Raw genomic sequence first — 56,546 nt, 5'->3', positions numbered from 1 at the left:
TGATCTCGAACGCCGCGAGAGCCGCCTGGCCGGACGACGATCCGATCAGGACCAGCGAGAACGAACCGACCGTGGCGAGGTCAGCGGGGAGCACGACCGTTCCGGAGACCGCTCCTGCGGCGTCGGCCACGAAGCTGACGTCCGGAACCTCGTTGCCGGACTGGCCGGCGCTCAGTCCGACGGTCACGGTCTCGCCGGGAGCGAAGCCGCTCGCCGAGAACGGAAGACCCACCGAGGTGGCCTGAGCAGTCGTCACCGACGTGGTGGCCAGCGTCAGAACCGCGGAGGGCTGGGGCGTGAAGTACGTGGTCAGGTCCGCGAACCGCACGCTCGCGGCGCCCTCGACGGGGGCCGCAGCGGCTGCAACGGCGGCGGACGGAGCCTCGTCGGCGAGAGCCGACACCTCGGCGAGCTCCGAGAGGAGCAGCACCGGCGGGTCCTGCGGGTCCACGGGCACCTCGGGCTCGGTGGGCTCGGCGGGGAACGGACGATCGCCGAGGACGAGGAGGTAACCGATGACGATGTAGCCGCGGCTCGTCATCTCCTGCACCAACGTGGCCGTATCGACCGGCTCGTTCTCCGGGCCCGCCCACACCGTGGCCGAGCCGTTCACGCCACCGATGGCAACCACCGGCGCCGTCTCGCGGGCGGGGTCATCCACCGGTGCGATCAGGAGGCCGAAGGCCGTACCCACGCCGATCTCCACAGCCGCGTCGTCGACCAGCGCCGGGAGGGTGGCGGGCGCGATGGACTCGTCGAGCCCGTGCAGCAGCACGACCTGCGGGCTCGTGCCGTTGTTCGCGACACCCTCGGCGCTGAAATCGACCACGTCTTCGAGCGTGGTGCCCTCGGCGGCGCCGAAGGCCGCCCAGGACCAGCCCTGGGGCACCAGGATGCCTTGGCCGTCGGTCTGCTCGACAGCGGCGAAGTCCGCTTCGGAGTCTGCCCACTGAACGGTCGCTGTGGCAGGGCGTACGCCGGTGTCGGGGGCGGCCATGGAGACGGCCGGAGCGAGCGAGAGGGTGAGGCCGACGACGGCAGCGCTGAGCGCGGCCGCGGCGAGGCGCGTACGAGTCACGAGATTCCTTGAGGGTGGGGGCGCCGTTCGGGCGGCGTCTGCGGATCCGCAGCGATCTCAATCTAGGGGACGGGATCAGCCGGGCGCCACCGGAATATACCGATATCAGACTCGATTCGTCCGCATGGACCACCTGCTCGCGCCCCGGCGGGAGGTTCGCGTCACTCGCCGTCCAGAGCAGACGTCGCCTTCTCCCAGGCATCCTCCGCCTCCGCGGCGTGCTCCTCCGCCCGCGCGACCCTCGCCTGTTCCTGCTCGGCGGCGCGCTCGGCGCGCACGAGTTCCTGCCGGGCGTGCGCGAGCCGGCGCTCCGCCTCGGCAACGTCCTTCGCGCATTCGTCGACCCGGCGCCGCGCATCTTCCGCGGCCGCCTCCGCCTGGCGCCGCTCGCGCTGCGCCGCTGTTCGCGCATGCTCCGCGTCCTGCGCCCGTCGTTCCACCTCTCGGCGCTTCCGGCGGCGCGCGAGCTCGTCGACCGGAGCGGGAGGCGGCTCCTCGTCGTCGACCGTTCCCCCACCCACTGCGTCGTCGAGGTCGATGCCGAGCCCGGTTGCGGGCTCCAGTTCGCGCACCAGCCGGCCCGATGCCACCGCGCGCGCTGCCTGCGCGTCGAAGAATGCCGCACTGATGGTCTGCTGCACCGCGCCCAGCGTGCCGGCGGTCACCTTCTCGCCGCGCTCCCGCGCCAGTTCCGCCGCCTGCTCGGCGAGACGACGTGTCACGGTGCGCCGCTGTCGTCCCAGGCCCGCGAGGGCGGCGGCATCCAACTCGGCCTGCGCCTCGCGCAGTTCCTCCGCCAGTTCGAGGGCCTCCGCCAACGCCGCGCTGCGCTCCTGTGCGAAGACGTTCACCACGTGCGCGGCGATCGACGGCTTGCGTAGCGCGCGGATCGCCGCAGCCAGCGAACGGTCACTCGCCGCACGCGCTCGCGCATCCCGCGCTCCCACGAAGTCGCGGAGCGGTTGGGCGTAGAGCTCCCGCGCAGCGGCGGCCAGGTCCTGCTCGACGGTCACCATCGAACGCTATCCCGCTGGCGGGCGCCACGTCAGCCCCACGCCGGAGGTGTGCGATGAGTAGGGCGGGTGGGACTTGAACCCACGATCGTCGGGTTATGAGCCCGCTGCCTTGACCAGCTTGGCCACCGCCCCGTGTGTCCCCAGCCTAGCGGTGCCGCCGATCACACCGGGGTCGCATCGGCGTGCGTGCGCTGATGCCGCAGATAGATCTCCGCATTGGCGATCAGACCCTCGCGTTCCTCATCGGTGAGCGGTCGGCGTACCTTCGCCGGCACGCCTGCCACCAGCGAACCCGACGGGATGTCCGAGCCTCCCAGCACCACGGCTCCGCCGGCGATCAGGCACCCCTCGCCGATCACGGCACCGCTCAGGATGACGGCGCCCATTCCGATCAGCGAACCGTCCCCGATCGTGCATCCGTGCACCACCGCGTTGTGGCCGATCGAGACCCGTCGCCCGATCAGGGCGGAATGAGAGTCGTCGACGTGCACCGATACGTTGTCCTGCACGTTGCTCTGCGCTCCGACGACGATCGGCGCCGAATCCGCGCGCAGAACGGCGTTGTACCAGACGCTCGCACCCGCCTCGATCGTCACGCCGCCGACGATGCGAGCGCCGTCGGCGATGAACGCGCTCGCGTCGATGCGCGGGGTCCGGTCCGGGAGGGCGAGGACGGATGCTCCGGCAGCGATGCTCATAAGGTGAGACTACCCTCAGATCCGCGGAATCCCGCGGCAGAACGCGGACGGTAAGCGTTGCCTCAGCTTGCTTGCGGAATGTTCCGGGCTGAGTAGCGTTGTCTCTGACAGGTACGCACGAGCACCTCGGAGGAGCAGAAGATGAGCAAGGTTCAGAACATCACCACCACCGCCAGCGACCCGACCGTGGCCGCCGCGGCCGCGCAGTTCCTCTCGCCCGTGGTCCTCGGGCTGCAGGCCCTCACGATCAACGGCAAGCAGGCGCACTGGCACGTGCGCGGCGCCAACTTCGTCGGTGTCCACGAGCTCCTCGACACCATCGTCGAGCACGCGGGCGACTTCGCCGACACCGCCGCAGAGCGCATCGTCGCCCTGGGCCTCCCGATCGACGCCCGCGTCGCCGCGGTGGCCGCCAAGGCGGGAAGCACCGACGTCCCCGCGGGCTTCACGCAGTCCGACGAGCTGGTGCGCGCCGTGATCGCCGACATCGACGCGATCCTCGCCGACACGAAGGCGGCCATCGACGGCCTCGACGAGGTCGACCTCACCAGCCAGGACGTCGCGATCGAGATCATGCGCGGACTCGAGAAGGACCGCTGGTTCCTCGTGTCCCACATCGCCGCCTGAGCGCAGCAGATGTGAAGAAGGGCCCCGGGGATACCCGGGGCCCTTCTTCGTCGTCCTCTTCTCAGGCGAGGTGCGTGACCCGTCCGGCCAGGATCGTGGCCTCGACAGGCATCCGCCGCAGTTCATCCCCGTCCGCTCCCCGCGGGTCACGCCCGCACACGACGAGATCGGCGACCTCGCCGGGGCGCACCTCACTCCGCGTGCTGGCGCGCAACGCCTGATCGATCGTGAATCGCTCCTCCGGATGCCACGGCGCACGGTCGTCGTCGGTGCGGGTCACCGCAGCGGCCATCGCCTGCCAGGGGTCGAGCGGCGCGACCGGGGCATCCGACCCGAACCGCACCTCGATGCCCGCACCGCGCAACGACGCCAGCGGATAGCCCAGACCATCCTGCGGGGCCCAGAGGCGGGCGGCGAGATCCCGGTCATCGAGAGCGTGCTGCGGCTGCACGCTCGCCACGATCCCCAGCCGGGCGAAGCGCGCGAGGTCGGTATGACGCAGCAGTTGCGCGTGCTCGATGGTGCCCGCTGCGCCCGAGACACCGAAGGCGTCGAGTGCCGAGGTCGCCGCGCGGTCGCCGATGGCGTGCACGGCGGCATCGAGGCCGGCGCCCGCAGCGCGGGTGAGGAGTGCGATCAACGCGTCGGTCGGCACGGTCAGCACGCCGAAGTTGTCGGGGTCGTCGGGATAGGCGTGGCTGCACGCCGCCGTGCGCGTACCGAGAGAGCCGTCGCTGATGACCTTGAGCGGGCCGACCCGGATCAGCCCGCGGGCGGCCTCCGGCGTCTCCCGCGATTCTCTGAGGTCACCGGTGCGCAGCCCCGCGTTGATCGCCCGCCCGAGATCGAACGGGTACACGGCGAACTCGACGCGGTGCGACGCGAATCCGGCGGCGACACGTCGAGGCCAGGCATCCGCGTTCCATGCCATGTCGAAGTCGACCAGTCCGGTCACGCCGCGTTCCGCGGCACGCTCTCCCGCCGCGATCACCGCACGATCGCCGTGCACCGGGTCCACCGCGTTCAGCCGGCGCGAGATCTCGAACGCGTCCTCCTCCCGGAGCACGCCGTCGTCGCCACGGTAGCCCTCGCGTGCCAGCGCGGCGGAGTTCAGCCAGACGCTGTGCACATCGGCGTTGATCAGGTACGTGGGCGTCGTGCCCGTCGTCGCGTCGAGCGCGGCGAGCGTAGGGGCATCCGACCAGAGGGCGTCGCGGTACCCCGCTCCGACCCGCCGGCCGTCGGGAAGCGGAGTGACGGCCGCCATGCGCGACGCCGCATCCTGCGCCGACACGGCGTCGCCGAGCGCGACGCGCTCCGCCGCCAGCGCCCACTGCACGGCGTGCACGTGGTTGTCCCAGAGGCCCGGAATCACCCAGCTGCCGTCGGCGTCCCAGACGGCGCCCACCGCGCGGAGCGCCCCCGTCGGGGCGATGTCGACGATGCGGCCGTCGGCGAGGTGGATGTCGACCGGCTCGTCGTCGACCAGGTACTCCCGCCCCGGCCCGGCGATCCGCGCCGCGCGGATCATCGTGATCGGGGTCCCTCGGTCGATCACGCCGTGGCCGCCTCACGAGCCGCCTGCGCCCGCTGCATCTCGTCTGCGAGCGCGGCGTTGGCGTACGGGCCGTCTGCGCGGAGTTCGGCGATGACATCGACGACCGTCTCTGCCGGCTTGTTCTGGCTCAGCTTGCGCTTGGCTACGACACGCGTGGGCGTCAGACGGAATCCGACCGTCCCGGCGGCGAGCCGCTCGATGAACGCCGGATCGTTCGGACGCTCCCACATGCGGCGCGGATGAGGCAGCGCTCCCTCGAAGCGGTCGACGAGGCGGTCGAGGACCGCGAGATTCTCCTCCGCGGTCAGGATCTCGGGGACGCCCGACAGGTGCACGGCCGTGTAGTTCCAGGTCGGTACGGCGGGGACGTCGCCGTACCACCCCGGCGAGACGTACCCATGCGGACCCTGGAAGATCACGAGCAGCTCGCGGTCGCCGAGCCCATGGAGCATGTCGTCGGGGCGGCCGACGTGCCCGACGACGGTGAGTCCGTCCTGGTCGTCGTCGAGCAGCACCACATAGTGCGACGCCACCGGTCCGTCGTCCGTGCTGCTGACGATCGTCGCCCACGGATTCGCGTCGATCACTCGACGGATCTCGGCCTCGTCGGCCAACGTGAAACTGGGGTTCTGGCGCATCCCCTCAGCCTACGGCCGGGCCGGCCGCGAGCCTTTCATCACGCCTGGCAGCGCGGGCACCAGTAGAGCTTGCGCGCGCCGATCTCCTCGAGCGCGATCTCGGTGCCGCAGACGCGGCAGGGCAGGCCCGCACGGTGGTACACCCAGTGCCGGTCGTCCCGACTGGCCATCGCGGCCCGGTACTGCTCGGCAGACAGGTCGTCCATGGTCATCATCTGACCGGTCTCGACGCCGATCGCGAGCAGGCGCACCCAATCGTGCCAGAGCGCCCGCACCACATCCTCCGGCACGTCGCGCCCCGGCGTATGCGGGTTCAGCCTCTGGCGGTACAGCATCTCGGCGCGATAGACGTTGCCGATGCCGCTCACCACCGACTGGTCCATCAGCAGCAGCGCGATCGGCGTGGACTTCTTCCGCACGGCGCGCACGAAGCGCTCCTCGTTCTCGACCGGATCGCCGACGAGAGGATCGGGCCCGAGCTTCGCCACCGTCGCGAGCATCTCCTCGGGCGTCTGGAGCACGCACGCCGTCGGCCCGCGCAGGTCGGCGGCCGTGATGTCGGTCATCAGTCGCAGCCGCACCTGGCCCACCACCGGCGGCGGCCACTCCTCCAGTGCTTCGTCGAGCCCCTTGGTCTGCTCCGACATCCGCACATGCACGCGGGTGCGACGCGGTGCCCCGATCGAGGCGAGCGAGTTCTCGCCCGCGTCGTCGAGGATCGGCTCGTCGAGTGTCGTGCCGCGCTGGTTCGTCTGACCCATCCGGCCGTTCGCCGACGCGATGGTCGGGTCGACGAGGATCTCACCGGCGAAGTCCCACGCGCCGTACAGGCCGAGATGCACACGCAACCAGATCGCGCCCTCCGTCTCGAGGAACATCTGCTTGCCGACCGCCTGCACGCTCACGGCTGCACGACCGTCGAGCACCGCTGCTCCCTCGGCGAACCGCCCCTGGGGGCTGGATGCCTGCAGCGTCTTGCCGACGAAGTTGCGCTCGAACTGACGGGCGATGCGGTGGACGGAATGACCCTCGGGCATCTCAGGCCCGGGGGTCCGGGAGCAGCGAGCCGTCGCGCTCGAAATCGGCGATCTGCGCGATCCGCCGTACGTGGCGCTCCTCGTTCGAGAACGGGGTGCCGAGGAACCGGTCGATGAAGGCGGTCACCTCGTCGTACTCGTGCTGACGAGCCCCGATCGAGATGACGTTGGCGTCGTTGTGCTCGCGAGCGAGTTCGGCCGTCGACAGGTTCCACACCAGGGCGGCACGAGCCCCCTCGACCTTGTTCGCGGCGATCTGCTCGCCGTTGCCCGACCCTCCGAAGACGATGCCCGCCGCCTCGACGCCCGCAGCCTGGTCGGCCACGACGGCCTGCGCCGCACGGATGCAGAACGCCGGGTAGTCGTCGAGCGCGTCGTACTCGATCGGGCCATGGTCGACGACCTCGTGTCCGGCGGAGCGCAGATGCTCCTGCAGACGCGTCGAGAAGTCCAGACCGGCGTGGTCGGTGGCGATGTGGATGCGCATGCGAACCATCCTAGGGAGAGAGCGGAACGGGTCCTCGTGAGCCGCGGGTCAGGGGGCGATGCCGGAGGCCGCCGGCTTGAAGCCGGCGCGGATGTTCTCGCAGCAGCCCGGGCGGCAGACGTCGAAACCGCCGGGCAGCTCGGTGAGGTGCTGGCGCTGGTCGCGCGGACGCCCCTCGAGCCGTTCCTGGATGAGGTCGACGATGCCCGCGACGAACGTGGGCGAGACGCCCGGCGTCGGGGTGCGCACGAACAGCAGGCCCGCCTCCTCGGCGGCCTCCTTCGCCTCGGTGTCGAGGTCCCAGAGCACCTCCATGTGGTCGCTCATGAAGCCGAGGGGCACCACGGCGACAGCGCGGCGTCCACGCTCGGGCAACTCGCCGATGACATCGCACACGTCCGGCTCGAGCCACGGCTGCGACGGCGGGCCGGACCGCGACTGGTAGACGAGCTCCCACGAGACGCCCGCCGCAGTGGGCAGCACCTGCAGCACCCGGTCCATCACCCACGCCGCGACGGCCTCGTGCTGAGCGGCATAGGCGCCGCCGTCGCCCCAGTCGATGTCGCGAGCGCCCGAGCGCTGCGCGTCCGCGGTCGGGATGCTGTGGGTGGAGAAGAGGATCTGGATGTCGGTGGCGTCGACGCCCTGCGTCAGAAAGCCCTCGATCGCCTCACGAACACCGCGTTCGAACGCCTCGACGAAGCCGGGGTGGTCGTAGAACGGACGGATCTTGTCGATGGTGACCCGGTCGCCGAGCCCGGTGTCGGTGAGCACGCGGGCGAAGTCCTCGCGGTACTGACGGCAGCTCGAGAACGAGCTGTAGGCGCTGGTGGCGAAGGCGAGCAGCGTCGTGTCCCCGGCATCCGCGGCCTCCTGCACGGCATCGTCGAGGTAGGGCGTCCAGTTGCGGTTGCCCCAGTACACCGGCAGGTCGATGCCGCGCGCGGCGAGCTCCGACTCGAGCGCCGCCTTGAGCGCGCGGTTCTGCCCGTTGATGGGGCTGACGCCGCCGAAGTGACGGTAGTGGTGCGCCACCTCCTCGAGCCGCTCGTCGGGGATCCCCCGGCCGCGGGTGACGTTCCGCAGGAACGGGATGACGTCCTCCTGGCCTTCTGGCCCGCCGAAGCCGGCGAGGAGGATGCCGTCGTACGCCGTGGGCGTGCTGACGTAGGCGGGGCCCTCCGCGGCAGCGGCGGAGGCGAACGGGACGATGACGGGTTCGATCGTGCTCACCCCTCCATCCTTTCATCCTCCGGGACCTCCTCGGGTCGCGCGCTGGCGTAGGCTGTCAGGGTTGCCGCCGGCGCCATCTGCGCCATTCCCCCGGCGACGCCCCTCACCCCTGGGAGTTACACACCGTGCCTGGAGAGAATCTCACCCGTATCGAAGCGCAGGAGCGACGCGACGTCATCGGCACCGAGTCCTACGAAGTGGCGCTCGACCTGACGAAGGGCGCCGAGGTCTTCGGTTCCCGCAGCGTGGTGCGCTTCACCGCGACGCCTGAGAGCTTCACCTTCATCGACCTCATCGCCCGCGACGTGCGCGAGATCTCGCTCAACGGCGAGCAGCTCGACCCGAGCGAGGTCTTCGCCGACTCGCGCATCGCTCTGACGGGCCTGCAGGCCGAGAACGTGCTCGTCGTCGACGCCGACTGCCTCTACACCAACACGGGCGAGGGCCTGCACCGCTTCGTCGACCCGGTCGACGGCGAGGTCTACCTCTACTCGCAGTTCGAGGTGCCGGACTCGCGCCGGGTGTTCGCCGTGTTCGAGCAGCCCGACCTCAAGGCGACGTTCCAGTTCACCGTCACGGCCCCCGCATCGTGGAAGGTCGTCTCGAACTCCCCCACCCCCGAGCCGATCGTCCACGACGACGGCGCGACCGCGACCTGGGGCTTCGAGCCGACGCCGCGCATCTCGTCGTACATCACGGCGCTCGTCGCCGGCCCGTACGAGTCGACCTTCAGCGAGCTGACCAGCGCATCCGGCCGGGTCATCCCTCTGGGCGTGTACGGCCGCAAGAGCCTCTGGCAGCACCTCGACGCCGACTACATCTTCGACAAGACGCGGGAGGGTTTCGCCTACTTCGAACAGAAGTTCGGCGTCCCCTACCCGTTCGCCAAGTACGACCAGCTCTTCGTGCCCGAGTTCAACGCGGGTGCGATGGAGAACGCCGGCGCCGTCACCTTCACCGAGACGTACGTCTTCCGCAGCAAGGTGACGGATGCGGTGAAGGAGCGCCGCGTCGTCACGATCCTGCACGAGCTCGCGCACATGTGGTTCGGCGACCTGGTCACCATGAAGTGGTGGAACGACCTCTGGTTGAACGAATCGTTCGCCGAGTGGGCGTCGACCATCGCCACCGCCGAGGCCACCGAGTGGACCGAGGCGTGGACGACGTTCAACGCCATGGAGAAGACCTGGGCGTACCGACAGGACCAGCTTCCCTCGACCCACCCGATCGTCGCCGAGATCAATGATCTCGAAGACGTGCAGGTGAACTTCGACGGCATCACCTACGCCAAGGGCGGTTCGGTGCTCAAGCAGCTCGCCGCGTGGGTGGGCATCGAGGCCTTCTTCGGGGGCGTCTCGCAGTACTTCCAGAAGCACGCGTGGGGCAACACCGAGCTGAGCGACCTGCTCACCGAACTCGAGGCGACCAGTGGTCGCGACCTCGGCGAGTGGTCGCGCAAGTGGCTCGAGACCGCCGGCGTCAACACCCTCGAACCGGTCATCGCCGAAGACGGATCCGGAGTCATCTCGCGCTTCGCCGTGACGCAGACCGCGCCGGCCGACTATCCGACCATCCGTCCCCACCGCCTCGGCATCGGTTTCTACGACCTGGTCGACGGCGCCCTCACGCGCACCCACTACGTCGAGGTCGATGTCGACGGCGACCGCACCGAGGTCCCGGAGCTGCAGGGACGCCGCCAGCCCGACCTGGTGCTGCTGAACGACAACGACCTCGCCTACGCGAAGATCCGCCTCGACGAGCGGTCGCTCGCGACGGCCATCGCGCACCTCGCCGACATCCACGACCCGCTCGCGCGCTCGCTCGTCTGGGGCGCCGCCTGGGACCAGACGCGTGACGCCGAGACCGCCGCCTCCGACTACATCGACCTCGTGCTCGGGAACATCGGCCGCGAGACCGAGTCGACCACCGTGCGCACGACGCTCGCACAGCTGCGCACCGCCGTGAACCTCTACGTCGCGCCGGCCGAGCGCAACGCGGCTCGCCTCAAGGTCGCCGACGGCCTGTGGGCGCTCGCCGAGTCGGCCGAGTCCGGCAGCGACAGCCAGCTGCAGTTCGTGACCGCCTTCGCGAACTCGCTGGTGACGCCGGAGCACGCCGGCATCATCGGCCGGCTGCGTTCGGGTGAGGAGACCCTGCCCGGTCTCGAGATCGACGCCGACCTGAACTGGCAGCTGCTGGTGGGTCTCGCGACGATCGGGGCGACCGACGCCGCCGCCATCGACGCCGCCCTCGCGGCCGACAACACGGCGAAGGGCGGCGAGTTCGCCGCGCAGGCACGCGCCGCGCTGCCGGACGTCGCATCGAAGAAGGCGGCGTGGGCCTCGCTCATCGAGCGCGACGACGCCCCGAACACGATCGTCCGCTCGGCGGCGCTCGGCTTCGTGCATCCTGCGGGCGTCGACGCGCTGCGGGAGTTCGTGCCGGCGTACTTCGACATGCTGCTCCCGATCTGGGAGTCGCGCACCTACCAGATCGCGCAGTACCTGGTAACGGGGCTGTTCCCGACGGCTCTGGCCGACGTCGCGCTCCGCGACGCGACCCGTGCCTGGCTGGCCGAGAACCAGGAGGCGGCGCCGGCGCTGCGTCGACTGGTGCTCGAGAACCTCGCCGATGTCGAGCGCGCGCTCGCCGCGCAGTCGCGCGACGCCGACGACTGACCGTCACCACCGCCGAAGGGCCCGGCAGCCGTCCATCCGGACGCGCTCCCGGGCCCTTCGCGCACCCAGCGGGCGCCGAGCGCCGCTCGGTAGAATCGGCTGCGATGACCCCGATCGAGAATCCGACCCCACCCCCCGCCGAGACCGACGTCCCCACCCTGTGGAGCGGCTTCCTCGATGTGCTGCAGATCGTCGGCGGCAAGGCGCTGGTGATCGCGATCATCATCGCCGCGTGCGTGCTCATCGCTCTGGTGCTGCGCGTCGTCATCCGCCGAGTCGTCGCACGGATCGTCGACACCGCGAAGAACAAGGCATCCGTCGACGACACGCAGGCGCTCGAGCGGTCGCCGCTCGCCGATATGCGGCTCGTGCAGCGCACCCGCACACTCGGCACCATCCTGCAGAACATCGTCAACGTGATGCTGGTGATCATCGCCCTGGTGCTCGTGGTCAACGCGATCGACAACGCCCTGCTCGGCTCGTTGACGCTGCTGACCGCCGCCGTGGGCGCGGGTCTCGGTTTCGGGGCGCAGAACATCGTGAAGGACGTGCTGAACGGCATCTTCCTCGTCGCCGAAGACCAGATCGGTATCGGCGACGTCGTCGACCTCGGTCTCGCGACCGGCGTCGTCGAGTACGTGAGCGTGCGCATCACGCAGGTGCGCGACGTCAACGGCACCCTCTGGTACGTGCGCAACGGCGAGGTCACCCGCATCGGAAACATGTCGCAGGGCTGGGCCCGCGCGATCATCGACACCGGCGTTCCGACGGACTCCGACCTCGAGGTCGTGGAGCACGTCATGCTCGAGACGGCCCAGGGTCTCGCGAAAGACCCGAAGTGGCGCACGCGCATCATCGAGAAGCCGGAGCTGTGGGGTCTCGAATCGATCGACGGCGACGCGCTCGTCGTACGGCTGGTGATCAAGACCCGCGCGAACGCGAAGGACGACGTGGCGCAGGAGCTGCGCACGCGACTGCGCACCGCCCTCTCCGAGAAGGAGATCGCGATCCCCCGCATGCAGGCCGTCGTGCCGGTGGGCCTCGACGGGGCGCGCCGGGTGCGCGGCGCCAACCCTCCCCGCACGCGCCCGAACGCCGTCACCGGGGTGCCGCCCGCACCGGAGCGTGGCATCTGGCGCAAGAAGAAGCCCACTCCGGGTGAAGGGAGCCCGACCGCATGACCTTCTACGACGAGGTGGGTGGCAGGGAGACGTTCGCGCGGATCGTCTCGGTGTTCTACCGCGAGGTGGCCCTCGATCCCGTGTTGAAGCCGATGTACCCCGAAGAGAACCTCGGACCGGCCGAGGAGCGGCTTCTGCTCTTCCTCGAGCAGTACTGGGGTGGCCCGACGACCTACGGCGAGACGCGTGGGCATCCGCGTCTGCGCATGCGGCACATGCCGTTCCACGTCGACCCCGATGCACGGGATCGGTGGCTTCGCTGCATGCGGACCGCGGTCGACGAGGCGCAGTTGTCGCCGCTGCACGAATCCACGCTCTGGGACTACCTGGAACGCGCCGCCTATGCCATGGTGAACACGTTCGAGCCGTCCGGCATCGGTGCACGCGCCGACGGACGGCCGACGCTCGAGACCCGCACTCGTCAGGATTCGACGGAGACCCCATGACGCACTCGCCCCTGTCCGCAGACGTCCTCGTCATCGGCTGGGGGCTGGCCGGCCTCGTGGCGGCCGCCGAGGCGGTGGATGCCGGGCGCCGGGTGATCGTGCTCGACCAGGAGCCGCGCACCAACCTGGGCGGGCAGGCGTGGTGGTCGTTCGGGGGCCTCTTCCTCGTCGACTCCCCCGAGCAGCGACGCATGGGCATCCGCGATTCCCTGGACCTCGCGACGCAGGACTGGCTCGGCACGGCCGGTTTCGACCGCCCGGAAGACGCGTGGGCGCGTCGGTGGGCCGAGGGGTACCTGCAGTTCGCGGCCGGCGAGAAGCGGGCGTGGCTCCGCGAACGCGGCGTGCGGTTCTTCCCGGTGGTCGGCTGGGCCGAACGCGGCGGGTACGGCGCGACGGGGCCGGGGAACTCCGTCCCCCGATTCCACATCACCTGGGGCACCGGTCCGGGCATTGTCGCCCCCTTCGCCGCCCGGATCGAGCAGGCCGAGCGCGAGGGGAGGCTCACGGTGCTGCCGCGCCACCGCGTGCGTGAGCTCGCGACGACCGATGGGGTGGTCTCCGGCGCACGCGGCGACATCCTCGCCTCGACGGGCGAGGAACGCGGTGTGGCCTCGTCTCGCGACGTCGTCGGCGACTTCGATGTGCGCGCCTCGGCGGTCATCGTCGCCTCGGGCGGTATCGGCGGCAATCACGACCTCGTGCGCGCCGCGTGGCCCGACCGCCTCGGCGCTCCCCCGTCGCACATGCTCAGCGGAGTCCCCGCGTACGTCGACGGCTCGATGATGCCGATCACCGCCGCGGCCGGTGCACGCCTGGTCAACGGCGACCGCATGTGGCATTACGTCGAGGGCCTCCGCAATTGGGATCCGGTCTGGCCGTCCCACGGCATCCGCATTCTCCCTGGGCCCTCGTCGCTCTGGTTCGACGCCACCGGCGAGCGATTGCCCGTCCCGCTGTTCCCCGGTTTCGACACGCTCGGCACGCTCGAGCACCTCCGTCGCACGGGCCACGACCATTCCTGGTTCGTGACGTCGCGTCGGATCATCGAGAAGGAGTTCGCCCTCTCGGGCAGCGAGCAGAACCCGGATCTGACCGGCAAGGACGTGCGTCTCCTGTTGGCCTCGCGTCTCGCCAAAGGGCCGACGGGACCCGTTCAGTCATTCCTCGACGAGGGGGCCGACTTCCTCGTCGAGAACGACCTCGACACCCTGCTCGACCAGATGAAACGGCATCCGGGCGGGGAGCTGCTCGACATCGAGCGCGTGCGTCGGGAGGTCGTGGCGCGCGACCGGGAGATCGAGAACGACTTCACGAAAGACGCGCAGATCGGGATGCTCCGCTCGATGCGGGGGTATCGCGGCGATCGTCTCATCCGCACCGCGGCGCCACACCGTCTTCAGGACCCGGCCGCCGGACCGTTGGTGGCCGTGCAGCTGCACGTGCTCACCCGGAAGTCACTCGGCGGCATCCAGACCGACCTCGACGGACGGGCGCTCGATGCCAACGGGGCACCCGTCCCCGGGCTGTTCGCGGCCGGCGAGGCCAGCGGTTTCGGCGGGGGTGGCGTGCACGGCTACCGCGCTCTGGAGGGCACGTTCCTCGGCGGCTGTCTCTACTCCGGACGGCAGGCCGGACGCGCCGCCGCACGTTGAGACGCGGATCACCCGCGAGGCCGTAGGGGAACGGTCAGAGCGACCCGGCGCCGGTGCCTGGTCAGAGCGACCCGGCGCCGGTGCCACGAACGGCGGTGAGCCCGGAGGCGACCGGGCCGCGCGCGAGCACGTGCCCGCGACGGAATGCGAGGCGCGTCCAGCGGCCCGAGCGCGTCAGGGGCACCTGCTCCTCCCCCGAGATGAACCCGAGCGCGTCAGCCGCGAACGCGACTCCCCGCGGGAGGCCGGCCAGTTCCTCGTCGGCCTCGCCCCAGATCGCCGCCCGAAGGGCCCGCACCGCTTCCTCGCCCGAGCCGGGTGCGGCGCCGCGCGCGACCGCGGAGATCCCCCACTGCGCCCGCTGGGCGATCGACGATGCGGGGAGCGACCCGACGGGCTCCCAACCTCCGCGCGGCGGTGCGACACCGGCCCACGCCGGAGAGAGCGCGGTCTCCGGCAGACGAAGCGCCCGGGGATCTGTGGTCGCCTCGAGAGCGTCGACCACGAGGTCGCATGCCAGCTCGGGATCGGCGCGCACGATACGCATAGCCAGCACCGTGGGCGTCTGGTCGAACAGGCCGTGCGGAGCAAGCGCCGCGGTCGTCAGCGCGAGGACGCCTCGATCGGCCTGCAGTCGCACCCCCTCGTCGCTCACCCGTCGCGCCCGCCCGACGAAGGTGAGGACGTCTTTCGCGGTCTCCGGATCGGTCAGCAGGAGGTCGTGGGGCACGGGTTCTAGACTACCGACAGGGCCGTCTGCGGCGGTCAGCGAGAGGGAGAGATGAGCACCGAGAACCACGCCGTCCGCACCGTCGAGCAGCTGTTGGAGGTCCTCGATCTCGACTCGACGAGGGCGCGCACGACCGAGGACATCTTCACGGGTTCGTCCCACCCCATGCCGACCGGGCGCATCTACGGCGGTCAGGTGCTCGCTCAGAGCCTCATCGCCGCCGAGCGCACGCTTCCTGAGAACCGACCGGTGCACTCCATGCACGGTTACTTCCTGCGGCCGGGCGACGCCGACCACGGTCTGACGATCGCCGTCGACCGCATCCACGACGGCCGTTCGTTCTCCACACGTCGGTCGCAGGCGTATCAGAACGGCGTTCCGATCTTCTCGATGATCGCCTCCGCGCAGGACGAGGACCACGGTGTGGAGCATGCGGTGGAGCTGCCGGCCGGCATCCCCGAGCCGGAATCGATCGCCCCGGATGAGGACGCGGTGCAGGGCCTCCCGGGCGGGACGATGCGGATGCTCAGCGATCGGGCGGCCGATGTGCGGCACGTCGAGGGGCCGCTCTACCTTCCCGGGGATTCTGCACGCGCCCCGCGCCAGGGGGTCTGGATGCGTATGCGCGCGCCCCTGCCGGACGACCCGCGCCTGCACCGTGCCGCGCTCGCGTACCTCAGCGACATGACCATCCAGGAATCGATCCTGCGGGCGCACGGGCTGTTCTGGGCGCTGCCGGGTCTCAAGGTGGCCAGCCTGGACCACGCGATGTGGTGGCACCGTCCGGCGCGCGTGGATGAATGGCTGCTCTACGTGCAGGAGTCACCGAATGCGCGGGGCGGCCGCGGTCTGGCGACCGGCCGCATCTACACGCGCGAGGGCGAACTCGTCGCGAACGTCGCGCAGGAGATCATGCTCCGCGTGCCCGCAGCGGACTGACGGCCAGCACGCGCCGCTCGGTGAACCGCTCGCGGCGGCGTCGCCGACGCGGATCAGCGATGCGCGTAGACGATCGACGGCCCGAGCAGCGGTTCCCACGCCTCGCGCATCTCGGCGGTGAGGCGCATCGGCCGGCCCGTCCTCGCATCGACGAGCACGATCACCGCCGTCGATCGTGCGTAGACGACCCGCGTCGTGGCTGCGGGGTCGTTGTGCACCTCGTAGCAGACCTCGACGCTCGATCCCCCGAGCTTGCCGAACCACATCTGCACCTCGAGCGGTCGCCGCTGGTAGGGAACGGGCGCAAGATACTCGATCTCCTGGCGAGCGATGAGGGTGAGCGCACCCTCATCGATACCCGAGTCGAGCACGGCTGTATCCGGCGCCTCCTCCCCCGGACCGGGCCGCCAGAACGCGCGCACGCGCGCCTCCTCGAGCAGCTTGAGCATCGAGGTGTTGTTGACGTGGTTGTACGCGTCGAGGTCGCCCCACCGCAGCTGGATCGGGATGTGCAGGCGCCGCCCGCTCACCGTGCTCTCGTCGGACACGGCGTCAGTCGCGGGTGAGCTTGCGGTGCGTCGAGCGGTGGGGCTTGGCGGCGTCGGGACCGAGGCGCTCGATCTTGTTCTGCTCGTACGCCTCGAAGTTGCCCTCGAACCAGTACCACTGGTCGGGCTTCGCGTCCGTGCCCTCGTAGGCGAGGATGTGCGTGGCGATGCGGTCGAGGAACCACCGGTCGTGGGTGATGACCACCGCGCAGCCGGGGAACTCGAGCAGCGCGTTCTCGAGCGAGCTGAGGGTCTCGACGTCGAGGTCGTTGGTGGGCTCGTCGAGGAGCAGCAGGTTACCGCCCTCCTTGAGCGTCAGCGCGAGGTTCAGACGGTTGCGCTCACCACCGGAGAGGACGCCGGCCTTCTTCTGCTGGTCCGGACCCTTGAAGCCGAACTTCGACACGTAGGCACGCGACGGAATCTCGGTCTTGCCGACCGTGATGAAGTCGAGGCCGTCGGACACGACCTCCCACAGCGTCTTGTCGGGGTCGATGTTCGAGCGGGACTGGTCGACGTAGCTGATCTTGACGGTCTCGCCGACTTTGAGGTCGCCGCCGTCGAGCGGCTCGAGGCCCACGATGGTCTTGAACAGCGTGGTCTTTCCCACACCGTTGGGTCCGATGACGCCGACGATGCCGTTCGGCGGCAGGTTGAAGCTCAGCCCGTCGATGAGCGAGCGGCCGTCGAAGCCCTTCTTCAGGTTCTTCGCGTCGATGACGATGCTTCCGAGTCGCGGACCCGCGGGGATCTGGATCTCCTCGAAGTCGAGCTTCCGGGTGCGCTCCGCCTCGGCCGCCATCTCCTCGTAGCGGGCCAGTCGTGCCTTCGACTTCGTCTGGCGGCCCTTGGCGCTCGATCGCACCCACTCGAGCTCGTCCTTCAGGCGCTTCGCGAGCTTCGCGTCCTTCTTGCCCTGGATGTCGAGGCGCTCGGCCTTCTTCTCGAGGTACGTGGAGTAGTTGCCCTCGTAGCCGATCAGGCGGCCGCGGTCGACCTCGGCGATCCACTCGGCGACGTGGTCGAGGAAGTACCGGTCGTGGGTGATGGCGATGACCGCACCCTTGTACGCCTGCAGGTGCTGCTCGAGCCAGAGCACACTCTCGGCGTCGAGGTGGTTGGTGGGCTCGTCGAGGAGCAGCAGATCGGGCTTCTGCAGCAGCAGCTTCGCGAGCGCCACGCGGCGCTTCTCTCCACCCGAGAGGGGTGCGATCGCGGCGTCGGCCGGAGGCGTGCGGAGCGCGTCCATGGCCTGTTCGAGCTGGGAGTCAAGGTCCCACCCGTCGGCCGCGTCGATCTCCTCCTGCAGCGTTCCCATCTCGGCGAGCAGCGAGTCGAAGTCGGCGTCGGGGTCGGCCATCAGCGCGGAGATCTCGTTGAAACGGTCGACCTTGGCCTTGATGGCGATGCCGTCCTGGATGTTCTCGAGCACCGTCTTGGACTCGTCGAGCTCGGGCTCCTGCATGAGGATGCCGACGCTGAATCCGGGAGAGAGCTTGGCCTCACCGTTCGAGGGGGTGTCGAGTCCCGCCATGATCTTGAGGATCGTCGACTTTCCGGCGCCGTTCGGACCGACCATGCCGATCTTCGCGCCCGGGAGGAAGGCCATCGTCACGTCGTCGAGGATGAGCTTCTCGCCCACCGCCTTGCGTGCGCGGACCATCGAGTAGATGTACTCAGCCACCGGGGAACACTCCTTCTGTCGGCGTCGAAGATCGACACCCCAGCCTACCGGCTACCGAGGGGTCACCAGTCGATCGGACGGGTCGCTCCGATCAGGCAGCGCCCCTCGGCGAGCTGCGGCAGCACCTTGGTCACGAGCTGGCCGGTCGACGGCCCCACCTGACCGACGAGGCACTCCGCCTCGCCCCACCGCACCGAGAACTGGATGCTCTCGGCCGGGTTGCCGACGGTCGTCAGGTCGGGCGTGACCTGCATCGCGCCGCGATCGAAGCCGACGCCCACCAGGGCATCGATGTAGGCGCGTCCCTCGTCACGCTGCTCCGAATCCCAGACCGCCTGAGCCGTCTGCGTGAAGAAAGCGAGGTTGTCGGTCGCCGATGCGTCGGGCTGCAGCTGCAGCGGGGCCGCGGGCTCGGTCGAGGCCGTCGGCTCGGGGCTCGGGGTCGCCGTCTCCGTCGGCTCGGGCGTGCACCCGACGAGCAGCACGAGAGCGAGGGCGGAGGCTGCCAATGCCGCGCCCATGCGCGGGGCTGCGGTCGGCGATCGTCGAAGCACGCCCCGAGTCTACGCACGTCCGGGACGCGCCCCGATAGCGCGCGGCGACCCCGGCCCGACGCGCGGATCAGCCGATCGCCGCAGAGATCATCGGCGGTTCGCCGTCGACCTCGGCCCATCGCGTGTCGAGGTCGTCGACCCCCGGCTGCGGGTCAGCCACCGTCTGCGGCGCAAGATCGGCGTCGATGCTCGAGGTCGCTCCAGCCGTCGGCTCGCGGTCCTCGTTCGTGCGGGTCGGATCGGATGATCCCGCCCGGCTGCTCCGCAGGTACGCCGTTGTGCCCCATCGCAGGTCGTGGCCGACCGCCTCCGCATCGATGTCGACGCTCGTCCCCTGCTTGCCGTTGCTCTCCCACGTCCGGATGCGCAACCGCCCCGTGACGATCACGCTGTCGCCCGTACGCAGCGAAGCCTTGGCGTGCTCGCCGAGCTGACGGTAGGCGGCGACGGAATACCAGTTCGTACCCGCATCGACCCATGATCGGGTGGCCTGATCGTACCGGCGGTGCGTGCTCGCCAGCCGGAAGTTCGTGACGGGCACTCCCCCGCCCGTCTGCGCCAGCACCGGGTCGGTGGCCACCTTGCCGATGATCGTCACGGTATCGCTCATGTTGGTTCCCCTCGGGATGCCGAGTCCATCTGCGCTCGGATGGCTCCAGCATCGCCCTCTCCACGCGGGGGCCAACCCGCACCGCACAGCATCCGTGGAGCACGAAGAATGCCCGGTCACGGTGGAGGAAGGGTGGTCCGCCGATCCGCCGCGAATGTCGGTGGCCCCTCGTACGGTCGTCGTGAGAGGAGAACCGATGAACACCACCGCCACGCCCACCGCCGCCATCACCCCGTCCCCCTGGGCCACGCCCCCGATCGCATCAACGCGAGAGCACCTCGTCCGCGCCGCCGACCAGCTCTGGCGCGTGCAGGAGAACGCCTCCGGCAAGGTACTCGGACATCTCCGCACGGCGACCGACCCGATGGGCCTCCGGTACCGTGCCGAGCGCCTGCAACTCTCGACCGGGGCCTTCCGACTGATCGGCGAGTTCTGGCGCGCCGACGACGCCGTCTCGGCGCTGCGCTACTCCTGAGGGGCCGCCGCCGTCCGACTGTTCGGTGGTGCTGATTCTGGTGCCCCCGGCAGGATTCGAACCTGCGACCGGCGGATTAGAAGGCCGCTGCTCTTCCGCTGAGCTACGGAGGCGTATGAGGTCTACCGTACCGCCCCCGAGCGGCGATGTCGGAGCCGTCGATAGGATGACGGCATGGTATCTGCGTCGGAGAACGACCGTCTCGTATGGATCGACTGCGAGATGACGGGACTCGATCTGTCGATCGACGAGCTCGTCGAGATCGCGGTCGTCATCACCGACTTTGAGCTGCAGCCGGTCGACCCCGGCTTCCAGGTGGTGATCCGCCCGAGTGACGCGGCTCGCGAGCACATGAACGACTTCGTCACCAAGATGCACGAGACCTCCGGACTCATCAACGAGCTGGCGCAGGGCATCTCCCTCGAAGAGGCCGAGGAGCAGACACTCGCCTACATCCGCCGCTTCGTGCCCCTCGAACGCAAGGCGCCCCTCGCCGGCAACACCATCGGCACCGACCGCATGTTCCTCGCCAAGTACATGCCGCAGGTCGACCAGTGGCTGCACTACCGCAATGTCGACGTCTCGAGCATCAAGGAACTGTCGCGCCGGTGGTACCCCCGGGTGTTCTTCCAGGCGCCGGCGAAAGATGGCGGCCACCGCGCGCTGGCCGACATCCTCGAGTCGATCCGCGAGCTCCGGTACTACCGCGAGGCGGTGTTCGTCGACCTGCCCGGGCCCTCGAGCGACGACGCGAAGGACATTGCGACACGCACCGTGTCAGAGTTCGCCTCGAACGTGTAATAGAATCGTAGGGTTGCCCGCTGCAGCGGGCGCATGGTGGGTATAGCTCAGTTGGTAGAGCGCCTGGTTGTGGTCCAGGAGGTCGCGGGTTCAAGCCCCGTTACTCACCCCAATCACCGAGGCCCGGATCGTCATTCGATCCGGGCCTCGAACCGTCTCCGGCCCGCCCACTCTAGACTGACCGGGTGTCACTCGCGGTCTGGTTCTCGCTTCTGACGGCCTCCGTGGTGATCAGCTTCACCCCGGGCGCCGGCGCCATCAACACGATGTCCAATGCCCTCAACCAGGGCTGGCGTCGCTCGATCTGGGGCATCGTGGGGCAGCAGGCGGCGCTCATCGTCCATGTGGTGATTGTCGCCGCCGGCGTCGGGCTGCTGGTCTCCCGCTCCGAGTTCCTGTTCACGGCCATCCGCTACGCCGGAGCGGCCTACCTCGTCTTCCTCGGTGTCCGTCTCATCCTGGCCACACCCGTCGCCCCGGCATCCGACCAACCGATCGCACCGGACACCCGCGAGGGGCACTGGTCGATGATCCGTCGCGGCTTTTGGGTCAACCTGCTCAATCCGAAAGCGATCGTCTTCTTCCTCGCGTTCATCCCCCAGTTCATCCGACTGGACCAGCCGCAGGTGCCGCAGTATCTCGTCCTCGTCGCCACCGTCGTCGCGGTCGACGTCGTGGTGATGTGGGGCTTCTTCGCGACCGCCGCACGCCCCTTCCGGCGGTTGACCCGCTCGTCGAGAGGGCAGCGCACGCTCAACGCGATCTTCGGAACGCTTTTCATCGGGGTCGCGGGGCTGCTCGTCCTGCTGCACTGAGCGTCGAGCGCCTAGGCTGTGAGGGATGGAGATGGATGCCGCCCGGTTCGAGGAGATCGTCGTCGACGAACTCGATCAGCTCCCCGATGAGATGGTCGATCGACTCGACAACATCGTCTTCGTCGTCGAGGACCGTCCGGAGGACGGGAGCCTCGACCTGCTGGGCCTCTACGACGGACTCGCTCTGACCGAGCGCACGCAGTACGGGATGGGCGAGCTGCCCGACCGGATCATCGTGTACCGCGAGCCCCATCTGGCGCAGTGCGACACCGAAGACGAGCTGCGCGACGAGATCCACACGACCCTCGTGCACGAGATCGCGCACTTCTACGGCCTCGACGACGCACAGCTGCACGAATTGGGGTGGGCATGAGCACGCCCCTCGCGACTCCCGACATCGCCGAGGAGCTCGACCTCCGCGCCGCCCCGATGGAACCGTGGCAGGTGGTGGTGTGGAACGATCCGGTCAACCTCATGAGCTACGTCGTGCGGGTGTTCCGCACCTACTTTGGTTACTCGCAGGAACGCGCCACCGCCCTCATGCTGGCAGTCCACCACGACGGACACGCCGTCGTCGCAACGGGCCCGCGCGAGACGATGGAGGTGCACGCTGGCGCGATGCACGACTACGGCCTGTGGGCCACGGTGCGGCGGGGTTCGGATGAGTGACGGCATCCACCTCGAACTCGTGCGCCTGGAAGGCGCCCGGCTGCTCGACCTGGTCGAGCAGCTGCAGACGATCGTGCGGGACTCCGAGGCCGACGATCCCGCTCTCGACCGGCTGACCCCGACGCCCTACCCCGACGACGAGACGGCCGCCCGCGACTTTAACGAGACCACGCGGCACGACCTCCTCGACGCCCGGGTACGCGATGCGACGATCGTGATCGACGCACTCCTGCCGTTCCGCGCGTTCGATGAGGTGAGCGAGGAGGAGGGACTGGCGTCGACCGTCGTGGACATCCCCCTCGCGCACATCGATGCGTGGATGCGCACGCTCAATGCGCTACGCCTCGTCCTCGCCTCGCGGCTCGGCATCTCGGACGACGACTCCCACGACGGTGATGACCCGCGGTTCGGTGTCTACGACTGGCTCGGCTACCGCCTCGAGACGATCATCGTCGCTGCCGACGCCGTGCTCTGACCCATCGCGATCAGGGTATGCCGACGATGCGCGTGGCGGCGGATCGAGGGTCGTCCCGCTCGATGTGCCGAGCTTCCTGCGCGGCCCACCGCTCCCAGTGCGGGCGATAGGTCTCGCCGTCGCGATCCAGCGCACGCCGCCGTCTCACCGGCTCCGGCGCCTCGACCCACACCCGCACGTCGGCGAGACGCGCGGTCGCGGCCGTGAGGACACCGCTGCCCTCGATGATCATCCCGAGCGCGGGGTCGACGGCGTGACTCTCGGCCTCCTCGCCCGCTGTCCAATCCCATCGGCGCCAGGTGCCGATCAGCCCTCGTCCGTGCGGGCGGAGGATCCACTCCTCGGCGCGGCGGACGCCATCGTCGAGGCCGTCCCACCCCGGGTACAGCGAATCCAGGGCGACGACCTGCACGCGACCCGCGAGCGGCCACCGATCGGCGATGCGGGCTGCGAGCGAGGACTTTCCCGCCCCGCTGCGACCGTCGATGAGGACGACCGGGTTGGCGACCGACAGCGCGCGGATGTCCTCGATCACCTGCGTCGCCGCGGCGTCCAGTGCCGCGGCGACGGGATCGTCACTTCTTGAGCGCACGGATGATGCGCGACAGCGCCCGGCCCGCGACCCACACGAAGGGCACGCCGACCGCGAGCAGGGTGACGATGTTGGGTTCGAAGCGCAGACCCTCCTCGCGACGCACGTACACGCCGACCGGAATGGAGACGCCGCCTCCGCCGCCGCCCTCGGCCCCGTCGCCGCCGCTCGCCCCGCCGAAACCGGCGTAGGTGAGAGCCACCGGGGTGATGCTGACGCCGTCGACGTCCTGCGGCTCGCCGTACGCGCTCTTCACGCCGAGCGAGACGACCTGCTGACCGAGTTCCACTGCGATGTTGGGCATGGGACCACGCTAGCCGACTCGTCGATCGGGCGGGCGCTCAATCGAGACCGTGCGCCTGCGGATGCTGGGGAGCGCCCCGCCCTGGTCCGCGTCCGAGGTGGCGCGCTCGGGTGATGGTCGCGCTGCCGAACCTCGCCACCGCGTCATCGACGGCACCCTCCACCCGCCGCCAGTCCTCGTCGTCGTCCCACAGGGCGATCCCTCCCCCGCCGGCCGGACGCAGCTTTTCGGCCCTGACGCCCACCAGACGCACCGGATCGCGTCGCTCGATCTGCTCGAAGAGCGCCTGCGCCGCCTCCCCGATCCGCTGACCGACCGCCGTGGGTTCAGCGAGCGTCTGCGATCGGGTGAGCGTGCGGAAGTCATCGAAGCGGATCTTGATCGAGATGGTCGCCGTCTCCGACTCCGCACGGCGGAGCCGCGCCGCTACCCGATCGGCGAGGCGGAGCAGTTCCGAACGCAGGAAGGTGCGGTCGAGGATGTCGTGGTCGAACGTCTCTTCGTGCCCGACGCTCTTCTCCAGACGCTCCGTCTCCACGGAGCGGGCGTCTTCGCCCCGGGCGAGCTGTGCGAGCCGGGAACTTAGCGCGGGACCGACGGCACGGTCGAGCATCTCCTTCGAGGACTCGCGGATGTCGCGGATCGTGCGGATGCCCCGCGCTTCGAGCGCCTCCGCCGCCTTCGGACCGACCCCCCACATCGCTCGCACGGGGCGCGGAGAGAGGAACTCGAGGGTGCGCACGGCCGGGACGACGAGCATGCCGTCTGGCTTCGCGATGGTCGACGCCATCTTCGCGACGTGCTTGGTGGCGGCGACGCCGACGCTGCAGCTGATGCCGACCTCGTCCTGCACGCGCTCGCGGATGAGCTGCGCGACCTGGCCCGGGCTGCCCCAGAGCCGGCGCACCCCTTGCACATCGAGGAAGGCCTCGTCGACGGACAGCGGCTCGACCAGCGGCGTGATCGACTCGAAGATCGTCATGACCTGCCGCGACACCTCGTGATAGCGGTGGAAGTGCGGCATGACGATGCGCGCCGTCGGGCACAACCGCATCGCGTGGGCGACCGGCATCGCCGAACGCACTCCGTAGCGACGCGCCTCGTACGACGCGCTCGACACCACCGACCGCCCGTCGGGAGACCCGATGATGATCGGCAGGCCCGAGAGGCTCGGATCGTCGAGCACCTCGACCGAGGCATAGAAGGCGTCCATGTCGACATGGAGGATGCGCGTGCCCGTGTCGTCGGCACCCGCCGCCGACACGATGCGTCCGCTACCGTCTCCGTGCCCCATGGAACCATTCTCCCTCGGGCCACCGACAGCGGCCCGAGGGAGATCTTCTCGGCTTACTGCGCGGCGCGTTCCAGGATCAGCTCGCGCACGCGCGCCGCATCCGCCTGGCCCTTCATCGCCTTCATCACGGCCCCGATCACCGCACCGGCGACCTGCACCTTGCCGTCCTTGATCTTGGCGAGCACATCGGGCTGGGCCGCGAACGCGTCGTCGATCGCGGCGATGAGCGCGCCATCGTCCGAGACGACCGCGAGCCCGCGTGCATCGACGACCTCCTGGGGGGTCCCCTCGCCGGCGATCACGCCCTCGAGCACCTGACGGGCCAGCTTGTCGGTGAGCGTTCCCTCGTCGACGAGCTTCTGCAGCGCGGCGACGTTCTCGGGGCTGATCAGGTCGGCGGCGTCCTTCTCCTGCGCGTTCGCGAGGCGGGCGATCTCGCCCGTCCACCACTTGCGCGCCGCGGCCGGCGCGGCGCCCGCGGCGATCGTCGCCTCGACCTGGTCGAGGATCCCGCCGTTGCGGACGTCCTGGAACTCCAGGTCGGTGAACCCCCACTCGTTCATGAGCCGGCGCCGACGGGCGACGGGCTGCTCGGGGAGGGCGGCTCGCAGCTCCTCGATCAGCTCGCGTGCGGGCTGCACGGGCAGCAGGTCGGGTTCGGGGAAGTAGCGGTAGTCGTCGGCATCCGACTTCGGGCGGCCGGGAGACGTCGTGCCGGTGTCCTCGTGCCAGTGACGCGTCTCCTGCACGATCGTGCCCCCGTCGGCGAGGATCTGCGCCTGCCGCTGGATCTCGTAGCGCACGGCGCGCTCCACCGAGCGCATCGAGTTGACGTTCTTGGTCTCGGTGCGCGTGCCCAGCTTTTCGACACCGCGAGGACGGAGGGAGACGTTCGCGTCGCACCGCAGGTTGCCGCGCTCCAGGCGCGCCTCGGAGATTCCCAGCCCACGCACGATGTCGCGGATCGCCGCCACGTACGCCTTGGCGACCTCGGGAGCGCGGTGCTCCGTGCCGAAGATCGTCTTCGTGACGATCTCGACGAGCGGGACGCCGGCGCGGTTGTAGTCGACCAGCGAGTACTCGGCGCCCTGGATGCGTCCGGTCGCACCCCCCATGTGGGTGAGCTTGCCGGCGTCCTCCTCCATGTGCGCGCGCTCGATCGGGATGGTGATGAGCGTGCCGTCCTCAAGTTCGACCTCGACCGACCCCTCGAAGGCGATCGGCTCGTCGTACTGGGAGATCTGGTAGTTCTTGCCCAGGTCGGGGTAGAAGTAGTTCTTGCGAGCGAACCGGCTAGAGTCCGCGATCGAGCAGCCGAGGGCGAGGCCCAGGCTGATCGACGAGCGCACGGCGGTCTCGTTCACGACCGGCAGCGAACCGGGGAGCCCCAGGTCGACCGGTGCGATGAGCGTGTTGGGCTCGGCGGCGTGGAACGCCTCGTTCGCCGGGTTCGGCGCATCGGAGAACATCTTCGTGTTCGTGTTGAGCTCGACGTGCACCTCGAACCCGAGCACCGGCTCGAAGAGTTCGAGGGCCTTGTCGAAGTCCATCAGCTTGGCGGCGGCCATCAGCGGTTCCCTCCTGAGAGCTGCGGTGCACGGCTGAGCAGCGGCGCACCCCACGAGTCGACGAGCAGCGTCTCGAGCGCCGCGCCGACGCGGTACAGACGCGCGTCCTCACGGGCGGGAGCGAGGAACTGGATGCCCACGGGCAGACCGTCCTCGTGCGAGAGGCCGCTGGGGATGGAGATCCCCGGCACACCCGCGAGGTTCGCGGGGATCGTCGTGAAGTCGTTCAGATACATCTGCAGCGGATCGTCGATCTTCTCGCCCAGCTTGAACGCCGTCGTCGGTGCAGAGGGGGTCGCGATCACGTCGACGTCGGCGAACGCGGCGGCGAAATCCTGCTGGATCAGCGTGCGCACCTTCTGCGCACTGCCGTAGTAGGCGTCGTAGTAGCCCGCCGAGAGCGCGTAGGTACCCAGGATGATGCGGCGCTTCACCTCGTCGCCGAAGCCGGCGTCGCGGGTCGCCGACATGACGTCCTCGACCGTGGGGTTGCCGTCGGGAGTGACCCGCAGACCGAACCGCACGGAATCGAACTTCGCGAGGTTGCTGGACGCCTCGGCGGGGAGGATCAGGTAGTAGGCGGCGACGCCGTACTCGAAGTGCGGCGCACCGATCTCGACGAGTTCGGCGCCCTGCGCCTCCATGAGCGCGAGCGCGCTGCGGAACGAGGCGGCGACGCCGGGCTGGAAGCCGCTGTCGGGGAGCTCGCGGATGACACCGACGCGCAGGCCCTTCAGCACGTCGCCCCTGGCGCCCTCGCGCGCCGCGTCGGCGAACGACGGCCAGGCGTCGGTGAGCGAGGTGGAGTCCTTCGGGTCGTGCCCGCCGACCGCATCATGGAGCAGCCCGGAGTCGAGCACCGTGCGCGACACCGGCCCGACCTGGTCGAGGCTCGACGCCAGCGCGATCGCCCCGTAGCGGCTCACGCCGCCGTAGGTCGGCTTCACACCGACCGTGCCGGTGACGTGCGCCGGCTGGCGGATCGACCCGCCGGTGTCGGATCCCAGCGCGAGCGGCGCCTCGAAGGCGGCGACGGCCGCGGCGGACCCGCCGCCCGAGCCGCCCGGGATGCGATCCAGGTCCCACGGGTTGCGCGTGGGGCCGTAGGCCGAGTGCTCGGTGGACGAGCCCATCGCGAACTCGTCCATGTTCGTCTTGCCGAGCGGAACCATGCCCGCAGCACGAGAGCGCGCGACCACCGTCGCGTCGTACGGCGACCGGTAACCCTCGAGGATGCGCGAACCGCTCGTCGTGGGCTGGTCGGTCGTGACGAGCACGTCCTTGATGGCGAGAGGGACACCGGCGAGCGGACCCATGTCGTCCCCCGCGGCACGGCGCGCGTCGATCTCGGCGGCCGCCGCGAGCGCTCCCTCGTTCACGTGGAGGAAAGCGTGCACGTCGCCGTCGACGGCGGCGATGCGGTCGAGGTGGGCCTGCGTCGCTTCGACGCTGGAGACCTCGCGGGAGGCCAGCTGGGCTGCGAGCTCCGCGGCGTCGAGGCGGATGATGTCGCTCACTGCTCCTCCCCCAGGATCGCGGTCACACGGAAGCGGCCGTCGGCGGCGTCCGGGGCGTTCTGCAGCACCTGCTCGTGCGTGAGCGTCTCGCCCACCGTGTCGGCGCGGAAGACGTTGCTCAGCGGGATCGGGTGGCTCGTGGCCGCCACGTCGGCGGTGGCCACCTCCGAGACCTTCGCGATGTTGTCGACGATCGCGTCGAGCTGGCCGGTGAGCCGCGACACCTCGTCGTCGTTCAACTGGATGCGTGCGAGCACACCGAGATGGCGCACGAGTTCGGGGGTGATTTCAGACACGCCTTCCAGTCTACTCAGCGGCTCCCGCACCACCGGCCGGGTGGAGCCGACGGCGCCGCCTATGCTGGGGCACGTGAGCACGTTCCAGCCTCCTCGCCCGTGGGTCGCCAGCTACGCGCAGGACGTCCCGTCCGACCTCTCCCCGGTCACCGGTTCCCTCGTCGACATCGTCGCCGAGTCGGTGCGGGACTATCCGGATGCCCCCGCGCTGCAGTTCTTCGGACGCGAGACCACCTACGCCGAGCTGCAGGACCAGATCGATCGGGTGGCGAACGGTCTGCGAGAGCGCGGGGTGCGCGCCGGTGACCCGGTGGCCATCGTGCTGCCCAACTGCCCCCAGCACATCGTGGCCTTCTACGCGGTGCTGCGCCTGGGTGCGGTGGTCGTCGAGCACAACCCGCTCTACACCGCGCGCGAGCTGCGCAAGCAGTTCGAGGATCACGGCGCGAAGCACGCGATCGTGTGGAACAAGGTCGTGGCCACGGTGCAGGCGTTTCCCGCCGATCTCGCAGTGTCGACACTCGTGTCGGTGGACGTCACGACCGCGATGCCCCTGCTCACCCGCATGGCATTGCGGCTGCCGGTGGCGAAGGCCCGCGAATCGCGCGATGCGTTGACCGCCAAGGTCCGGGGCACGGTCACGTGGGACTCCCTGATCGGGCAGCCGCCGCTGCCCGCATCCCATCCGCTGCCGACCACCGATGATCTCGCGATCATCCAGTACACCTCCGGCACCACCGGCACCCCCAAGGGTGCCGCGCTCACGCATCGCAACCTGCTCGCCAACGCCGCGCAGGCGAAGGCGTGGGTTCCGTCGATCCGGCGCGGAGAGGGATGCGTGGTCTACGCCGTGCTCCCGATGTTCCACGCCTACGGGCTGACCCTGTGCCTGACCTTCGCAATGTCGATGGGGGCTCGTCTCGTCCTGTTCCCCAAGTTCGACCCGGACCTCGTCCTCGCCGCCATGAAGAAGCATCCGGCGACCTTCCTCCCCCTCGTCCCGCCCATCGCCGACAGGCTCCTGAGCGCCGCGAACGCGAAGGGCGTCTCGCTCGCCGGCATCGAGGTCGCGATCTCCGGGGCGATGGCGCTGCCGCACGAACTCGTCGTGCCCTTCGAGAAGGCGACGGGCGGCTATCTCGTCGAGGGCTACGGACTGAGCGAGTGCTCGCCGGTTCTCATGGCGAACCCGGTGGCCGACCACCGCGTGCCCGGCACCGTCGGACTTCCCCTCCCGGGGACGGAATGCCGCGTGGTCGATCCCGATGATCCGACCGAGGACGTTGCAGCGGGGTCACCCGGGGAACTCCTCGTGCGAGGTCCGCAGGTGTTCTCGGGGTACTACGGCAAGCCGGAGGAGACCGAGGCGGTGTTCGTCGACGGCTGGTTCCGCACCGGCGACATCGTCACGATCGACGACGCCGGATTCGTGCGCATCGTCGACCGCATCAAAGAGCTCATCATCACCGGCGGCTTCAACGTCGCGCCGACCGAGGTCGAGAACGCCCTGCGACAGCATCCGAAGGTCGTCGACGCGGCGGTCGTCGGGCTGCAGAGCGCGCACTCCGGCGAGGAGGTCGTCGCCGCGATCGTCGTCGACGGCGACGAGATCGACGTCGAGGCGATCCGCGAGTTCGTGCGCGGCATCCTCACGCCCTACAAGGTGCCCCGACGGCTGTTCGTCGTGGACGAGCTCCCGAAGTCGCTGATCGGCAAGGTGCTGCGCCGCCAGGTGAAGGAGCGGCTGGTCGCCCTGACCACCGGTTCCTGAGCGACGGTGCGCACGGATCGGACGGGAGCGCTACCCTTGGGAAGTGACCCCTGACGACGCAGCACTGACCGACGCCCCCGAAGAACTCCCCGCCACGCCCGGATTCGAGGAGCTCGGCATCACCGGGCCGGTCCTCAAGGCCATTCGCGATCTGGGGTACGAGACGCCCTCCCCCATCCAGGCCGCCACCATTCCGACCCTGCTGTCGGGCCGCGATGTCGTGGGCATGGCGCAGACCGGAACGGGAAAGACGGCGGCCTTCGCCCTGCCGGTGCTCGAGCGGCTCGACGTCTCGCAGAAGACCCCGCAGGCCCTCGTGCTCGCGCCGACCCGGGAACTCGCGCTGCAGGTGTGCGAGGCCTTCGAGTCGTACGCCTCGAAGATGAAGGGCGTGCACGTGCTCCCCGTGTACGGCGGGCAGGGCTACGGCGTGCAGCTGTCGGCGCTGCGACGCGGTGTGCACGTGGTCGTCGGCACCCCCGGTCGCATCATGGACCACCTCGCCAAGGGCACGCTCGACCTCTCCGAGCTGCAGTACCTGGTGCTCGACGAGGCCGACGAGATGCTCAAGATGGGCTTCGCTGAAGACGTCGAGCAGATCCTCGCCCAGACCCCCGAGGAGAAGCAGGTCGCCCTCTTCTCCGCCACGATGCCGCCGACGATCCGTCGCCTCGCGCAGAAGTACCTGCGCGAGCCCGAGGAGATCACGATCACATCGAAGACGGCGACGAACAAGAACATCACGCAGCGCTACCTCGTCGTCTCGTACGCGCAGAAGGTCGACGCTCTCACCCGCATCCTCGAGGTCGAGAACTTCGACGGCATGATCGTGTTCGTCCGCACGAAGAACGAGACCGAGACCCTCGCCGAGAAGCTGCGTGCGCGCGGTTACTCCGCTGCCGCGATCAACGGCGACGTACCGCAGGTGCAGCGCGAGCGCAGCGTGAATCAGCTGAAGGACGGCAAGCTCGACATCCTCGTCGCCACCGATGTCGCCGCGCGCGGTCTCGATGTCGAGCGCATCAGCCACGTCATCAACTTCGACATCCCCACCGACACCGAGTCGTATGTGCACCGGATCGGCCGCACCGGTCGCGCCGGCCGCACCGGCGATGCGATCAGCTTCATCACCCCGCGCGAGCGCTACCTGCTGAAGCACATCGAGAAGGCGACGCGCCAGGAGCCGACGCAGATGCAGCTTCCGACGACGGAGGACGTGAACTCGACGCGCCTGTCGCGCTTCGACGACGCCATCACGGCTGCACTCGGCGACGCCGGTCGGATCGAGTCGTTCCGCGACGTCATCGCCCACTACGTGCGCAACCACGACGTGCCCGAGGCGGATGTCGCGGCGGCGCTCGCGATCGTGGCGCAGGGCGACACCCCGCTGCTCCTCGACCCGACCGACGACCCGCTCGCGAGGGCCGTGGCGGCCGACAACCGTCCGCCGCGCGAGCGCGCGGGCCGCGAGTCGCGCGAGCCGCGCACGGAACGCCGCGGACGGGGCGACTACGTGCCGTACCGGATCGAGGTCGGGCGCCGTCATCGTGTCGAGCCCCGCCAGATCGTGGGCGCGCTCGCCAACGAAGGCGGCCTGGGCCGCGACGACTTCGGCGTGATCAACATCCGTCCCGACTTCTCGATCGTCGAGCTGCCCGCCAACCTCGATCCGGCGGTGCTCGACAAGCTCAGCGGTACGAGGATCTCGGGGCGGTTGATCGAGATCCGCCCGGATCGTGGCCCGGGGGCGCGCCGCTCGTCCGGACCCCGTGACGGCGCAGCTCGGGGCGACCGGTTCGAACGACGGGATCGCGACGACCGCCCGCGGCGGGATCGTGACGAGCGACCGTCGCGAGACGACCGCCCCGCGCGCGAGGATCGCGGCGACAAGCCGTTCCGCAAGCCGCGTCACAAGAACTGATCCGAACGAGAAGGGCCTCCCCACCGGGGAGGCCCTTCTCGTTCACTCCTCGGTCGCGTCGAGGGCAGCAGGGCCCTCGGTGACGAGCAGGTGGAACTGCGCCGCATCGAGGATGCGGATGCCGAGGTCTTCGGCCTTGCCGAGCTTCGACCCGGCTCCCGGGCCGGCGGCGACGAAGTCGGTCTTCTTCGACACGCTCGACGCGGCTTTGCCGCCGGCACGGATGATCGCCTCCTGGGCGCCCTCGCGGGTGTAGCCCTCGAGAGAGCCCGTCGCGACGACGGTCACCCCGTCGAGCACCCCCCCGGCCGCCGCAGCGGCACCCGGGCCGGGGTGACCGGGAATCGCCCACTGCACGCCGGCAGCGGACCAGCGCTCGACGATGTCGACGTGCCAATCGACCGCGAACCAGTCCAGGAGGGAGTCGGCGATGATGCCGCCCACCCCCTCGACAGAAGCGAGCTCGTCGCGCGATGCCCCACGGATGGCATCGAGAGAGCCGAACCACTGGGCGAGGGCCCGCGCCGCGACCGGCCCGACGTGGCGGATGTTCAGGGCGACGAGAAGACGCCAGAGATCCTTGGTCTTCGCCTTCTCGAGTTCGGCCAGCAGCGTCACGGCCTGCGACGACGGCTGCGGACCGCTCGCACCGGCCGTGCGCTCGGCGGCGGTGGGATTGCGCCGGAACGGCGACCGCGTCTTCACGAGGCCGTCGTCATCCTGCTTGGGGAGCCCGGTCTCGGCGTCTCGTACGACGACCTCGATCGGAACGATCTGCTCGAGGGTCAGATCGAACAGACCCGCTTCGGTGGCCAGAGGAGGCTCCGCCGGGGAACTCGGCTGCGTCAAGGCGGCCGCCGTGACCTCTCCCAGCGCTTCGACGTCGAGGGCCCCCCGGGAGCCGATGTGCTCGACGCGGCCGCGCACCTGGGCGGGGCACGAACGCGCGTTCGGGCAGCGGAGGTCGATGTCGCCCTCCTTCATGGGCCGCAGCGGCGTGCCGCACTCGGGGCAGTCCGCCGGCATGACGAATTCCCGCTCGGTGCCGTCGCGCCGTTCGACGACCGGCCCCAGCACCTCGGGGATCACGTCTCCCGCCTTGCGGAGGACGACCGTGTCGCCGATCAGCACGCCTTTCGCCTTGACGACATCCTTGTTGTGGAGGGTCGCCTGTCGCACCACCGAACCGGCCACCTGGGCAGGGGCCATGACGGCGAAGGGCGTCGCTCGTCCGGTGCGGCCCACCGACACCACGATGTCGAGCAGCTTCGTCTGCACCTCCTCCGGAGGGTACTTGTAGGCGATGGCCCAGCGCGGCGCGCGGCTGGTCGCGCCCAACTCGTCGTGCAGGGCGAGTTCGTCGACCTTCACCACGATGCCGTCGAGCTCGTGCTCGACGTCGTGACGATGCGCGCCGTAGTGCTCGACGAAGGCGGTGACCTCGTCGATCCCGTGGCAGACCCGGGTGTGCGGGCTGGTCGGCAGCCCCCAGGCGGCGAGAAGGTCGTAGACCTCGCTCTGCGCCTGCACCGGCGGATGCTGCCAGGCGCCGATGCCGTGCACGTACAGCGAGAGCGACTCGATGCGCAGCAGACCGGCCTCGAGCTCCAGCCCGTTCTTCTTGTCGATCTGCTGACGCAGCCCTCCGCTCGCGGCGTTGCGCGGGTTGGCGAACGCAGGAAACCGCCGTGCTGCGGCCGTGCGCGCCTTCTCCTCGTCGAAGGGTCGCTTGGCGCCGCCACGTGCCTCCCAGCGGGCCCGAGCCTCGTCGAACGTGCGCTCGCGGAACTCGGCCTGCGCGGCGTTGAGGCGTTCGAACGCGGCGACGGGGATGAAGACCTCACCGCGCACCTCGACGATCGGCGGGCGCCCGTCGCCGACCAGACGCGCCGGGATGTCGGCGAGGCGCAGAGCGTTCTCGGTCACGATCTCGCCGACACGGCCGTCACCGCGGGTCGCCGCCGAGGTGAGCACGCCGTTCTCGTAGCGTAGGTTGATCGCCAGACCGTCGATCTTGAGCTCGGTGAGCCAGGCCACATCGCGCCCGGCGGACGCCCGCGTCTTGAGCGCCCACTCGCGCAGCTCGTCGAGCGAGAAGACGTTGTCGAGACTGAGCATCCGCTCGGCATGCTCGATGGTGGCGAGTCCCGTCGCCTCGGCGGCTCCGACCATCTGGGTCGGCGAGTCCTGGCCCTGCAGCTCGGGGTGCAGGCGCTCGAGCTCCTCGAGACGGTGCATCCATCCGTCGTAGGTCGCGTCGTCGACCAGCGAGGTGTCTCTGCCGTAGTAGGCATCTTTCGCCTCGAGGATGCGGGAGGTCAGCTCCTGCGCCTCGGTGCGGGCGTCGTCCAGCGAAATGATGTCGGGCACCCCGTCAGTCTACGAGCGCCCACCGACATCGCGATGGCGACGGTTCAGGCGTCGACGGGAACGGCAGACACCGTGCGGTCGATCGTGAACTGGCCCAGCACCCGCGTTCCGACGTACAGCACCGCCGTCTGCCCCGGCGCGACGCCGTCGAGCGGCACCGATGGCACCACGCGCACCCCGGAGTCGTCGACGGACGCCTCCGCCTGCACCGGCTCCGCGTGCGCCCGGATCTGCACGTGGCAGTCGAAGGTCGCCTCGGTCGGGGCCGCCCCCGCCCAGCTGAAGCGCTCCCCGGAGATCTCCCGCGTCGCCAGAGCCTCTTTGGGCCCCACGACCACGGTGTTCGAGACCGGACGCACCTCCAGCACGAAGCGGGGCTTGCCGTCGGCGGCCGGGATCCCCAGCTTGAGGCCACGGCGCTGGCCCACCGTGTAGGCGTGCGCACCCTCGTGGGAACCGACGACGGCGCCGGTGCGGTCGACGATCTCGCCCGTCTCGCTGCCGACCTTCTCGGCCAGCCAGCCCCGCGTGTCGCCGTCGGGGATGAAGCAGATGTCGTGGCTGTCGGGCTTCTGCGCCACGCTCAGACCGCGATCCTCCGCCTCGGCGCGCACCAGCGCCTTCGACGGCGTCGATCCGAGCGGGAAGTACGTGTGGGCGAGCTGCTCGGCCGTGAGCACCCCGAGCACGTACGACTGGTCCTTCGCGTTGTCCGACGCCCGGTGCAGTTCGAGACCGCCGGGGCCGTCAACCAGCGTGGCGTAGTGGCCGGTGCACACGGCGTCGAAGCCGAGCTCGATGGCACGCTCGAGCAGCGCCGCGAACTTGATCTTCTCGTTGCAGCGCATGCACGGGTTCGGGGTGCGACCCGCGCGGTACTCCGAGATGAAGTCGTCGATCACGTCGTCGCGGAATCGCTCCGAGAAGTCCCAGACGTAGAACGGGATACCGAGCCGGTCGGCGGCGCGTCGGGCATCCATCGCGTCCTCGATGGTGCAGCAGCCGCGGCTCCCGGTGCGCAGCGTGCCGCCCGCTCGGGACAGGGCGAGATGCACACCGACCACATCGTGCCCGGCGTCCACCGCGCGCGCGGCGGCCACCGCGGAGTCGACTCCACCGCTCATGGCTGCCAGGATGCGCATGGGTCCAGTCTACGAGCGCGGGGCTGTACGGGCGCCCGATGCCCGCGCGTACACGTCGGCGATGACCTCGACCACCGCATCGACGTCGCCCTGGATCGACGTGCGTCCCAGGCTGAACCGCAGCACGCTGCGGGCGTCGGCCTCGCTGCGCCCCATCGCGCGGACCACGTGGGAGGGCTCGGCGACCCCGGCCTGACAGGCCGACCCCGTCGACGACGCGATGCCCGCGACGTCGAGCAGGAAGAGCAGGCTCTCCCCCACCGCTCCCGGGAACAGGAAGTGCGCATTGCCGGGCAGTCGCTCCTCGGGATCGCCGAGCAGCTCGGCCTGCGGAACGCGGGTACGGATGCCGTCGACGAGCCGATCCCGCAGCGCGTGCAGGCGTCGGGACTCCGATGCGCGCTCCGCTTCGGCCAGTTCGAGGGCACGGGCGAAGGACGCCGCCCCCGGGACATCCTGCGTCCCCGCTCGCAGCCCTCGCTGCTGCGCCCCGCCGCGAAGAAGACCGGACATGCGCGCGGTGCGCGCGACGATCAGCGCACCGACGCCCACGGGAGCACCGATCTTGTGACCCGCCACGCTGAGCGCGACCAGACCCGCACCGTCCGGAGCGTCGCCGCGCCACCCGCGGAACGACATCGGGACGTGGCCCAGTGCCGCCACGGCGTCGAGATGGAGCGGTACGCCGGCCGCCGCCGCGGCGGCGGACAGACCGAGCGGGTCGTTGAGCGTACCGACCTCGTTGTTCGCGACCAGCGCGGTCGCGAGGGCCGCGCCGGGGAGCGCCGCCGCGAATGCCTCCACGGGAATCCGCGCCTGCGCATCCACGCCGACCTCGCGCAGCTCGGCGCCGTCGTCAACCAGTGCCTGTGCGGTATCCATGGTCGCGTGGTGCTCCGCATCCGGCAGGACGATCGCGCGCGTGCCGTCCGCCCGCCGTCGCCACAGCCCCTGCAGCGCCAAGTTGATGGCCTCGGTCCCTCCCGAGGTGAGCACCACCTCGATCGGGTCGGCCTGCAGCACGGCGGCGATCCGCTCGCGCGACTCCTCCAGCACCCGGCGCGCATCCTGTCCGGCGCCGTGGGTCGATGACGCATTCCCGACGACCTCGGCTGCCGCGAGCCACGCCTCGCGTGCCTCCGCACGGAGCGGGGTGGTGGCGGCATGGTCGAGATAGTGCATCCCTCCACTCTGACGCATCGCGGGGTCGATCGGGCGCTGGGACCCGGTCCGCTCCGGGCTGGAACTCATGCGCAGCGCTCTAGGGTGTATTCATGCCCGTGTCCCGTGATACCGCCATTCCCGGTGGCTCGATCCTCGACGATCTCGGCGTCCGTCTGCACGACGGTGTCGGCACCCTGCGGGTGTGGTCGAAGAACGCCTCGTCGGTCGAACTCGTCGTCTTCGACTCCACCGACCTGGACTGGGTCGTCGACCAGGCATCGCTGGAGCGTCTCCCGGGAGGCGTGTGGCAGGTCACCACGCCGCTCCTGCAGCCCGGCGTCCGCTACGCCATCCGCGTCGGCGGGCCGCACGGCCCCGGCAACACGTTCAATCCCGAGGCGCTGCTGCTCGACCCGTATGCACGAGGCCTCGCGCAGGGCGGCGGCTACGAGGAGTGGCGCTCCGTCGTCGTCGTCGACGGGTTCGACTGGGGTGAGTCGCGCAAGCCGCGAGTGCCGCTCGACCGCACGGTGATCTACGAGGGGCACCTCAAGGGCCTCACGAAGCGGCACCCCGACGTGCCGCCGGCCCTGCACGGCACGTACGCCGGGCTCGCGCACCCGGCGATGATCGCGCACCTGCACTCCCTCGGCGTCACGTCGGTCGAGCTGCTCCCCGTGCATGCCTTCGTGCCGGAACCCCGTCTGCTCGAGCGCGGACTCACGAACTACTGGGGGTACAACACCCTGAACTTCTTCACGCCGCACACCGCCTACGCCACGGAGTCGGCCCGTCGCGGCGGACCCGAGGCCGTGCTCGCCGAGTTCAAGGGAATGGTGCGCCTGCTGCACGAGGCCGGGCTGGAGGTCATCCTCGACGTGGTCTACAACCACACCTCCGAGGAGGGACTGGGCGGGCCGCGCTCGAGCCTCCGCGGCATCGACAACGCGAGCTACTACCGCCAGCAGGCTTCCGGCGCGTACATCGACACGACCGGCTGCGGCAACACACTCGACACCTCGACGGATGCCGGCGCGAGACTGGTGCTCGACTCCCTGCGGTACTGGGCCGAGGAGATGCAGATCGACGGGTTCCGCTTCGATCTCGCGACGGCGCTCGCCCGTGACGCCTCGCACACCTACAGCCCCGAACATCCCCTCCTCGCCGCCATCGCAGCCGACCCGGTGCTCAGCGAGTCGAAGCTCATCGCTGAGCCCTGGGACGTCGGCCTGGGCGGCTGGCAGACCGGGAACTTCCCCACCGGCTGGCACGAGTGGAACGACCGGTACCGCGACCGCGTGCGCAACTTCTGGCTGAGCGACATCGACTACGCCCGACGCGCCTCCGCCCCCGTCGGGATCGGCGGCTTCGCCACCCGCCTCGCCGGTTCGTCGAACACCTTCGCCGAGGAGCGCGGGCCCCTGGCGAGCGTCAACTTCGTCACGGCGCACGACGGTTTCACGCTCCACGACCTCGTCTCCTACGACGTCAAGCACAACGAGGCCAACGGCGAGAACAACCGCGACGGGGCGGACACCAACCGCGCCTTCAACCACGGCGTCGAAGGACCGACCGACGACGCCACGATCCTCGCCGCCCGCCGGAAGGCGATGCGCAACCTCCTGGGCACGCTCCTGCTGTCGGCCGGCATCCCGATGCTGACCGCGGGCGACGAGGTCGGACGCTCGCAGCGCGGGAACAACAACGCCTATGCGCAGGACTCCCCGCTCACCTGGCTCGCCTGGGACTACGAGCCCTGGCAGCTCGACCTCCAGGCCCACGTGTCGCGCCTCATCGCGCTGCGCGCCGAGAACCCGGCGCTGCGCCCGAGCCGTTACGCGCGCCTGGGTGAGCACATCCCGAACGCCTCGGTCATGGACTGGTACGACCACGACGGCGAGACCATTCAGAGCGAGCAGTGGACCGACCCCGGCAAGCGGACGCTGCAGTACGTCGCGGCATCCACCCCGGATCGCGAACCCGCCAACCGCATCCTGCTCGTCGTGCACGGAACGGAGGCGCCGATCGACATCCGTCTCCCCGACGTGCTCGAGAACGCGACGCGCTTCGTCTCGCTCTGGTCGAGCGCCGACGAGCGCCCGTCCGACGAGCAGGAGTCCTTCGCCCCCGGCGACATCCTCCCCACCCCCGGCACGTCGATGCGGCTGTTCCGGGTCGAATGATGTCGGTCCCGAGCGCTCTTGTCCACCCACTGCGGCGGATCTGATCCGGAGCGGTACATTCGGGTTGTGCCTGCCGCTGCTGGAATCACCCCGCCCCCGACTCTGCGGAGTCCCGCCCGGATCCCCGTGCGCCCCGGCCCTGCGCCGACGGCGGAGCAGGGAGTGCGCACGCCGCGCATCCCCCTGCTCGACGGCCGCCCCGCCGTGCCCGGCGGCTTCCCCGCCAAGGCCTTCGTCGGAGAGGTGGTCCCCTTCCGCGTCGTCGCCTTCCGCGAGGGCCACGACATCATCGGCGTACACGTGCGCCTCACCGACCCGCGCGGGGAGGAGAGCCTGCACCGCCTCACCCCGCTGAACGACGGCACCGACACCTGGTCCGTCGACATCGCGCTCGACGCGCAGGGCCCCTGGACGTACCGGTTCGAAGCCTTCGCCGACGACTTCGCCACCTGGGCGCACGCGGCTGAGGTGAAGGTCGCAGCGGGAGTCGATGTGCCCGTCATGGCAGCCGCCGGTGCGCAGCTGCTCACCCGCGCCGCGGCGGAAAAGGATCGGCCGGCGGCGCAGCGCACGCTGCTCCGTGCCCACGCGAAGTCGCTCGCCTCGGGAGAGGCGGCGGTGACGACGGCGCTGTCGACCGATCGCGAGCTCGCCCGCATCTTCGCCGAGCTCCCCCTCTCGTCGCTGCACTCGGTCTCGGCCGAGCAGCGACTCATGGTCGACCGCACCGCCGCCGGAGCGGCGGCGTGGTACGAGTTCTTCCCGCGGTCCGAGGGTGCGAAGCGACTCAAGGACGGCACCGTGAAGAGCGGCACCTTCCGCACGGCGGCGAAGCGCCTCCCGGGCGTCGCGGCCATGGGCTTCGACGTGGTCTACATCGTGCCGGTGCATCCGATCGGCGAGACGAACCGCAAGGGGCGCAACAACACATTGACCACCGAGCCCGGCGACCCCGGCTCGCCCTACGCGATCGGCTCTGCCGACGGCGGCCACGATGCGATCGACCCGAGTCTCGGAACACTCGCGGACTTCCGCGGCTTCGTCCGCGCGGCGAAGAAGGAGGGTCTCGAGGTCGCGATGGACCTCGCACTCCAGGCGTCGCCCGACCACCCGTGGGTGCAGGCGCACCCCGAATGGTTCACGACCCTCCCCGACGGCAGCATCGCCTACGCCGAGAACCCGCCGAAGAAGTATCAGGACATCTATCCGCTGAACTTCGACAACGACCCGGCCGGCATCTATGCCGAGATGCTTCGCCTCGTGCAGCACTGGGTCGCGCAGGGGGTCAAGATCTTCCGGGTCGACAACCCACACACCAAGCCGCTGCAATTCTGGGAGTGGCTCATCGCGACCGTGAACGCCGCGGACCCCGACGTGATCTTCCTGGCCGAGGCGTTCACCCGTCCCGCCGTGATGCGCGCCCTCGCGGCGGTCGGGTTCCAGCAGAGCTACAGCTACTTCACCTGGCGCAACACCAAGGCCGAACTCGAGGAGTTCCTCTCGTCCGTCTCGCACGAGACGAGCGACTACATGCGGCCCAACCTGTTCGTGAACACGCACGACATCCTCACCGAGTACCTCCAGTTCGGTGGGCGCTCCGCGTATCGCATCCGTGCCTGCATCGCCGCGACCGCGGCCCCCCTCTGGGGCGTGTACGCCGGCTACGAGCTCTTCGAGAACGTCGCACGCCCCGGCTCGGAAGAGAACATCGACAACGAGAAGTACGAGTTCAAGTTCCGGGATTGGGACGGGGCCGAGGAACGCGGCGAGTCGCTCGCCCCGCTGCTCCGGCACCTGAACGCGCTCCGCCGCGAGCACCCCGCGCTGCGCCAGCTGCGCAACCTGTCCGTGCACTGGAGCGACGACGATCAGATCCTGGTCTACAGCAAGCACCTCGACGCCGCGTTCACCGGGACGGATGCCGATGACACGCTCATCGTCGTCGCCAACGTCGATCCGCACTCCGTGCGCGAGACGACGGTGCATCTCGACACGACGGTGTGGGGGGTGCCGCTGGGCGAGGAGTTCGAGGTCGAAGACCTCCTGACTGGCGCCGTCTGGACCTGGGCCGACCACAACTACGTACGCCTCGACGCCTTCGTCGAGCCCGTGCACATCCTGAAGGTGAGGAAGCGAGCATGACCCACGTCGAGGACTCCCCCGCGACCGCGGACTGGCAGGCCGTCGCCGACGGCACCCATCACGACCCGCACGCCGTTCTCGGTGCGCACCCGTCGCCCGACGCGACCGGCCGCACGCACACGGTCATCCGCGTGCGTCGTCCGCTCGCGGCCCGTGTGGCAGCCGTGTTCGACGACGGTTCGCGCCTCGAGCTCGCGCACGTCGCCCACGGCATCTGGGAAGGGCGCCATGTCGGACCGGCGGTCCGGTACCGTATCGCCGCCGCCTACGGCGACGACCCCGAGATCGTGACGGGCGACCCCTACCGGCACGGTCCCGCGCTCGGCGAACTCGACATCCACTTGCTGGCCGAAGGACGCCACGAACGGCTCTGGGAGGCGCTCGGCGCGCATCCACGAAAGATCGACGGCGACACCGGCGTGGCCTTCGCCGTTTGGGCCCCGAACGCCACCGCGGTGCGCGTCGTCGGCGATCACAACGGCTGGAGCGGCGAGGGCAACGCCATGCGCTCCATGGGCGGCAGCGGCGTGTGGGAGCTCTTCGTGCCCGACGCGACGGTCGGCACCCGGTACAAGTACCAGATCCGCACCCGCTCGGGCGAGTGGATCATGAAGGCGGACCCGGTGGCCGGCTGGTCGGAGGTCCCGCCGGACACCGCCTCCGTCGTGACCGCGTCGTCGCATACGTGGTCGGACGGCGCCTGGATGACGCGGCGTGCCGCGACGCACGCCGTCGCGCAGCCGCTCTCGATCTACGAGGTGCATGTCGGCTCGTGGCGGGGCGGCCTCGGTTACCGCGAACTCGCCGACCCGCTCATCCAGCACGTCACGGAGACGGGCTTCACGCACGTCGAGTTCATGCCCCTCGCCGAGCATCCGTTCGGCGGTTCCTGGGGCTACCAGATCAGCGGGTACTACGCACCGACCAGCCGCTTCGGCACGCCCGATGACCTGCGGTACCTCATCGACCGCCTGCACCAGGCCGGCATCGGCGTGATCATGGACTGGGTGCCGGGGCACTTCCCCAAGGATGCGTTCGCCCTCGCACGCTTCGACGGTCAGCCGCTCTACGAGCACCCCGACCCGCGCCGCGGCGAGCACCAGGACTGGGGCACGCTCATCTTCGACTACGGACGTCCAGAGGTGCGCGGCTTCCTCGTCGCGAACGCGCTGTACTGGCTCGAGGAGTTCCACGTCGATGGCCTGCGGGTGGATGCCGTCGCCTCCATGCTGTACCTCGACTACTCCCGCAACGCCGGCGAGTGGGAGCCGAACATCCACGGCGGCCGCGAGAACCTCGAGGCGATCCGGTTCCTGCAGGAGGTGAACGCCACGGCCTACCGGCTGCATCCCGGCGTCATGATGATCGCCGAGGAGTCGACGAGCTTCCCCGGCGTCACCGCGCCCACCGACCACGCCGGCCTCGGCTTCGGGTTCAAGTGGAACATGGGTTGGATGAACGACTCGCTGCAGTACATCGCCCGCGACCCGATGTACCGCGCGCACCACGAGGGCGAGATGACGTTCTCCTTCGTGTACGCGTTCGGCGAGAACTACCTGCTCCCCATCAGCCACGACGAGGTCGTGCACGGCAAGGGCAGCCTGGTGAACAAGATGCCGGGCGATCACTGGCACAAGCTCGCAAACGTGCGCGCCTATCTCGCTTACATGTGGGGTCACCCCGGCAAGAACCTGCTGTTCATGGGGCAGGAGTTCGGGCAGCTCGGCGAGTGGTCCGAGGCGCGCGAGCTCGACTGGTGGCTGCTCGACCAGCCGTCGCACCGGCAGCTGCAGGACTTCATCGGCGCGCTCAACGCGACGTACCGGTTCCAGGCGCCGCTGTGGGAGCGCGACAACGACGGCAGGGCCTTCGATCGGCTCGGCGCCCCCACGTGGGACCCCTCGATCATCGCGTTCGAGCGCCGCGATTCGCACGGCGGACGTGTCGTCGTCGTGAGCAACTTCTCCGGTGTTGAGCGCTCCGGCTACCGGCTCGCTCTGCCGACCGACGGCGTCTGGGAGGAGATCCTCAACACCGACGCCGCAGCGTACGGAGGCCGAGGAACGGGCAATCTCGGAATGGTCGTCGCTGAGGGCGAGCACGACGGGGCGGTGGCGACCATGACGCTGCCCGCACTGTCGACGCTGTGGCTGCGTCACCAGCCCGAGCCGCACGTGCCCACCATCACGCACGGCTAGCAGGCGAGACGAGGATGGCCCGGGTGGGAACCCGGGCCATCCTCGTCAGAACAACAGCGAGGTGAGTCTGTTGCGGGCGGCAGCCACGCGCGGGTCGCTCGCACCGATCAGGCCGAAGAGCTCCACGAGCCGCTCACGGACCGGACCGCGGGACTCCGCCGGCAGCGCGGCGAACAGGTCGAGCAGTCGACCGAACGCATCGTCCACATGGCCGCCCGCGAGGTCGAGATCCGCCACGTCGAACTGCGCCTGCACGTCGAGGGGCGCGGCAGCAGCGGCGGCGCGAGCCTGCTGCAGATCGAGCCCCTGCACGCGGTCGAGAAGACGAACCTGGCCGAGCCCCGCGATCGCGTCTTCGTCGCGCGGGTTCTCCGCCAGCGCCTTCTCGTAGGCCACGACGGCGGCCGCATAGTCTCCCGCCTCGATGGCGGCGAACGCCTCTGCATGCAGGGGCGGCAGCGGAGGTTCTGCGGGCTCCTCGTCGCTCTCGGCGGCTGCGGCGACATCGAGCGTTCCCGTCACTCCGTTCTGCGCGGCGAGCTGCAGCAACTGCGCGAAGACCTGTCGCATCTGCTCCTCGGGCACGGGACCGTTGAACATTGGCACGGGTTGCCCGGCGATCACCGCGACGACCATCGGGATCGCCTGCGCGCGGAAGCTCTGGACGAGCTGCGGGTTGGCGTCGACGTCGACTCGGGCGAGAAGCACCCGGCCGCCCAACTCACGCACGATGCGTTCGAGGACGGGGCTGAGCTCCGTGCTCGGGGCGCTCCACGCCGCCCCCAGATCGACGACGACGGGGACGGTCCGCGATGCTTCGAGGACCTGCCCGAACGACTCGTCGGTCGCGTCGACGACGACATCGGCGACGCCGGTCGATCCGGCTGTGGGCGCGGAGCCGGCCGGTGCGCTGGGCCGGTTACGCAGGCTCGACAGGTCGACAGCGCCGCGCAGGGCGGCGGGAGAGAGCTCGGTCACGGGATCACCTCTACGGAGACGAGGTCCTGGCGGGATGCCAGGAGCTTGATCTGCTCCGACGACCCCTGGGCGGGGACGGCGAAGAACAGCTGGAATTCGTAGGTCGTGACGACGCCCTTCGCGGATTCCGACGCTCCAGTCAGCGCCTTCGCCTGGGCGTTGTCGCCGAAGCGGATGACCGCGTCGCTCGACGTCGGCTTGACCGTCTCCGCGTCGGTGACCGTGACCGCGACGATCGCGCCGCTGTCGAGCGTCGTCATCGAGACCGGCGCGTCATCGGTGGGCGCCATGTCGAACGTCACCTCCGACGTCTCCGCCGCCCCGTTGTCGCTGAGCGTCTGGACGACGGTCTGGCGGCTCTCGGAGATGGAGCTGGCGAGCCGCCGCGAGAGATCGTCGAACTGGCCGTACGACGCGCTCTGCTCTCCGGTGTCGACCACGTCGGAGAACGCCGCGGCGAGATCGGCCGGAGCAACGCTGAGGAACGCCGAGTCCTGCGGAACCATGGCGGTTCCGAGCCAGGCCGCCGCGACTTCCGGGAACACCGCATCGGCGGACATGTCGGCGATGTTGGTCACCTTGTAGTTCGACCACGGGTCCTGCTGCGTCATGGTGAGGATGACGGGCGGGACGGTGTCGTCGTCCGCACTCTTCGACAGGAGCAACGCGGTGCGGGGCCAGCGGTCCGTCGCCTCGGGAAGAACCACCTCGACATCGTCGGTCGGGATGGCCGCCGGGGCCGGCGTGTCGGGAAGCGCGGTGCGTAGCGCGTACTCGGTGGTCCGCGCCACGAGCGCGGGTCCGTCGAGGCGCGTCTTCGCGAGGTCGAGATCCATCGCGGTGTCGGCGGCGGTCAGCGTGCTCGAGACCTCGCCGAGGATGCGCTCGGCCTGCGACTCGGTCACGGCCGGCGGCTTCTGGTTCTCGGGAGCGATGACCGTCGGAGTGGGCGACGGCGTGGCGGACGGGTCTCCGACCTGCGGCCAGGACTCCGGCGAGCAGCCCGTGGCGAGGATCGCGGTGAGTCCTACGACGGGGATGGCGAGCAGACGGAGGCGGCGCCGCGGGGTGCGGGCATGCATCGAGGTCTTCCCCTCCTGATCGGGGCGCTCCGAGGTGTCGGCGGTCTCGCCGGGAGCGGACGGACGGGCGGTGTGGGCGTCTCGGTCGGAAGCCACGTCGTCGGCGGGTGTCTCCTCGATCGCCTCGCGCTCGGCGGGCGGCAGGGCCGCGACGTCGATCGGCTGGGTGACGGGCAGCGGACCGGGGCCCTTGCGGCGCGGCCCGCGGCCGCGGCGCTGGTGCCGGATGGCGAGGATGTAGAGCACGAGCCCGGCGAGGAGAGCGGCACCGCCCGTGACGAGAAGGGGCCCGGCCCACGGAGTGGAGTTGTCGATCGGCCAGGACGCCACGATCTGGTCCGGGGCGTCCTTCGAGCCGTCGTACGACACGAGCACGCTCACCCCGTCGGGCAGCTGCATGTTCTTGACCTCGAGCTCGTCGGTGTCGGTGAAGGACTCGAGCCAGAGATCGGAACCGGCGGGGTTCCGTCCGGCGTCGGTCGACGCCCCGTCTGCGGCCGCATCATCGGCGGCTGCATCGTCAGCGGGGGCGTCATCGGTGGACGCGTCGTCGGCGGCAGCATCATCGGTCGCCGCCACATGCTCCACCTCGAAGTCGCCCTGGTCGTCGACCCCGACACGGTTGTACTCCGCGCCGCCCAGCCACGCCTCGATGTCGGCCGCCCGGCCGTAGGCGGCGAAGATCTCTCCCTCGCCGTCGATCAGCAGCTTCTGCGCGCCGGGATGGGCACGCAGCACGTCGCCGTCGATCATGACGTAGGGAGCGGGTTCTTCGACCTGCACCTTCTCCGTGACGGACGAGGGGCCCAGGAAGACCGTGCGCTGGGCGATGCCCGCTCCGATCAGGACCGCGGCCAGGACGAAGGCCACGACGGCCCATACGAAACGCACGAATAGTCTCCTCACGCATCGCAGACGACGTCGGCGACGCAACACTCGACATTCCAGGTTAGCGAAACCTCCTGTGTGTTGCCCACATAACGTCGGGAACGGAGAGGCGACCGGCCGCGGACCTCACTCCATGGGAGCATCGAAGTCGACGTGGTCCACCGAGCAGGAGCAGCGATGAAGATCCACAACCCGTTCCGCACCGCCCTCGTGGCGACCCTCGGCGTCGGTCTCGGCATCCTGCTCATCAGCAGCCTCGAGAGCCTCTCCACCGTTCTGCTCTACGTCGGCACCGCTCTGTTCCTGAGCCTCGGCCTCGATCCCCTGGTGTCCTTCCTCGAGCGCCGTCGTCTCCCCCGCTGGCTCGCGGTTCTCGTGACGATCCTCGGCGTCCTGGCGATCTTCGGCGGCATCGTTCTGATCGTCATCCCCGTGCTCGTCAACCAGATCTCGCAGCTGGTCTCGGAGATCACGGCGATCGTGCAGCGAGGCACCCTGCTCGAAGACACCATGGCCTGGATGGAGGATGCCTTCCCGAACCTCCGGGTCGACCTCGTCTTCGACTACATCGCCGACTGGCTCGATACCAACCTCGCCGAGATCGGCGGCACGATCGGTCAGGGGGTCATCACCGCGAGCGGTGCGCTCCTGTCCGGTCTCTTCGGCGCGTTCATCGTCCTCATCCTGACCATCTACCTCACCGCCTCGACGCCCTCCCTCAAGCGCGCGGTCTACCAGCTGGCACCCGCATCCAAGCGCGACCGCTTCATCGACCTCGCCGACCAGATCACCGACTCGGTGGGCTACTACGTCATGGGCCAGGTCTCGCTCGGCGTGATCAACGGCGTCCTCAGCGCGATCTACCTGTCGATCATCCAGGCGCCCTTCCCCGCAGTCCTGGCCGTCATCGCGTTCTTCTTCTCGCTGATCCCTCTCGTGGGCACCCTGACAGGGTCGACGATCATCGTTCTGATCTGCCTCATCCCGGGTCTCGGCTCGCCGCAGACCGCGATCGCCGCCGGGATCTGGTACCTGATCTACATGCAGATCGAGGCTTACGTGATCTCCCCGCGCATCATGAGCCGTGCCGTGTCCGTCCCCGGGGCGGTGGTGGTCGTCGCCGCCCTCGCCGGAGGAAGCCTGCTCGGACTGCTGGGGGCCCTGATCGCGATTCCCGTCGCGGCGAGCATCCTGATCCTCTACCGGCAGGTGCTCATCCCCCGCATGAACGAGCTGTAGTCGGTCAGACGGGTTCCGACCACTCCGTCGGGAGCGGGAGGGCGTCGGGATTCACGGCTGCGACGATCTCGGTCAGCACCCGCCGGGTCTGTGACTCCCCCACCCACAGGTGCTTGCCCCCCTCGACAGCGATGAGGTGCGCCTGCGGGATCGATGCAAATCGCGCTCGCGCCTCGTCGGGACGCAGGTAGTCGTCGAGTTCGGGCACCAGGATGACGACCTCGCGGTCGGTCGACGCCCAGGCCGCGACCTCGTCGTCGGACGCCCGATGCAGCGGCGGCGAGAGCAGGATGATCCCCTCGATCGCGTGGTCGCGGCCGTATTTGAGCGCCAGTTCCGTGCCGAACGACCACCCGAGCAGCCAGGGACGAGGCAGCGCCCGCTCGTGCACGAACGCCATCGCCGCGGCGACGTCGAACTGCTCGGCCGCCCCTCCGTCGAATGCGCCGTCGCTCGTTCCCCGCGGCGACGTCGTCCCCCGGGTGTTGAACCGCAGCACGGCGAGGTCCGCCAGTGCGGGGAGCCGCGCCGCCGCCTTCCGCAGGATGTGCGAATCCATGAAGCCGCCGGCCGTCGGGAGCGGATGCAACGTCACCAATGTGGCGACGGGTTCTCCCGACTCCGGGAGCGCCAACTCCCCCACGAGCGTCAGGTCGTCGGCCGTGCGCAACTCGATGTCCTCCCGCCGAGCCGGGAGCTCCAGCGGTCCGCGAATCTCGAGCGTCGTCATGCCAGCCTCCAGCAGTGCGTGTGCCAATGTCGTCGCGCCGCGAGATCCGCCGCGTCGCCGAGCACGCCGTCGGCTCGCCACGCGACGAGATGCGCGGTGCCGACCGCGATCCCCCGTCCGCATCCGGGGCAGATGTACTCCTTCTGCGCCTGTGCTGCGGAGACCGGCTGCACGGTCCACTCGGACCCGCGCCTCGTCTCGGTGCGCTTCCATCCGGCCAGAAGCCGGTCGAAGGAATCGTCAGCGTCGGGGCGTGCCGGAGGACGCCTGCGGGAGCGCGGCATCGTGCTCGCTCACCACCAGTGGTTGTTCACCCAGAAGGCGTGCGCTCCGGCCCAACTCCCGTAACGCCCCACGGCGTATCCGGTCGCCCACCGCAGGTTGTCGACCGGGTCGTAGCCGTTCCCCGGCACCTTGCTGCAGGGCAGCGCCTGGACCAGACCGCACGCTCCGGACGACTTGTTCGTCGCGTTCGGGTTCCAGGTGCTCTCGCGGGAGACGATGTAGTCGACGTAGCCCCAGTCGGACTCGGCGATTCCGGCCGCGGCCATCCACTCGGCCGGAGCGCCGCCGCCGGTGTAGTACAGCGGCGACGGGGCGGGGCGGGCACCGCTGGACTTAGGTTCGGAGCTCTCGGCCGCCGGCTCGGGAGTCGGGGTCGGAGTCGGCTTTGGGGTCACGTACACCTCGAACGAACCGCGGGTAGTCGCTGCGATCTCGGCGCCCTCGCCGCTCACGGTGATGTTCTGCGTGTCAGCGAGCGCCACCGAGTAGAGGGAGTCCGGCGCCTCCTCCTGAGGCGGATCCGCCAACGCGATACCCGCCGGTGCGACGATCGCGGCGGCGAGACCGGCGACGGCCACCGACGCGAAAATCGAGGCAACGCCGCGGCGACGGGACCAGCGCCGCGTCCCGCGGCGCGCGGAGGCCACCGTCGCTGCCGGAACCGGCGAGGCGTCGGGGCGCGCGGAGTCGATGTCGTTACGGGTGTTCACGATGCCCTCCACTCTACGCGGGCCTGGCTGGGATCCGGGTGGGAAAACGTCATCGCACCGCGAGGATCACATCGATGGTGGCATCCAGCAGGGCGTCCACCTGCTCTTCGCGATACCCCCTGCGCTGCATGCGGAACGCGGCGGAACGGAGCTGCTCGGCCGACAGCTGCTCGCCGTCGCGAAGGTAGCGCACGATGCGGGACGCGACGTGATCGACTTCGTCGACGCGGTAACCGAACGTCAGCACGCCGGTGCGGGCGAACTTGCGTCGACGGGGGCGCGCGAGGTGGTCGAGGATGACCTGAGCCTCGTCACGCGCGCGCTCGACCCACGCCGCAGCGCCCCCGGACCGAACCGCGCGGTCGCGCTCCCGAGCCGCGAAAGCGTCTTCCACTCTCGCCAGTGCGGCATCGACGTCGCGGACGACGTATCCCCCCTTGGTGAGAGGGAACGAGGCCATGCGGATGTCATCGGCCGCGAGCTCGCCGCCGTGCTCGAACGTCTCGCGCGCCGAGGCGAGGAACGCGTCCACGGCGCCGCGGTGGTAGCCCAGCGTGCGGCCGGACGTCACCGGGAACGCGGGCGATGCCTCTTCTACGGCCGGAGCATCTGTCGTCGTCTCTGTCATCACAGCACCACCCAGGGAGAGAGGAGGAAGTAGAGGCCGAGCGCCGGGACCGTCGAGAGCAGGATGCTGTCGAGGCGGTCGAGGAGGCCCCCGTGTCCCGGCAACCAGGAGCTCATGTCCTTGATGCCGAGATCGCGTTTGAGCATCGACTCGCCCAGGTCGCCCAGGGTCGCCGACGTGAGAACAGCCGCGCCGAGGATCACTCCGCCCCACCACGGAAGTTCGAGGAGGTAGATGGCCAGGAGAACCCCGGCCCCGATCGAGGCCACGACGGCGCCTCCGAAGCCTTCCCAGGTCTTCTTCGGGCTGATCCGTGGAGCCATCGGATGGCGCCCGAAGGCCAGGCCCGCGGCGTAAGCGCCGGTGTCTGCCGCGACCGCGATGGCGATGAATCCCAATACCCACCACTGTCCGCCCTCCTGATCGAGGAGGATGAGGGCGATGCCGGCGAGGAACGGCACGTAGACCTGCACGAACCCGCCGATGACGGCATCCGCGAGGACGTCGCCGTAGGTGCGACCGTCCCGCGCGGCCATCTGCGCGATCAACCGCCAGACGATCACGAAGGCGACCGCGAGGAAGAGGGCGACCCAGTACAACCACAACTCGGCGAAGTACGCCGCGAGCACGAGCAGCGTCGCTGCGGCGAGCTGCGGCGCGACATCGACCCGACGCCCGGAGGAGCGGAGCGCCCGTGTCAGCTCCCAGACCCCCAAGAGGGCGGCTGCGAGAGCGAACGGCACGAAGAGGATCTTGACGAAGAGCAGCGACGCGAGCAGCGCGGCGCCGAACGCGAGTCCGATGACGATCGCCAGGATGAGATCGCGTCCGGTGCGCTGCTTGATCCGCTCGTTCGCCTGGTCGAGCTGATCCCTGGCGTGCGACACGTGGGTGCCGAACTCGTCGCGCGCCGCGCGCCACTGTTCGCGGATGACGCTGTGATCGGCGGTGGACAGGGTCGGGGCGGTGCCGGGCGCGGCCTCCTGCGGGAGAGGCGGACGGGGAGGAACCGCTGTTGCGTCGAAGCCCGGGAACGCCGCGTCGCCGAGCGGCGTCGCAGCGTCGGCAGCAGGGTTCGCCCGCGCCTCACGACGCGTCATCGACGCGCCGTCCTCAGGATCCCGGGAATCAGACATCCGTCCTCACACCTCGAGGAGCTCGGCCTCTTTGCGCTTGAGCGCGTCGTCGATGAGGTCGACATGCTGACGGGTCAGCGCGTCGAGCTCCTTCTCACCGCGGGCGATCTCGTCCTCGCCGATCTCGCTCTTCAGCGCGTCGAGGTCGTCCTTCGCCTTGCGACGGATGCCGCGCACGTGCACCTTCGCGTCTTCGGCCTTGGTCTTGACCAGCTTCACGTACTCCTTGCGACGATCGGCCGTGAGCTCCGGCATCGTGACGCGCACGAGGTTGCCGTCATTGGTCGGGTTCGCGCCGAGGTTCGGCATGTCGCGAATGGCCTGCTCGATCGCCTTCAGCGCCGACTTGTCGTACGGCGTGATGATGAGCGTGCGCGCCTCCTGGTTCGCGAGCGACGCGAGCTGGGCGATCGGCGTGGGCGTGCCGTAGTAGTCCACGAGCACCTTCTGGAACATCTGCGGGTTGGCACGACCCGTGCGCACCGTGGAGAAGTCCTCCTTGGCAGCTTCGACCGCCCGGTTCATGCGGGTGGTGGTTTCAGCGAGGACGTCCGCGATCACGGTGGCTCCTATCGTCGGGGTGTTCTGTGAATTCTATCGGGCGGCAGGCGGTGACCCGTGCGCCGCGCTCAGGTCGTGACCAGCGTGCCGATGGGCTCGCCGCGGAGCGCACGGGTGACGTTGCCCGCGGGCTCCATGCCGAACACGCGCATGTGCATGTCGTTGTCCATGCAAAGGCTGAACGCCGTCGAGTCGACGACCTTGAGCCCACGCTGCAGGGCGTCGCTGTAGGTGACCCGGTCGATGCGCTCCGCATCGGCGTGCTTGTTCGGGTCGGCGGTGTAGATGGCGTCCACGCCGTTCTTCGCGACCAGAACCTCCTGCGCGCCGATCTCGAGGGCACGCTGCGCCGCGACCGTGTCGGTCGAGAAGTACGGAAGGCCCGCACCGGCGCCGAAGATGACGACGCGACCCTTCTCCAGGTGACGCTCCGCACGACGCGGGATGTACGGCTCCGCGACCTGCGTCATCGAGATGGCCGACTGCACGCGGGTGGCGGCACCCGCCTGCTCGAGGAAGTCCTGCAGAGCGAGGGCGTTCATCACTGTGCCGAGCATGCCCATGTAGTCGGCGCGACCGCGGTCCATGCCGCGCTGGCTGAGCTCGGCTCCTCGGAAGAAGTTGCCTCCGCCCACAACGATCGCGACCTCCACCTCGTCGACCGCGGCGGCGATATCGCGGGCGATCTGACTGACGACGTCCGGGTTGACGCCGAGCTGGCCGGCCCCGAATGCTTCGCCGGAGAGCTTGAGCAGGACGCGTCGGCGTCCAGTGCGTTCGGTCATGGGTGGTGTCCTCTCATCCCGATTCAAGATAGTGCCTCATGGGCATGAAGAAGGGGTTCGGATCTGACGATCCGAACCCCTTCGACGGTCTTACGCGCCGACCTTGAAGCGCGCGAAGTCGGTCACCGAGATGCCGGCGTCCTTCGCGACCTGGGCGACGGAGAGCTTGTTGTCCTTCGCGTAGTCCTGCTCGAGCAGGGCGACCTGCTTGATGAACGCGGCGACACGGCCCTCGACGATCTTCGGCAGAGCCGCCTCCGGCTTGCCCTCGTTACGCGAGATCTCGGTGACGATCTCGCGCTCCTTCTCGACCGCAGCCGACGGAACGTCCTCGCGGGACAGGTAGGACGGGTTCGCGAACGAGATGTGCTGAGCGATGCTGCGAGCGGTCGCCGCGTCGTCACCGGTGTAGGCGACGACGACGCCGATCTGCGGGGGCAGGTCCTTGCTCGTGCGGTGCAGGTAGACCTCGACGCCGTCACCGGTCACGGTGCGGACGCGACGCAGTTCGACCTTCTCGCCGATGATCGCTGCCTCTTCCGAGATCAGCTGCTCGACGGTCTGTCCCGAGGCGTCAGCGGCGAGGGCGGCCTCGACCGAGTCGGCCCTGACGGCCGCGACCGCGTCGGCGACCTTGTCGGCCAGCGCGATGAAGCGGTCGTTCTTGGCGACGAAGTCGGTCTCGCAGGCGAGCTCGACGAGCGTCACGGCGCCGTCCTGCTCGCGGGCGACGACGAGACCCTCGCTGGTCGAGCGGTCAGCGCGCTTGGCGTTGCCCTTGGCACCCTTGAGACGCAGGATCTCGGTGGCCTTCTCGACGTCTCCGTCGGCCTCCTCGAGCGCCTTCTTGGTGTCGACCATTCCCGTTCCGAGCTGCTCACGCAGCGCCTTGAGGTCGGCGATGGTGAAGTTGGCCATGTGTGGTGGCTCCTTGCTTCGTGATGTATTGGTGGTCGCGGAATTACTTGGCGTCGGCCTCGGCGGCGGGAGCCTCGGCGTCAGCGGCCTCGGCGGCCGGAGCCTCGGCCTCGGCAGCCTCGGCGGCAGGAGCCTCGGCCTCGGCGGCCGGGGTCTCGGCGTCAGCCGCAGCGTCGGTGTTCTCGCCCGCGGGGGTCTCGAGGAGCTCGCGCTCCCACTCCGCCAGGGGCTCGACGTTGCCGGCCTCGGGGTTGTGCTTCTGCTGCAGGCCCTCGGCCGCGGCGTCGGCGATGATGCGGGTCAGCAGCGAGACCGAGCGGATCGCGTCATCGTTGCCGGGGATCGGGTACTGGAAGTCGTCCGGGTCCGCGTTGGTGTCGAGGATGCCGATCACCGGGATGCCGAGCTTCTTGGCCTCGTCGATGGCGAGGTGCTCGCGCTTGGCGTCGACGACCCACAGCGCGGACGGCGTCTTGGTGAGGTTGCGGATACCGCCGAGCGACTTGTGCAGCTTGTCGAGCTCGCGCTTCTTGAGCAGAAGCTCCTTCTTGGTGAAGCCGCTGTTCGCCGGGGTCTCGTAGTCGAGCTCCTCGAGCTCCTTCATGCGCGCGAGACGCTTCGAGATCGTCGAGAAGTTCGTGAGGAGTCCACCGAGCCAGCGCTGGTTCACGAAGGGCTGGCCCACGCGGGTCGCCTGCTCGGCGAGGATCTCCTGCGCCTGCTTCTTGGTACCGACGAAGAGGATCGTGCCGCCGTGCGCCACGGTCTCCTTGACGAAGTCGTAGGCCTTGTCGATGTAGCCCAGCGACTGCTGCAGGTCGATGATGTGGATGCCGCTGCGCTCGGTGAGGATGAAGCGCTTCACCTTCGGGTTCCACCGACGGGTCTGGTGTCCGAAGTGCACGCCGCTGTCGAGCAGCTGGCGGATGGTGACCACAGCCATGGTCGTCTCCTTGTTCTGGCGCCGAGCGCCGTTGAGGTTGTCGCCGATCACGTGATCGGACTTCCTGGTGCCCGGCGCACACCCGCCCCGTGAGGGGACCTGTGGGAGTGGATGCCGCGACCGGAGTCGCTATGGGCACGCGTAGTCACCCCGGATTCGAGGTGCTCGACCAGCATACAGGATGCGGACGGCCGCCCACCCGCGTCCCTCCCTCCACGGGAGCGCACTCGGTGCCGTTGTCCCCCGCAGCCGACTGCCGCGTGAGAACGGAGCCATCGCGATCACGGCACCGGGCAGGATCCTCCCATGACACCCTCCGCGACGCGACCGGACCGGAGCCTTGGCGATCCTCCTGCTGCGACGGCCCGGCGCGCGTCCGTCTCCCTCCATCGTCGCTTCGTCATCCTGCTGCTGCTCCTCGGCGTCCTCGTGACGTGCGCCGCCCCTGGCGCAGTCCCGGCGGCGGCGTCCTCCGGATCGCCGACAGCACCCGCCGGGTCATCGTCGTCGCCGCGCTGGACCTGGCCGGTCCCGGGTACGCGCACCGTCGTCGCCCCCTTCCGGGCTCCGGCTCGCGCCTTCGGCGCCGGACATCGCGGGATCGACATCCTCGCCGCGGCAGGGGGCCCGGTCGTCGCTCCGGCCGATGGCGTCGTCGCCTTCCGGGGCACGGTGGTCGACCGACCGCTGCTGACGATCGAGCACGAGGGCGGGTTCGTCTCGACCCTGGAACCGGTGGAGTCGGCCCTGCAGCCGGGCGCCGCGATTCGAGCGGGCACGGTCGTCGGGACGCTCGGCCACGGCGGTCACAGCCCGGCCGGCGCTCTGCATCTCGGCGTGCGGCGGGAGGGTGTGTACGTCGATCCGATGCTGCTCTTCGGCGGGGCACCCCGGGCCGTGCTGCTCCCCTGCTGTGCTCCCCTCTGAGCGTGAGCGTGAGCGTTCAGGCGCGAGGATGCGCGAGGCGGTACGTCGCCGCCAGGCGTTCCGAGGAGACATGCGTGTAGATCTGCGTCGTGCCGAGGCTCGAGTGTCCGAGGATCTCCTGCACAGCACGGAGGTCGGCGCCTCCGTCGAGCAGATGCGTGGCCGCCGTGTGTCGGAGGGCGTGGGGGCCCACGTGCTCCGACCCGATCACCGGCCCGAGCGCGCCGGCCACGAGTTCGTACACGGCGCGCGGTCCCAGGCGGGCCCCGCGCACTCCGAGGAACACCGCGGGCGAGGGCGAGGACGACCGCGCGGAGAGCGCGGGCCTCCCTCGACGCAGGTAGGCGCCGAGGGCCTCGGCCGCCGGACCGCCGAAGGGCACGACGCGCTCTTTCGCCCCTTTGCCGAGCACGCGTGCGGTGCGCCGATCGAAGTCGACGTCATCGATGTCGAGTCCGCAGAGTTCCGAGACGCGGATACCGGCGGCGTAGAGGATCTCGAGGATCGCATGGTCGCGCAACGCGACGGCATCGCCATCGGCGGCGCGTGCCCGGTGCCCGTCGAGCAGCCCCTGCATCGCGTCTCGCGAAGCAACCGTCGGCAGAGTGCGTCCGCGATTGGGCGCGACGAGTCGGAGGCTCGGATCCGCGGCCACGAGTTCCTGCTCGCGAGCCCACGCGAAGAACGAGCGCACCGCCGCGGCGCGACGTGCCAGAGTCGACCGCGCATCGCCCCGCTGCGTCGCGCGCCACAACCAGTCGCGGAGCATGTCGAGGTCCACGGCCTCGAGATCGCGATCGCCGATGCTGTCGCGGAGGTCGCGGAGGTCGGACCGGTAAGCGCGCACGGTGGCGGGCGACAGCCGGCGCACCTGGGAGAGGTGCGCCGTGAACGACTCGACCGCCTCCTCCAGCTCCATCCGACCATCATGTCGCGCCGCACGGCCGGCGGTCTCTCAACGCGCCGCTCTCCGCCACCCGCCGTCGGTGCGTCTCACCGCTCCCTCCAAGTCGAGGATGCCGAGAAGCGCGGCGATGCGCGCCTCGTCGAGGCCGGAGCGACGGGCGAGCTCCTGGACCGGGAGCGCGGAACGTGAGCTGAGCGCGTCGAGCAGACGCGTGCGGTCGGGGTCCGGGGCGTCGACGGCCGGCCCGGGCACGGGGGCCTCGCCCCACAGCTCGCGCACCTCCTGTGTCGTCGTCACGCACCGGGCGTCGTATTCGCGCAGCAGCCTGTGGCAGCCCGCGGATGCTGCAGAGGTCACGGGTCCCGGCACGGCACCGAGCGGCCTGCCCAGCGACGCCGCGTGCCCTGCCGTATTGAGCGACCCGCTGCGCCAGCCTGCCTCGACCACCACTGTCGCGTCACCGAGGGCCGCGATGAGCCTGTTGCGCGCGAGGAAGCGCCACTTGGTCGGCGCGGCCCCGCAGGGAACCTCGCTGACCACGGCACCGCGGGCGGCGATCTCGGTGAGCAGCCTCTGATGCCCGGCCGGGTACGCGCGGTCCACTCCCCCGGCGAGGAGCGCGACGGTGGGTCCGTCGACCCGGAGGGCGGCACGATGCGCGGCACCGTCGATGCCGTACGCCCCTCCCGAGACGATCACCGCGCCGGTCTGCGCGAGGTCTCCCGCCAGCTCGGC

54 protein-coding genes and 3 tRNA genes (2 of these 57 running past the window's edge) are annotated in these 56,546 nt (G+C 69.8%); 20 read left to right on the top strand and 37 right to left on the bottom strand.

Annotated features, from left to right (window positions below; genetic code table 11):
• The 4 genes from RWS82_RS04510 to RWS82_RS04495 form a co-directional block, all read right to left on the bottom strand.
• Positions 1-1,078 carry the 5' portion of a hypothetical protein gene (locus RWS82_RS04510; protein ID WP_314647327.1) on the bottom strand. Its footprint begins 59 nt before the window's first position, so 1,078 of the gene's 1,137 nt are visible here — the first part of the coding sequence; it begins with the start codon at positions 1,076-1,078; its stop codon lies beyond the left edge, outside the window.
• 161 nt (positions 1,079-1,239) lie between these two features.
• Positions 1,240-2,091 (bottom strand): transposase, encoded by an 852-nt coding sequence (locus tag RWS82_RS04505; protein WP_314647325.1) that lies wholly within the window; start codon positions 2,089-2,091, stop codon positions 1,240-1,242.
• Between the two features lie 61 nt (positions 2,092-2,152).
• Positions 2,153-2,226 (bottom strand) — tRNA-Ile (locus RWS82_RS04500).
• A 29-nt stretch (positions 2,227-2,255) separates the two neighbouring features.
• Positions 2,256-2,792, bottom strand: a complete 537-nt coding sequence (locus tag RWS82_RS04495) for a gamma carbonic anhydrase family protein (RefSeq protein WP_314647323.1) — start codon at positions 2,790-2,792, stop codon at positions 2,256-2,258.
• A 141-nt stretch (positions 2,793-2,933) separates the two neighbouring features.
• Between RWS82_RS04495 and RWS82_RS04490 the strand changes: the two genes are divergently transcribed.
• A complete protein-coding gene (locus RWS82_RS04490) occupies positions 2,934-3,419 on the top strand; it encodes a DNA starvation/stationary phase protection protein (RefSeq protein WP_314647321.1) in 486 nt (161 codons plus the stop codon).
• A 61-nt stretch (positions 3,420-3,480) separates the two neighbouring features.
• Here RWS82_RS04490 and RWS82_RS04485 read toward each other — a convergent pair whose 3' ends face one another.
• Genes RWS82_RS04485 through RWS82_RS04465 form a run of 5 tightly spaced genes read right to left on the bottom strand, consistent with a single transcriptional unit; the run spans position 3,481 to position 8,372 of the window.
• Positions 3,481-4,950 carry an amidohydrolase family protein gene (locus RWS82_RS04485; RefSeq protein ID WP_314648186.1) on the bottom strand — a complete coding sequence of 490 codons (1,470 nt, stop codon included), beginning with the start codon at positions 4,948-4,950 and terminating at the stop codon, positions 3,481-3,483.
• A 23-nt stretch (positions 4,951-4,973) separates the two neighbouring features.
• Positions 4,974-5,615: an FMN-binding negative transcriptional regulator gene (locus RWS82_RS04480; RefSeq protein ID WP_314647320.1), complete on the bottom strand. Its 642-nt coding sequence runs from the start codon at positions 5,613-5,615 to the stop codon at positions 4,974-4,976.
• A 38-nt stretch (positions 5,616-5,653) separates the two neighbouring features.
• Positions 5,654-6,652, bottom strand: coding sequence for a DNA-formamidopyrimidine glycosylase family protein (locus tag RWS82_RS04475; protein WP_314647318.1), 999 nt, complete (start codon positions 6,650-6,652; stop codon positions 5,654-5,656).
• Between the two features lies 1 nt (position 6,653).
• Entirely contained in the window at positions 6,654-7,139 is a 486-nt protein-coding gene (locus RWS82_RS04470; RefSeq protein ID WP_314647316.1) for a ribose-5-phosphate isomerase, read from the bottom strand.
• 48 nt (positions 7,140-7,187) lie between these two features.
• Positions 7,188-8,372: a ferrochelatase gene (locus RWS82_RS04465; protein ID WP_314647314.1), complete on the bottom strand. Its 1,185-nt coding sequence runs from the start codon at positions 8,370-8,372 to the stop codon at positions 7,188-7,190.
• Positions 8,373-8,497: 125 nt separating this feature from the next.
• Here RWS82_RS04465 and pepN point away from each other — a divergent pair, with 125 nt between their 5' ends.
• The 4 genes from pepN (at position 8,498) to RWS82_RS04445 (ending at position 14,332) form a co-directional block, all read left to right on the top strand.
• Positions 8,498-11,050 carry an aminopeptidase N gene (gene pepN, locus RWS82_RS04460; protein ID WP_314647313.1) on the top strand — a complete coding sequence of 851 codons (2,553 nt, stop codon included), beginning with the start codon at positions 8,498-8,500 and terminating at the stop codon, positions 11,048-11,050.
• Between the two features lie 104 nt (positions 11,051-11,154).
• Positions 11,155-12,231 carry a mechanosensitive ion channel domain-containing protein gene (locus tag RWS82_RS04455; RefSeq protein ID WP_314647312.1) on the top strand — a complete coding sequence of 359 codons (1,077 nt, stop codon included), beginning with the start codon at positions 11,155-11,157 and terminating at the stop codon, positions 12,229-12,231.
• Positions 12,228-12,677, top strand: a complete 450-nt coding sequence (locus tag RWS82_RS04450; protein ID WP_314647311.1) for a globin — start codon at positions 12,228-12,230, stop codon at positions 12,675-12,677. The genes RWS82_RS04455 and RWS82_RS04450 overlap by 4 nt, the downstream gene beginning before the upstream one ends.
• On the top strand, positions 12,674-14,332 hold the full coding sequence (locus tag RWS82_RS04445) for an FAD-binding dehydrogenase (protein ID WP_314647310.1): 1,659 nt from the start codon (positions 12,674-12,676) through the stop codon (positions 14,330-14,332). Before RWS82_RS04450 ends, RWS82_RS04445 begins: the two co-directional genes overlap by 4 nt.
• Before the next feature lie 61 nt (positions 14,333-14,393).
• On the opposite strand, the gene RWS82_RS04440 is transcribed toward RWS82_RS04445, so the two are convergent.
• Positions 14,394-15,062 (bottom strand): hypothetical protein, encoded by a 669-nt coding sequence (locus tag RWS82_RS04440; protein WP_314647309.1) that lies wholly within the window; start codon positions 15,060-15,062, stop codon positions 14,394-14,396.
• Between the two features lie 51 nt (positions 15,063-15,113).
• Between RWS82_RS04440 and RWS82_RS04435 the strand changes: the two genes are divergently transcribed.
• Positions 15,114-16,001, top strand: coding sequence for an acyl-CoA thioesterase II (locus RWS82_RS04435; RefSeq protein ID WP_314647307.1), 888 nt, complete (start codon positions 15,114-15,116; stop codon positions 15,999-16,001).
• A gap of 53 nt (positions 16,002-16,054) precedes the next feature.
• On the opposite strand, the gene RWS82_RS04430 is transcribed toward RWS82_RS04435, so the two are convergent.
• The 4 genes from RWS82_RS04430 to RWS82_RS04415 form a co-directional block, all read right to left on the bottom strand.
• On the bottom strand, positions 16,055-16,549 hold the full coding sequence (locus RWS82_RS04430) for a thioesterase family protein (RefSeq protein ID WP_314647306.1): 495 nt from the start codon (positions 16,547-16,549) through the stop codon (positions 16,055-16,057).
• Positions 16,550-16,553: 4 nt separating this feature from the next.
• The gene (gene ettA / locus RWS82_RS04425) at positions 16,554-18,233 is read right to left on the bottom strand and encodes an energy-dependent translational throttle protein EttA (protein WP_314647305.1); all 1,680 of its coding nucleotides are present in this window, start codon (positions 18,231-18,233) and stop codon (positions 16,554-16,556) included.
• Positions 18,234-18,295: 62 nt separating this feature from the next.
• Complete coding sequence (locus tag RWS82_RS04420; protein WP_314647304.1) at positions 18,296-18,787, bottom strand: DUF6993 domain-containing protein; 492 nt, start codon at positions 18,785-18,787, stop codon at positions 18,296-18,298.
• 67 nt (positions 18,788-18,854) lie between these two features.
• On the bottom strand, positions 18,855-19,397 hold the full coding sequence (locus RWS82_RS04415; protein ID WP_314647303.1) for a single-stranded DNA-binding protein: 543 nt from the start codon (positions 19,395-19,397) through the stop codon (positions 18,855-18,857).
• A 196-nt stretch (positions 19,398-19,593) separates the two neighbouring features.
• Between RWS82_RS04415 and RWS82_RS04410 the strand changes: the two genes are divergently transcribed.
• Positions 19,594-19,872: a hypothetical protein gene (locus RWS82_RS04410; protein WP_314647301.1), complete on the top strand. Its 279-nt coding sequence runs from the start codon at positions 19,594-19,596 to the stop codon at positions 19,870-19,872.
• A 38-nt stretch (positions 19,873-19,910) separates the two neighbouring features.
• Here RWS82_RS04410 and RWS82_RS04405 read toward each other — a convergent pair.
• Positions 19,911-19,985, bottom strand: a tRNA-Arg gene (locus RWS82_RS04405).
• A 61-nt stretch (positions 19,986-20,046) separates the two neighbouring features.
• On the opposite strand from RWS82_RS04405, the gene orn reads away from it, so the two are divergent.
• From orn to RWS82_RS04375, 6 genes are all read left to right on the top strand, one after another.
• Positions 20,047-20,673 (top strand): oligoribonuclease, encoded by a 627-nt coding sequence (gene orn, locus RWS82_RS04400; protein WP_314647299.1) that lies wholly within the window; start codon positions 20,047-20,049, stop codon positions 20,671-20,673.
• A 36-nt stretch (positions 20,674-20,709) separates the two neighbouring features.
• Positions 20,710-20,785, top strand: a tRNA-His gene (locus RWS82_RS04395).
• A 73-nt stretch (positions 20,786-20,858) separates the two neighbouring features.
• Positions 20,859-21,488 (top strand): LysE family transporter, encoded by a 630-nt coding sequence (locus tag RWS82_RS04390; RefSeq protein WP_314647298.1) that lies wholly within the window; start codon positions 20,859-20,861, stop codon positions 21,486-21,488.
• Between the two features lie 25 nt (positions 21,489-21,513).
• A complete protein-coding gene (locus RWS82_RS04385; protein WP_314647296.1) occupies positions 21,514-21,861 on the top strand; it encodes a metallopeptidase family protein in 348 nt (115 codons plus the stop codon).
• Positions 21,858-22,157 carry an ATP-dependent Clp protease adapter ClpS gene (gene clpS / locus RWS82_RS04380; protein ID WP_314647294.1) on the top strand — a complete coding sequence of 100 codons (300 nt, stop codon included), beginning with the start codon at positions 21,858-21,860 and terminating at the stop codon, positions 22,155-22,157. Before RWS82_RS04385 ends, clpS begins: the two co-directional genes overlap by 4 nt.
• The gene (locus tag RWS82_RS04375; RefSeq protein ID WP_314647292.1) at positions 22,150-22,632 is read left to right on the top strand and encodes a DUF2017 family protein; all 483 of its coding nucleotides are present in this window, start codon (positions 22,150-22,152) and stop codon (positions 22,630-22,632) included. Before clpS ends, RWS82_RS04375 begins: the two co-directional genes overlap by 8 nt.
• Before the next feature lie 10 nt (positions 22,633-22,642).
• Here the strand turns inward: RWS82_RS04375 and RWS82_RS04370 are convergent, their stop codons facing one another.
• The 6 genes from RWS82_RS04370 to gatC are packed head-to-tail and all read right to left on the bottom strand — an operon-like array spanning position 22,643 to position 28,203.
• A complete protein-coding gene (locus RWS82_RS04370; RefSeq protein ID WP_314647291.1) occupies positions 22,643-23,224 on the bottom strand; it encodes a hypothetical protein in 582 nt (193 codons plus the stop codon).
• The gene (locus RWS82_RS04365; protein ID WP_314647290.1) at positions 23,208-23,528 is read right to left on the bottom strand and encodes a hypothetical protein; all 321 of its coding nucleotides are present in this window, start codon (positions 23,526-23,528) and stop codon (positions 23,208-23,210) included. The genes RWS82_RS04370 and RWS82_RS04365 overlap by 17 nt, the downstream gene beginning before the upstream one ends.
• A 37-nt stretch (positions 23,529-23,565) precedes the next feature.
• Positions 23,566-24,822, bottom strand: coding sequence for a DNA polymerase IV (gene dinB, locus RWS82_RS04360; RefSeq protein ID WP_314647288.1), 1,257 nt, complete (start codon positions 24,820-24,822; stop codon positions 23,566-23,568).
• 53 nt (positions 24,823-24,875) lie between these two features.
• Complete coding sequence (gene gatB / locus RWS82_RS04355) at positions 24,876-26,390, bottom strand: Asp-tRNA(Asn)/Glu-tRNA(Gln) amidotransferase subunit GatB (RefSeq protein WP_314647287.1); 1,515 nt, start codon at positions 26,388-26,390, stop codon at positions 24,876-24,878.
• Positions 26,390-27,907 carry an Asp-tRNA(Asn)/Glu-tRNA(Gln) amidotransferase subunit GatA gene (gene gatA / locus RWS82_RS04350; RefSeq protein WP_314647286.1) on the bottom strand — a complete coding sequence of 506 codons (1,518 nt, stop codon included), beginning with the start codon at positions 27,905-27,907 and terminating at the stop codon, positions 26,390-26,392. Before gatA ends, gatB begins: the two co-directional genes overlap by 1 nt.
• The gene (gene gatC, locus RWS82_RS04345; protein WP_314647285.1) at positions 27,904-28,203 is read right to left on the bottom strand and encodes an Asp-tRNA(Asn)/Glu-tRNA(Gln) amidotransferase subunit GatC; all 300 of its coding nucleotides are present in this window, start codon (positions 28,201-28,203) and stop codon (positions 27,904-27,906) included. Before gatC ends, gatA begins: the two co-directional genes overlap by 4 nt.
• 73 nt (positions 28,204-28,276) lie before the next feature.
• On the opposite strand from gatC, the gene RWS82_RS04340 reads away from it, so the two are divergent.
• Together RWS82_RS04340 and RWS82_RS04335 are read left to right on the top strand one after the other, a co-directional pair.
• The gene (locus tag RWS82_RS04340) at positions 28,277-29,974 is read left to right on the top strand and encodes a long-chain-fatty-acid--CoA ligase (protein WP_314647284.1); all 1,698 of its coding nucleotides are present in this window, start codon (positions 28,277-28,279) and stop codon (positions 29,972-29,974) included.
• A gap of 43 nt (positions 29,975-30,017) precedes the next feature.
• Complete coding sequence (locus RWS82_RS04335) at positions 30,018-31,895, top strand: DEAD/DEAH box helicase (RefSeq protein WP_400190058.1); 1,878 nt, start codon at positions 30,018-30,020, stop codon at positions 31,893-31,895.
• A gap of 42 nt (positions 31,896-31,937) precedes the next feature.
• Here the strand turns inward: RWS82_RS04335 and ligA are convergent, their stop codons facing one another.
• Genes ligA through RWS82_RS04320 form a run of 3 tightly spaced genes read right to left on the bottom strand, consistent with a single transcriptional unit; the run spans position 31,938 to position 36,589 of the window.
• Complete coding sequence (gene ligA, locus RWS82_RS04330) at positions 31,938-34,265, bottom strand: NAD-dependent DNA ligase LigA (RefSeq protein ID WP_314647283.1); 2,328 nt, start codon at positions 34,263-34,265, stop codon at positions 31,938-31,940.
• A 44-nt stretch (positions 34,266-34,309) separates the two neighbouring features.
• Positions 34,310-35,407, bottom strand: a complete 1,098-nt coding sequence (gene mnmA / locus RWS82_RS04325) for a tRNA 2-thiouridine(34) synthase MnmA (RefSeq protein WP_314647281.1) — start codon at positions 35,405-35,407, stop codon at positions 34,310-34,312.
• 9 nt (positions 35,408-35,416) lie between these two features.
• The gene (locus tag RWS82_RS04320) at positions 35,417-36,589 is read right to left on the bottom strand and encodes a cysteine desulfurase family protein (RefSeq protein WP_314647280.1); all 1,173 of its coding nucleotides are present in this window, start codon (positions 36,587-36,589) and stop codon (positions 35,417-35,419) included.
• Positions 36,590-36,681: 92 nt separating this feature from the next.
• Here RWS82_RS04320 and glgX point away from each other — a divergent pair, with 92 nt between their 5' ends.
• The 3 genes from glgX (at position 36,682) to glgB (ending at position 43,094) form a co-directional block, all read left to right on the top strand.
• Positions 36,682-38,754, top strand: a complete 2,073-nt coding sequence (gene glgX, locus RWS82_RS04315) for a glycogen debranching protein GlgX (RefSeq protein ID WP_314647278.1) — start codon at positions 36,682-36,684, stop codon at positions 38,752-38,754.
• A gap of 66 nt (positions 38,755-38,820) precedes the next feature.
• Complete coding sequence (locus RWS82_RS04310) at positions 38,821-40,896, top strand: alpha-1,4-glucan--maltose-1-phosphate maltosyltransferase (protein ID WP_400190057.1); 2,076 nt, start codon at positions 38,821-38,823, stop codon at positions 40,894-40,896.
• On the top strand, positions 40,893-43,094 hold the full coding sequence (gene glgB, locus RWS82_RS04305; protein ID WP_314647277.1) for a 1,4-alpha-glucan branching protein GlgB: 2,202 nt from the start codon (positions 40,893-40,895) through the stop codon (positions 43,092-43,094). The genes RWS82_RS04310 and glgB overlap by 4 nt, the downstream gene beginning before the upstream one ends.
• 45 nt (positions 43,095-43,139) lie before the next feature.
• Here the strand turns inward: glgB and RWS82_RS04300 are convergent, their stop codons facing one another.
• Together RWS82_RS04300 and RWS82_RS04295 are read right to left on the bottom strand one after the other, a co-directional pair.
• Positions 43,140-44,072: a tetratricopeptide repeat protein gene (locus RWS82_RS04300; RefSeq protein ID WP_314647276.1), complete on the bottom strand. Its 933-nt coding sequence runs from the start codon at positions 44,070-44,072 to the stop codon at positions 43,140-43,142.
• Positions 44,069-46,045, bottom strand: coding sequence for a glycosyl transferase (locus RWS82_RS04295; protein ID WP_314647275.1), 1,977 nt, complete (start codon positions 46,043-46,045; stop codon positions 44,069-44,071). Before RWS82_RS04295 ends, RWS82_RS04300 begins: the two co-directional genes overlap by 4 nt.
• Positions 46,046-46,219: 174 nt before the next feature.
• Here RWS82_RS04295 and RWS82_RS04290 point away from each other — a divergent pair, with 174 nt between their 5' ends.
• Positions 46,220-47,281: an AI-2E family transporter gene (locus RWS82_RS04290; protein WP_314647271.1), complete on the top strand. Its 1,062-nt coding sequence runs from the start codon at positions 46,220-46,222 to the stop codon at positions 47,279-47,281.
• 4 nt (positions 47,282-47,285) lie between these two features.
• Here RWS82_RS04290 and RWS82_RS04285 read toward each other — a convergent pair whose 3' ends face one another.
• The 9 genes from RWS82_RS04285 to rpsB all read right to left on the bottom strand — a co-directional run bounded on the left by RWS82_RS04285 (position 47,286) and on the right by rpsB (position 53,977).
• Positions 47,286-48,011 carry an alpha/beta fold hydrolase gene (locus RWS82_RS04285; protein WP_314647270.1) on the bottom strand — a complete coding sequence of 242 codons (726 nt, stop codon included), beginning with the start codon at positions 48,009-48,011 and terminating at the stop codon, positions 47,286-47,288.
• Positions 48,008-48,295, bottom strand: a complete 288-nt coding sequence (locus tag RWS82_RS04280) for a hypothetical protein (protein ID WP_314647269.1) — start codon at positions 48,293-48,295, stop codon at positions 48,008-48,010. Before RWS82_RS04280 ends, RWS82_RS04285 begins: the two co-directional genes overlap by 4 nt.
• Positions 48,296-48,304: 9 nt before the next feature.
• A complete protein-coding gene (locus RWS82_RS04275) occupies positions 48,305-49,006 on the bottom strand; it encodes a transglycosylase SLT domain-containing protein (RefSeq protein ID WP_314647267.1) in 702 nt (233 codons plus the stop codon).
• Between the two features lie 49 nt (positions 49,007-49,055).
• Positions 49,056-49,634, bottom strand: coding sequence for a DivIVA domain-containing protein (locus RWS82_RS04270; protein WP_314647265.1), 579 nt, complete (start codon positions 49,632-49,634; stop codon positions 49,056-49,058).
• Positions 49,634-50,770 carry a phosphatidate cytidylyltransferase gene (locus RWS82_RS04265; RefSeq protein WP_314647264.1) on the bottom strand — a complete coding sequence of 379 codons (1,137 nt, stop codon included), beginning with the start codon at positions 50,768-50,770 and terminating at the stop codon, positions 49,634-49,636. The genes RWS82_RS04270 and RWS82_RS04265 overlap by 1 nt, the downstream gene beginning before the upstream one ends.
• A gap of 6 nt (positions 50,771-50,776) precedes the next feature.
• A complete protein-coding gene (frr, locus tag RWS82_RS04260; protein ID WP_314647263.1) occupies positions 50,777-51,331 on the bottom strand; it encodes a ribosome recycling factor in 555 nt (184 codons plus the stop codon).
• Positions 51,332-51,399: 68 nt separating this feature from the next.
• The gene (gene pyrH / locus RWS82_RS04255; protein ID WP_314647261.1) at positions 51,400-52,116 is read right to left on the bottom strand and encodes a UMP kinase; all 717 of its coding nucleotides are present in this window, start codon (positions 52,114-52,116) and stop codon (positions 51,400-51,402) included.
• Between the two features lie 90 nt (positions 52,117-52,206).
• Positions 52,207-53,034: a translation elongation factor Ts gene (tsf, locus tag RWS82_RS04250; RefSeq protein ID WP_314647259.1), complete on the bottom strand. Its 828-nt coding sequence runs from the start codon at positions 53,032-53,034 to the stop codon at positions 52,207-52,209.
• Positions 53,035-53,077: 43 nt separating this feature from the next.
• Positions 53,078-53,977: a 30S ribosomal protein S2 gene (rpsB, locus tag RWS82_RS04245; RefSeq protein ID WP_314647257.1), complete on the bottom strand. Its 900-nt coding sequence runs from the start codon at positions 53,975-53,977 to the stop codon at positions 53,078-53,080.
• A gap of 306 nt (positions 53,978-54,283) precedes the next feature.
• Between rpsB and RWS82_RS04240 the strand changes: the two genes are divergently transcribed.
• Positions 54,284-54,904: a M23 family metallopeptidase gene (locus RWS82_RS04240; protein WP_314647255.1), complete on the top strand. Its 621-nt coding sequence runs from the start codon at positions 54,284-54,286 to the stop codon at positions 54,902-54,904.
• A gap of 16 nt (positions 54,905-54,920) precedes the next feature.
• Here the strand turns inward: RWS82_RS04240 and RWS82_RS04235 are convergent, their stop codons facing one another.
• Both RWS82_RS04235 and dprA read right to left on the bottom strand, forming a co-directional pair.
• Positions 54,921-55,823, bottom strand: a complete 903-nt coding sequence (locus RWS82_RS04235; RefSeq protein ID WP_314647253.1) for a tyrosine recombinase XerC — start codon at positions 55,821-55,823, stop codon at positions 54,921-54,923.
• A gap of 36 nt (positions 55,824-55,859) precedes the next feature.
• On the bottom strand, positions 55,860-56,546 hold the 3' portion of the coding sequence (gene dprA / locus RWS82_RS04230) for a DNA-processing protein DprA (RefSeq protein WP_314648180.1). The gene runs 492 nt beyond the window's last position; 687 of the gene's 1,179 nt are visible here — the last part of the coding sequence; its start codon lies beyond the right edge, outside the window; its stop codon occupies positions 55,860-55,862.

It is taken from the genome of uncultured Microbacterium sp., assembly GCF_963528945.1.
Classification (GTDB): Bacteria; Actinomycetota; Actinomycetes; order Actinomycetales; family Microbacteriaceae; genus Microbacterium.
This window is presented reverse-complemented; position numbering and strand designations above follow the sequence as displayed.

Excerpts from the sequence above, each read along its gene's own strand:
- RWS82_RS04450 (WP_314647311.1), top strand. The coding sequence starts at position 12,228 with ATGACCTTCTACGACGAGGTGGGTGGCAGGGAGACGTTCGCGCGGATC.
- RWS82_RS04365 (WP_314647290.1), bottom strand. The coding sequence starts at position 23,528 with ATGCCCAACATCGCAGTGGAACTCGGTCAGCAGGTCGTCTCGCTCGGC.
- RWS82_RS04280 (WP_314647269.1), bottom strand. The coding sequence starts at position 48,295 with ATGCCGCGCTCCCGCAGGCGTCCTCCGGCACGCCCCGACGCTGACGAT.
- RWS82_RS04375 (WP_314647292.1), top strand. The coding sequence starts at position 22,150 with ATGAGTGACGGCATCCACCTCGAACTCGTGCGCCTGGAAGGCGCCCGG.
- RWS82_RS04475 (WP_314647318.1), bottom strand. The coding sequence starts at position 6,652 with ATGCCCGAGGGTCATTCCGTCCACCGCATCGCCCGTCAGTTCGAGCGC.
- RWS82_RS04485 (WP_314648186.1), bottom strand. The coding sequence starts at position 4,950 with ATGATCCGCGCGGCGCGGATCGCCGGGCCGGGGCGGGAGTACCTGGTC.
- glgB (WP_314647277.1), top strand. The coding sequence starts at position 40,893 with ATGACCCACGTCGAGGACTCCCCCGCGACCGCGGACTGGCAGGCCGTC.
- RWS82_RS04240 (WP_314647255.1), top strand. The coding sequence starts at position 54,284 with ATGACACCCTCCGCGACGCGACCGGACCGGAGCCTTGGCGATCCTCCT.
- RWS82_RS04495 (WP_314647323.1), bottom strand. The coding sequence starts at position 2,792 with ATGAGCATCGCTGCCGGAGCATCCGTCCTCGCCCTCCCGGACCGGACC.
- rpsB (WP_314647257.1), bottom strand. The coding sequence starts at position 53,977 with ATGGCTGTGGTCACCATCCGCCAGCTGCTCGACAGCGGCGTGCACTTC.
- gatB (WP_314647287.1), bottom strand. The coding sequence starts at position 26,390 with ATGGCCGCCGCCAAGCTGATGGACTTCGACAAGGCCCTCGAACTCTTC.
- pyrH (WP_314647261.1), bottom strand. The coding sequence starts at position 52,116 with ATGACCGAACGCACTGGACGCCGACGCGTCCTGCTCAAGCTCTCCGGC.
- RWS82_RS04435 (WP_314647307.1), top strand. The coding sequence starts at position 15,114 with ATGAGCACCGAGAACCACGCCGTCCGCACCGTCGAGCAGCTGTTGGAG.
- RWS82_RS04285 (WP_314647270.1), bottom strand. The coding sequence starts at position 48,011 with ATGACGACGCTCGAGATTCGCGGACCGCTGGAGCTCCCGGCTCGGCGG.
- RWS82_RS04445 (WP_314647310.1), top strand. The coding sequence starts at position 12,674 with ATGACGCACTCGCCCCTGTCCGCAGACGTCCTCGTCATCGGCTGGGGG.
- glgX (WP_314647278.1), top strand. The coding sequence starts at position 36,682 with ATGCCCGTGTCCCGTGATACCGCCATTCCCGGTGGCTCGATCCTCGAC.
- RWS82_RS04410 (WP_314647301.1), top strand. The coding sequence starts at position 19,594 with ATGAACACCACCGCCACGCCCACCGCCGCCATCACCCCGTCCCCCTGG.
- RWS82_RS04320 (WP_314647280.1), bottom strand. The coding sequence starts at position 36,589 with ATGCACTATCTCGACCATGCCGCCACCACCCCGCTCCGTGCGGAGGCA.
- tsf (WP_314647259.1), bottom strand. The coding sequence starts at position 53,034 with ATGGCCAACTTCACCATCGCCGACCTCAAGGCGCTGCGTGAGCAGCTC.
- clpS (WP_314647294.1), top strand. The coding sequence starts at position 21,858 with ATGAGCACGCCCCTCGCGACTCCCGACATCGCCGAGGAGCTCGACCTC.
- RWS82_RS04385 (WP_314647296.1), top strand. The coding sequence starts at position 21,514 with ATGGAGATGGATGCCGCCCGGTTCGAGGAGATCGTCGTCGACGAACTC.
- RWS82_RS04490 (WP_314647321.1), top strand. The coding sequence starts at position 2,934 with ATGAGCAAGGTTCAGAACATCACCACCACCGCCAGCGACCCGACCGTG.
- RWS82_RS04470 (WP_314647316.1), bottom strand. The coding sequence starts at position 7,139 with ATGCGCATCCACATCGCCACCGACCACGCCGGTCTGGACTTCTCGACG.
- dinB (WP_314647288.1), bottom strand. The coding sequence starts at position 24,822 with ATGGGGCACGGAGACGGTAGCGGACGCATCGTGTCGGCGGCGGGTGCC.
- RWS82_RS04480 (WP_314647320.1), bottom strand. The coding sequence starts at position 5,615 with ATGCGCCAGAACCCCAGTTTCACGTTGGCCGACGAGGCCGAGATCCGT.
- RWS82_RS04290 (WP_314647271.1), top strand. The coding sequence starts at position 46,220 with ATGAAGATCCACAACCCGTTCCGCACCGCCCTCGTGGCGACCCTCGGC.
- RWS82_RS04265 (WP_314647264.1), bottom strand. The coding sequence starts at position 50,770 with ATGTCTGATTCCCGGGATCCTGAGGACGGCGCGTCGATGACGCGTCGT.
- RWS82_RS04455 (WP_314647312.1), top strand. The coding sequence starts at position 11,155 with ATGACCCCGATCGAGAATCCGACCCCACCCCCCGCCGAGACCGACGTC.
- RWS82_RS04415 (WP_314647303.1), bottom strand. The coding sequence starts at position 19,397 with ATGAGCGATACCGTGACGATCATCGGCAAGGTGGCCACCGACCCGGTG.
- RWS82_RS04270 (WP_314647265.1), bottom strand. The coding sequence starts at position 49,634 with ATGACAGAGACGACGACAGATGCTCCGGCCGTAGAAGAGGCATCGCCC.
- orn (WP_314647299.1), top strand. The coding sequence starts at position 20,047 with ATGGTATCTGCGTCGGAGAACGACCGTCTCGTATGGATCGACTGCGAG.
- RWS82_RS04235 (WP_314647253.1), bottom strand. The coding sequence starts at position 55,823 with ATGGAGCTGGAGGAGGCGGTCGAGTCGTTCACGGCGCACCTCTCCCAG.
- mnmA (WP_314647281.1), bottom strand. The coding sequence starts at position 35,407 with ATGCGCATCCTGGCAGCCATGAGCGGTGGAGTCGACTCCGCGGTGGCC.